A 56,613-nucleotide genomic window follows, 5' to 3' on the forward strand; every position below is an offset into this window, starting at 1 on the left:
GGTGCGGTGCGGTCGCGGCAGCCCATGTCGAGTACTTCGCCGTCTGACCCGAGCATGGTGGGGATGCTGTGTTGGTAGATACCAATCCGGCCTGCGGTAAGCCGGGTGTCGCCGGTCGGATGGGTCGTGTTCTTTGAGTCGTGGCGTGGCCGATGCCTTCGCGCAGGCTCTGTTCGGGCATGGTGACCATGATGGTGAACGGTTCGCCGCCGTTCTCGGGGAGGTTTTCGGGGTTCGCGGCGAGTTGGACGATCTCGGCGAACGCGTCGGCGTCGCGTTCTACTGGGGTACGCGCATCGGGTGTGCCGAGTGCGTCGAGAACGCTGCGCAGTTTCAACCCGGTTTCGTAGCCCAGGTGTCCCCGGATTTCCCAGTCATTGGCGTGTTGCCGGAGCCAGATTTCCCGATCCGGACGGGCGAGTTCATGGTCGGTGGGTTCGGGCCCGTCCGGGTCGAGGCGCGCCCGCAGTTCCCGGATCGGCCGGACGAGCCCACGCGGACCCACCTCACCAGCGATCTCGGCAAGGGCCGTTTCTGCGATCGGCCACGCGTCCCCGAGCAGTACCTCCGCTGGAAGCTCGGCGGCAAATGTACGGATCCGATCCACATGCTCGATACCGACCTCACCACGCGAATACGCTTCGGCGGTGTTCGGCAGATCCGGGCACAGTGGTTCCCCACTGATCCCGAGCGCACCGAACAGGACCCGTGCTCGCTCGGCCATCCGACGGGCCTCGGCACGACTGATCCGCAACACATCCTGGGCAAAAGCCGCCGCCGAACCACAGTATCCGAACTCGACCGGCACACCCTCCTTGTCCAACTCCGCAAGCTGATGCAACAACTCCGCCTCAGCACGGCGCACCGCTGCGGCCTGCTCAACAAACCGGTCAAGCCACTCCCGGCTCGACAGTATCGTTCCGAATTCCCCAGTGCTCATAATATCTATACTACCAGTGAAGAGGCCCCGTTCGGGCGGTTCAGGCAGAATCGCCCGAACGGGGTTCGCCGACCTCAGATCCGTTCGATGATGGTGACGTTGGCTTGCCCGCCGCCTTCACACATCACCTGCAACCCGTACCGTCCCTGCACCCGTTCGAGTTCGTGCAGCATGGTGGCGAGCAGTTTGGTGCCGCTGGCGCCGATGGGGTGGCCGAGCGCGATCGCTCCGCCGTTGCGGTTGACCCGTGCGGGATCGGCGCCGGTTTCGGTGAGCCAGGCGAGCACGACGCTGGCGAAGGCTTCGTTCACCTCGAACACGTCGATGTCGGCGACGGAAAGGCCGGTGCGTTCGAGTGCGTGTTTGGTGGCCGGGATCGGGCCGGTGAGCATGTAGACGGGGTCGGCGCCGCGCGCGGAGACGTGGTGCACCCGTGCCCTGGGGCGGAGTTCGTGCTGTTCGACGTAGCGCGGGGAGCACACGAGCGCGGCGCTCGCCCCGTCGGAGATCTGGCTGGCCAGCGCGGCGGTCATCCGCCCGCCTTCGCGCAGGGGTTTGAGCCCGGACATCTTCTCCAGGCTGGTGTCGGCGCGCGGGCCTTCGTCGGCGCGCAGTTCGCCGTAGGGCGCGAGTTCGGCATCGAAGCGCCCGGCGCGCATGGCGTCCAGGGCCTTGGTGTGACTGTCCAAAGCGAACAGTTCCATGGATTCGCGGGAGATCTCCCAGTATTCGGCGATCAGTTCGGCCGCGTTGAACTGGGAGACCTCGACGTCGCCGTAGCGTTTCTCCCAGCCGATGGAGCCTTCGAACGGGGTCGGGAAACCGAACTGTTCGCCGACGGTCATGGCCGAGGCGATGGGGATCGCGCTCATGTTCTGCACTCCGCCCGCGATCACCGCGTCGGCGGTTCCGGAGAGCACGGCCTGCGTGGCGAACTGCACCGCCTGCTGCGAGGATCCGCACTGCCGGTCCACGGTGACTCCGGGCACGTATTCGGGGAATCCCGCGGCGAGCCACGCGGTCCGCGCGATGTTGCCGGCCTGCGGACCGAGGGTGTCCACGCAGCCGAAGATCACGTCGTCGACGGTCGCCGGGTCGACATCGGTGCGCGCCAGCAGCGCGGCGAGCACGTGTGCCCCGAGGTCGGCGGAGTGCACTCCGGAGAGCGCACCGCCCTTGCGCCCGACCGGGGTGCGGACCGCGTCGATGATGTAAGCCTCGGTCATTACGCCTCCTTCAACTTTTTCCGGTCCCCGACCCCGATCCCGTCGATCAGGATGGCCAGGTATTCCTTGGCGATCGCGCCCGCGGTCAGCGCCCCGTCCGGGCGGTACCAGCGCACCGCGAGCCACACCGTGTCCCTGATGAACCGGTAGGTGAGCTCGATGTCCAGGTCATCGCGGAAGACTCCGTCCGCGGCCCCCTTGTTGAGCATATCGGTCCAGTACCCGCGGAATTCGGCATTGCGTTTCGCGAGATAGGAGAACCGTTCGAACTGGGCGAGGTGCGCGGATTCGTTCTGGTAGATCGCCACATCCGATGGCCGCCGCTCGATCGCCTCGAAGGAGACGAGCACGAAGGCCTCGAGCGCCTCGCGCGGATCGGTCTGGGTGCGCATGATTTCGGCGTAACTACCGAAAAGCTCGTCCAGGAAATCGGTGAGTATCTCGTCCACCATCGATTCCTTGGAGTCGAAATGGTGATAGAGGCTGCCCGAGAGAATACCCGCCTCGTCCGCGATATCGCGCACCGTCGTCGACCGGAAACCGCGTTCGGCGAACAGTTTCGCGGCGAGGCCGAGCAATTGCGCCCTGCGCACCGAGGAGCCCGAATCCTTACGCTGTTTGCCCTTATTCATGTGCCGCCGCCTCGCTCATCGTTTCTCCCCTGCTCGTTCACGGATGCTGGCTGCTCGCCGAAATGACCTCGCCGGTCAGATAGGAAGCATATTCGCTCGCCAGGAACACCATCACGTTCGCCACCTCCTCGGGACGGGCCGAACGCCCGAACGCCTCCTTCGCGGTCAGCTCCTCGAGCAGCTCGCCGGTGGTCACCTTCTCCAGGAAGGGATGCATGACCAGACTCGGCGCGACCGCGTTCACCCGGATTCCGTGCTCGGCAACGTCCATGGCCGCACACCGGGTCAGCGCCATCACTCCGGCTTTGGCCGCCGCGTAATGCGCCTGCCCGGGCTGCGCGCGCCAGCCGATCACCGAGGCGTTGTTCACCACCGCCCCGCTACCCTGCTCGACCATTCTGCGCAGCGCGGCGCGGGTCGCGCGGAAGGTGCCGTTCAGCGTCACATCCAGCACCTTGGCCCAGGACTCGTCGGTCATCTCGAGCACCGAGCAGGTGTCCCCGAGCCCGGCGTTGTTGATCAGCACGTCGATGCGCCCCCACTGCCCGGCGGCGAAGGACATCAGCTCCTCCACCGATTCGGTCGAGGACACATCGCACGGGGTGGCGAGCACCGAACCGGGATAGTCGGCGGCGAGCTCATCGCGGGTCTCGCCGAGCCGGCGCTCGTGCCGGTCGCTGAGCACCACGCGCGCACCCTCCTCGAGGCAGCGCCGAGCGGCCGCCGAGCCGATCCCGGTTCCCGCGGCCGCGGTGATCACGACCACTTTTCCGGTGAGCATGTCCGTCATCGCGCCTCTTTCGGTAGGCCGAGCACCCGCTCGGCGATGATGTTGCGCTGTATCTCGTTGGAGCCGCCGTAGATGGTGTCCGCCCTGCTGAACAGGTACAGCCGCTGCCACTGGTCCAGGCCGTCCTCGGCGGTCAGTCCCGCGGCGCCCTCCGCGCGCACGGCGAGTTCACCGAGGCGGCGATGCCAGTTGGCCCACAACAGTTTCGCTACCGAGGCCTGCCCCGCTCCCCCGTCCTTCTCGGACATTCCGAGGGTGCGCAGCGCGTGTTCGCGCATCACCTCCAGCTCGAGCCGGGAGCGGCTAAGTTCCTCGGCGAACCCGGGATCCGCCAGCATCCCGCTCGCCGCCGCCCGCGCGCGCACCCCTTCCCATTCCCTGCGGAACCGCACCTGCTGGCCGAGGGTGGAAACGCCGCGTTCGAAGGTGAGCGTGCCCATCGCGACCCGCCAGCCCTGGCCCGGTTCGCCGACGACGAGATCCGCGGATGTGCGCGCGCCGTCGAAATACACCTCGTTGAACTCGCTGGTCCCGGTGAGCTGTTCGATCGGGCGGACGGTCACGCCCTCCTGGTTCATCGGCACGAGCAGATAGCTCAGTCCGGCGTGCCGTTTCGAACCCGGTTCGGTACGGGCGAGCACGAAACACCAGTCGGCCAGGTGCGCCAGCGAGGTCCAGATCTTCTGCCCGTCGATCACCCACTCGCCGTCCTCGAGGCGCGCGGTGGTGCGCACCGAGGCGAGATCCGATCCCGCGCCCGGTTCCGAATATCCCTGGCACCACAGCTCCTCGATCGCCCGGATCTCGGGCAGGAACCGCCGTTGCTGTTCGGGGGTGCCATAGGCGATCAGCGTCGGGCCGAGCAGCTGCTCCCCGAAATGGTTCACCCCTGCGGGGGCATTCGCGGCGGCGTACTCCTCGTGGAAGACCACCTGCTCGGCAAGGCTCGCCCCGCGCCCACCGTGTTCGGCGGGCCAGCCGAGACAGGTCCAGCCCGCCGCGGCGAGATGGCGTTCCCACTCCAGGCGGGCTTCGAACGCCTCGTGTTCGCTTCCCGGCCCACCGAGGCCGCGCAGCTCGGCGAACCGGCCGCGCAGGTTCTCCTCGAGCCAGGCACGGACCTGCTGCCGGAACCCGGCGAGATCGGGGTCTGCGGTCACCGGAACCTCCATCGCGGCGGACATCTGGCCAACGGACGAAAGCTAGCGTAGCCTACCAAGCACTTGCTAGGTAAGGAGTAGAACGTGCCGATCCAGACGACACCGCAAGCGGTCGCCTCGGCTGCCGAGCGGTTCGGCGCGGGTGAGGCGATCGTCGACGGGGAAACCCGGCTGTCGTTCACCGAACTGCACGAGCAGGTGCGCATGCTCGCCGGATTCTTCGCCGAGCAGGGTATCCGGGCAGGTGACCGGATCGCGCTGTGCGCGCCGAACACCTGGCACTGGGTGGTCGCCGCGCTCGGCGCGCAGTACGCGGGCGGAGTGCTCGTCCCGGTCAACACCCGGTTCACCGGCCCGGAGATGCTCGATGTGGTGCGCCGCAGCCAGGCACGGGCGCTGGTGATCGCGGGCACGTTCCTGGACACCGACCGGCTGGCCGCATTGCGCTCCAGCGCGGCCGAGGAAGGTGTCCGGCTGCCCGGGACGGTGCTGCGTATCCCGGTGGAAACCGAGGAGCCCGCGGAACCGGGGGTGCACGAATGGCGTGACCTGCCCGCACGGCCGGTGGACATCCCCGTCACGGGCGATGATCTTTCCGACATCCTGTTCACTTCCGGGACTTCCGGGCGCAGCAAGGGGGCGATGAGCGCGCACCGGCAGGCGATCGGGGTCGCGCAGGCCTGGGGTGCGCGCACCGGACTGCGCGAGGGCGATCGCTACCTGGCGATCAACCCGTTCTTCCACAGTTTCGGCTACAAGGCGGGCATCCTCGCCTGCCTGCTGTACGGCGTCTGCCTTGTGCCACAGGCGGTTTTCGAACCGGGCCGCACACTGGACCTGGTGGAGTCCGAGGGAATCACCGTGCTGCCCGGCGCGCCGACGGTGTACCAGTCGCTGCTGGACCGGCCGCGCCGCCCGAGCGGGGGCACCCTGCGGCTGGCGGTGACCGGGGCCGCGACCGTGCCGGTGCCGCTGATCGAGCGGATGCGCACCGAACTCGGATTCCGCGATGTGCTCACCGGATACGGGCTCACCGAGGCGGTGGTGGCGACCCTGTGCTCCCCCGAGGACGACATCGAGACCGTGGCGCACAGCGCGGGCCGGGTCACCGCGGACTTCGAGCTGCGCATCGCCGCGAACGGGGAGATCTGCCTGCGCGGCCCCAATGTGATGCTCGGCTACCTGGACGATCCGATCGCCACCGCGAACGCGATCGACGCGGACGGCTGGCTGCACACCGGGGATGTCGGGGTGCTCGACGAGAACGGGAACGTGCGGATCACCGACCGGCTCAAGGACATGTACATCAGCGGCGGATTCAACGTCTACCCGGCCGAGATCGAGCACGAGCTACACGGCCTCTCCGGGGTGCGCGATGTGGCGGTGATCGGGATGCCCGACGAACGGCTCGGCCAGGTCGGCAAGGCCTATCTGGTGACCGAGGAGGGCAGCGGGCTCACCGAACCGGACGTGATCGAGTTCTGCCGCACCCGGCTGGCGAACTACAAGGTCCCCCGCGCGGTCGAGTTCACCGCGACGCTGCCGCGCAACGCCGCGGGCAAGGTACTCAAACGGGTTCTGCGAGAGGAGGCGTAATGACCGATCCTGATCGTTTCCCGCGGTCATGGAGCCGACCGGGTGCGGGTGGCCCGCAAAACACAGAGGAGAAGGAACAGCATGGCTGAAGAGGTGGTCAGCTACGAGCGGCGCGGGCGCATCGCGGTGGTGACGATGAACCGTCCCGAATACCGCAATGCCCAGAACTCCGCGATGACCTACGCGCTCGACGACGCGTTCACCCGCGCGGTGAACGACGACGAGGTCGGGGTGATCGTGCTCGCCGGTTCCGGCAAGCATTTCTCGGCGGGCCACGATATCGGCACTCCCGGCCGGGATGTGGACCAGAGCTTCGAGCGGCGCGCGGTGCAGTGGTGGGACCATGTCGGCGCCAGCGGCGGGGACAATCGCTTCGCCAGGGAGATGGAGGTCTACCTCGGCATGTGCCGCCGGTGGCGGGAGCTGCCGAAGCCGACCATCGCGATGGTGCAGGGCGCCTGCATCGCGGGCGGGCTGATGCTGGCCTGGGTGTGCGATCTGATCATCGCGAGCGAGGACGCGTTCTTCGCCGATCCGGTGCTGCGCATGGGAATTCCCGGGGTCGAGTACTTCGCCCACCCCTGGGTGCTCGGGCCGAGGGGCGCGAAGGAGGCACTGTTCACCGGGCAGCGTTTCGACGCGAAGCGGGCCTATGAGCTCGGCATGCTGTCCAAGGTGGTACCGCGCGCCGAACTCGAGGAGCGGGTGTTCGAGACCGCCGAGCAGATCGCCACGATGCCCCGCTTCGGTCTTGCGCTGGCCAAGAAAGCGGTCAACCAGGCCGAGGATCTGATGGGCATGCGGTCCGGGATGGACGCGGCCTTCGGGCTGCACCACCTCGCGCACGCGCACAACGCGGAGACATCCACGGATTCGCTCGGCGGCCAGGATGCCCGCTCCATGCGGGAAAGCGGGGCCTAGCGTGGACCTGGAATTCGACGAGGAAGCCCGCGCGTTCCGCACCGAGGTCGCCGACTGGTTGCGGGACAACGCACCCGCACTGTCCTCGATGGACACCGCGGAGGGTTTCGAGCAGCACCGGGCCTGGGAACACCAGCTCGCCGAGCAACGGCTCTCGGTGGTTTCCTGGCCGCGTGAGTACGGTGGCCGGGACGCGGGGCTGCTGCACTGGCTGATCTTCGAGGAGGAGTACTACGCGGCGGGCGCTCCGGGCAGGGTGAGCCAGAACGGGATCTTCCTGCTCGCCCCGACCCTGTTCACGCACGGCACCGAGGAACAGTGCGCGCGCATCCTGCCCAGCATGGCGAACGGCGACCAGATCTGGGCACAGGCCTGGTCCGAACCGGAGGCGGGCAGCGATCTGGCCGCACTGCGCGCCAGTGCCGAACGGACCGAGGGCGGCTGGCTGCTCTCCGGGCAGAAGACCTGGAGTTCCCGGGCCGCGTTCGCCGACCGGGGTTTCGGCCTGTTCCGCACCGATCCGGACGCGGTGCGCCATCGCGGCCTCACCTATTTCCTCTTCGATCTGCGCGCCGAGGGGGTCACCGTGCGCCCGATCCCCCAGCTGGACGGGGAACCGGGCTTCGCGGAGATCTTCTTCGACCGGGTGTTCGTGCCCGACGCGGATGTGCTCGGCGAACCGGGCGGGGGCTGGCGGGTCGCGATGAGCACCGCGAGCAACGAGCGCGGGCTCTCCCTGCGCAGCCCCGGCCGTTACCTGGCGACCGCGCGGCGGCTGCGCGAATTCTGGGGCGAGGGCGGTGAACCGGCGGATGCCGCGGACGCGGTGGCCGATGCGGTGATCGGGGCCCGCGCCTATCAGCTCTCCACCTTCGAGACCGCGAGCAGGCTCGCCGACGGTGGCTCGCTCGGCGCGGAATCCAGCGTGAACAAGGTGTTCTGGTCCGAACTGGACATCGCGATGCACGAGACGGCACTGGAGCTGCGCGGCCCGTTCGCCGAGTGCCGCGATCCCTGGCTGGACGGGTACCTGTTCTCCCTCGCGGGGCCGATCTACGCGGGCACCAACGAAATCCAGCGGGATCTGATCGCCGAACGCATTCTCGGCCTGCCACGGGGTGACCGATGAAACTGACACTGGAAACCGAACGCGAACAGTTCGCCGAGAGCATCACCGCCCTGCTCGACGCGGCCCGCGTCCCGGAAGCGGCGCGCGCCTGGGCGGCGGGGGACCACGCTCCGGGGCGCACGATCCTGTCCGGGCTGGCCGAGCTCGGGGTCACCGGGCTCGCCGTCCCCGAGGAGCACGGTGGCCTCGGTGCGGAGGGACCGGATCTGGTCACCGCGTTCCGGGTGCTCGGGGAACACGCGGTGCCCGGCCCGCTCGTGGAGAGCATCGCCTTCGTTCCCGCGCTGTTCGCCGAACTCTCCGAGGTGGACGACTGCGCGAAATGGCTGCCGGAACTGGCTTCCGGGTCCGCGCTGGCCAGTGTGCGGTCCCTGCCGCTGACCCCGTACGCCCTGGACGCCGACCTCGCCTCGGTGCTCGCGGTGCTCGAGGGCGAGCGGTTGTGCTTCGGCACTCCCGCCGCGACCCTCGGCTCGGTGGATCCGACCCGGCGGCTGTTCGAGGTGGATCCCGAGGCGGGCGTCCGCGCGGAGGGGCCAGCGGTGCGCGCGGCCGGGGCGCGCGCCTTCGAACTCGGCGCGCTCGCCTGCGCCGCCCAGTTACTCGGCCTCGGCACGGGCGCGCTGCGCATGGCGGTCGAGTACGCCAAGGCGCGCACCCAGTTCGGCCGCCCGATCGGCAGCTTCCAGGCGGTGAAACACCAGCTCGCCGAGGCGCACATCGGGCTGGAGCTGGCCCGTCCACTGGTACACGGCGCCGCGATCACCCTTTCGTCCTGGGATGTATCCGCCGCGAAACGCGCCTGCGCGCGGGCGGCGGACCGGGCCGGGCGGGCGGCACTGCAGGTGCACGGCGCGATCGGCTACACCAGCGAGCACGAGCTTTCCCTGTGGCTGACCAAGATCCGCGCGGCGTGCGCGGCCTGGGGCGGGAACGCCTTCCACCGGGACCGGGTGCTGCACGGAACACGGGAGGAGCCGTGATCTCGACGAGCAACGCGGGGTTCCCGACCAGCGAGCAGCGCGCCCTCGCCGAGAGCGTGCGCGCCCTGCTCGCGGCGGGGAACCCGGATCCGTGGCCACGGCTGTGCGCGGAGATCGGGGTCGCCGCGCTGGAGATCCCCGAGGAATACGGCGGTTTCGGCGCGGGCGTCGCCGAAACCCAGGTGGTGCTCGAGGAACTGGGCAGGGTGCTCGCACCCGGCCCGATGCTCGGTTCGGTGGTGCTCGCCGGGCAGGCATTGCTCGCCAGCCGGGACGAGGCGGCCTGCGCCCGCCTGCTGCCGGACATCGCCTCCGGGGAGAGCACGGCCGCGCTCGCGTGGACCGGAGTCGAGGGCGACTGGGCGGCACCGGCACTGCGCGCCGAGGACGGCTACCTTTCCGGGACCGCGCACTACGTGCTGGACGGCGCGGCGGCGGACATCCTGTTGGCGTTCGCCGAAACCGGGGACGGGATCGGGCTGTTCGAGCTCGGTGAGGGCGCGGATGTGCGCGCGGTGGCCACCCTCGATCCCGGGCGGCCGCTGGCGCGGGTGACGGCGGACCGGGTCCCTGCCACGCGGATCGGCGGCGAACTGGGCGATGCGCTCGGCCCACTGCGGGACCGCGCCTGCCTCGCGCTGGGCGCCGAATCGCTCGGGGCCGCGGCACACTGTCTCGAACAGACCATCGCCTACTGCGGACAGCGGGTGCAGTTCGGCCGCCCGATCGGGAGTTTTCAGGCGATCAAGCACCGGCTCGCGGACGCGCACGTGCAACTCGAAGCGGCCCGCTCGGCCTGCTGCGCCGCCGCGGCCGAACCCGGCCCGGAGCGGTCGGCGATCGCCCGGATCCAGAGCAGCGAGGCCTTCTCCGCGATCGCCGCGGAGATGATCCAGCTGCACGGCGGGATCGCGATCACCGCGGAGCACGAGGCGCACCACTATTTCAAGCGGGCGCACGGATCCGCGGTGCTGTTCGGGTCGCCGCGGGCACAGCTGGCCAGGCTCGGCGCGAACTGGCTCAGCGAACCAGTGCCGACCTGAGCTGGTCCAGCTGTTCCTCGCGGACACCGAGACCGGTGAGGAATCCGGTCACCGAACCGTGCAGTTCGGTGATACCGCGCAGGAACACGAGCATGGTCTCGTGTTTCGCGTGCAGCATGGCGGGCGGCAGCGTGGCGAACGCGGGCGGGGTGTCGTCCTCGTTCCCCGCGGCGAGCGAGGCCACCCAGCGCGCGGTGGCCTGCTCGCTGAGCGCGTAGTCCGCCGCGATCACCTCTTCGGAGACGCCGAGAACGGCGAGCAGCAGCGCGGCCAGCACCCCGGTCCGGTCCTTGCCCGCCGCGCAGTGGAACACCGCGGGCAGCCGCTCCGGTGCGGTGAGTTCGGTGAACGCCGCGCCCAGCGCGGTCGCCCCGGTGCGCGTGGTGTCCAGGTAGTGCTCGGCGGCGAAGGCCGGATCGGCGCGCTCGAGCTCGGTCGCGGACCACACCGGCGGTTCCGGGCGCAGCGGCAGCACCCGGCGGCGCCCGCGCCAGTTCTCCGGCGGAGTCCACGGCCTGCGCAGCGTCTCCTCCTCGGCGCGCAGATCGAGCACCGTCCGGATGCCGAGCGCGGCGAACCCGTCCCGCCCGCGCGCGGTGAGCCGGTGCAGGCCATCGGAGCGGTAGAGCAGTCCGGTGGCGAGGGTGCCGCCACCGGATGTGCGATAGCCGCCGAGATCACGGAAATTGAAGCAGCCCTCCAGTTCGAGAAACCTGGTCACGTCAGCTCTCCGATCCGGGCCAGCCCGTCCCACAGTTCGGCGAATCCGGTGGAAAGCGGCGCGGGGCCGAGCCGGATTCCGTCCGGATGCCGGAAATCCACGATCACCCCGTGCTCGATGAACCGTTGCGCGAGCTCGGCCCCGCGCTCGTGTTCCAGGGTCACGTGCCCGCCGCGCAGCGCGTCCTTCTCCGGGCTGGCGAGCCGAAAACCCAAGGGCCGCAACCATTCCCGCTGGGCTTCCAGGATCATCCCGGTCAGTGCCAGCGATTTCGCCCTGATCGCCGCGATGCCCGCCTCCGCGGTGAGCCCGGCACCGGCGGCGACCCCGGCGAGCGCGAGCACCGAAGGGGTACCGGACAGCGCTCGGCGGATCCCGGGCGCCGGGCGGTAATCCCGCTCCATCGCGAACACATCCGCGGCGCCGATCCATCCGGTGATCGGCTGGGTGAACTCCTCGAGCAGCCCGGCGCGGGCGTAGAGGAAAGCGGGCGCGCCCGGTCCGGCGTTGAGGAACTTGTAGGTGCATCCGACGGCGAAATCGGTGCCGCTGTCCTCGAGCCGGACCGGGATCGCGCCGGCACTGTGGCACAGGTCCCACACGGTGAGCGCACCCGCCGCGTGCGCGAGCTCGTTGATCGCGGCCATGTCCGCGATGAAGGCGGAGCGGTAGGCGATGTGCGAGAGAGTGACCAGCGCGGTCCGCTCGCTCACCACCTCGCGCAGCAGTTCGACGGTAACCCCGCCGTCCCGCTCGGGTTCGACGCAGCGCACGGTCAGGCCGAGTTCGGCGGCGACCGCGTCCACCAGATAGCGGTCGGTCGGGAAGTTGTCGGCATCGGTGACGATCTCGGTGCGCCCGGGCCGCAGCGCGAGCGCCCCGCGCAGCACCTTGTACAGGCACACGCTCGTGGAGTCGGCGAGGATCGTCTGCCCGTTCCCGGCGCCGAGGCAGGATTGCGCGATCAGGTCACCGAGGACCTGCGGCAGTTCCAGCCAGCCCTCGCTCCAGGAGCGGATCATCCGGGTGCCCCACTGGGCGAACACGAGCTCCCGCAGCCGTTCCCATACCTCGCGCGGTGGCCTGCCGAGCGAGTTCCCGTCCAGATAGGCGATCACCTGCTCGTCCTCGACCGGAAGGAAACGGTCCCGGAACCGGCCCAGTTCGTCCGCGCGGTCGGCCGCGACGGCCTGTTCCCTGGTGATCACGAGTGCGCCAGTTCCGTTCGCACGGCGAGGATTTCCGGGAAGAACCGGGAATCGAGCGCGGCACGCAGGAATTCCACCCCGGAGGAGCCGCCGGTGCCCCGGTTGCTCCCGATGATCCGTTCCACCGCCTTCATGTGCCGGAACCGCCACAGCTGGAAGGATTCCTCCAGATCCACCAGCTCCTCGCAGGTCTCCCACAGCTGCCAGTGCTCGTGCGGGCCGCGGTAGATCCCGGCGAACAGCGCGGTGATCCCGGCGTGCTCGGTGTGCGGGGCGCGCACATCCCGGTCCAGCACCTCGGCGGGAACCGGATGACCGGCCCGGGCCAGGTAGCGCAGGAACTCGTCGTAGAGGCTCGGCTCCTCCAGCGCGGTGCGCAGCAGCGCTTGCCCTTCCGGGTCCTCGTCGAACACGGGAAGCAGTTCGGCGTTCTTGTTGCCCAGCATGAACTCCACCACCCGGTACTGGGCCGACTGGAAGCCCGAGGACTGCTTGAGCACGTGGCGGAACGCGATGAATTCGTCCGGGGTCAGGGTTTCCAGCACGGCCCACTGCTCGAACAGCTGGTGCTGCACGTGTTTGACCCGCGCGATCGCCTTGAGCGCGGCACGCAGATCATCGCCGCGCAGCCGCGCGCATGCCCAGCGCAGCTCGTGGATGATCAGCTTGAACCACAGCTCGGATGTGTGGTGCTGCACGATGAACAGCAGCTCATCGTGCAGCTCCGGATCGGTGCGCGGGCGCTGCGCGGACAGCAGCAGGTCCAGGCGCAGATACTGGGCGTAGGTCAGTTCCTCGTTCTCGGTTCGCACGAGCACTCCTCCTGGACTATCCGTGGGTGTACGGCCGCTCCAGCGCGCATTCCGGGTTCAGCTCTACTCCGAATCCGGGGGTCTCGTCCAGGGAAAGGGTTCCGTTCTCCGGCACCGGTTCGCCGAGCAGCAGCGGATGGAACATCGGCACCACCTCGCTCGCCCGCGGGTGCATCATCAGGAACTCGGAGAACGGGCTGTGCTGCCTGGTGATCGCGAAATGGTACGAGTACACGCTCGAACCGTGCGGTACCACGAGCACTCCCGCGCTCTCCGCGAGCACGGAGATCCGCAGCAGTTCGGTGAGCCCGCCGCACCAGCCGACATCCGGCTGGATGATGTCGCAGCAGCGCATCTCCAGCAGCATCCGGAAACCCCAGCGGGTGGCCTCGTGTTCCCCGGTGGTCAGCAGCATTCCCTTGGGCATCCGGGTGCGCAGCTCGGCATAGCCCCAGTAGTCGTCGGGGATCAGCGGTTCCTCCAGCCAGCGCAGCCCCACCTCGTGCAGCGCGCCCGCGAGCCGGGTCGCGTAGTCCACGTCGAGTGCCATCCAGCAGTCGGCCATCAGCCAGAAATCCGCGTCCACCACATCGCGCATGGCGCGGAACTGTTCCACGGTCTCGGCGAGCCCGGCCGCCCCGTCGGCGGGCGCGTTGTGCACCGGCATCTTCCCGCCGAGAAACCCCATGCCCTCCGCGAGATCCGGGCGCGCCCCGGTCGCGTAGAAGGGCTGGCGATCCCGCACGGCCCCGCCGAGCATCGCGTACACCGGCTCCCCGCGCAGCTTGCCGAGCAGGTCCCAGAGCGCGAGGTCTATCGCGCTGATCGCGTTGAGGACAAGGCCTTTGCGACCGTAGAACAGGCTCGCCGAGTACATCTGGTCCCAGATGCGTTCCAGTTCGTGCGCGGGCGCGCCCTCCAGGAAGCGGGCGAGATGGCGCTCCACGATGAACGCGCCCGGTTCCCCCGCGGTGGTCACGCCGAACCCGATCGTCCCGTCGTCCGCCTCGACCTCGACGACCAGGGTGCCGAGCACATTGAGCCCGAAGGACCGGCGGCTCTCCCGGTAGGCCGGGTACTTCGACATCGGCGTGGCGATCCGGTCGTCGATCCAGTGCCCGCCCTGCTGGTCGTGGTAGTCCGCGCCGCCGCCGCGGACCGTGTACGCCCGCACCTCGCGAACCGTCCGTGCCATCACCGGTGACCTCCTCGTCATCAGCGTGCCTGTGACATCCCTGTCCCCGGGCATCCTATCCAGCTATCCCTGCCCGGCGTGGAGATCGAACCGGCCGCGGTGTGCGCCCGGTTCCGCGCCGGGCTGCGCCGTCCGAGCGCCGGACTCGCACCCGGATACACGCAGGCGAACCTGGTCGTGGCGCCCGCCGTTCGCGATCACCCACGCCCCGGGGCACATGTTCGTCACCGATGTCCCCGAACATCACTACGCCGACCGAGCGGGTGCGATCCTGGTCCGGTGCACGAGGAACTGGATCCGGTCAGGGCGGCGCGCGATCTGGCGCGCCACCGCTTCGGCGCGGCGCAGCTGGTGATCGTGGGCGGCAGCGTCCTCACCCCACGCAGGACGGCGACCTCCGATCTGGACATGCTGGTGGTCACCGCGCCCCGCGAGCGGGCGACCCACCACGCGCTGCACTGGCAGGGCTGGCCGGTGGAAGTGCTCGAACACGACGAGCGAACCCTGTCCGCCGCCTGCGCGGACCAGCTCGCCCGCCGCTGGCCCGGGGTTCCCCGGTTGATCGCCGAGGGAGTGATCCTCGCCGACCGCCGGGATCTAGGTTCGCGCCTGCAGGAGGAGATGCGCGGCAGGCTCGCCGCAGGTCCCGCCGCGGCGACCGGGGCCGAACTCGCGGCGCACCGCTTCGAACTGACCGATCTGCTCGACGATCTCACCGGCAGTGCCGACCCGGCCGAGACCGCGTTCATCTCGGCCCGGCTGCTCACCAAGACCGCGCAACTCGCCCTGCTCGAGGGGCGGCACTGGCAGGGAACCGGGAAATGGCTGCTGCGTGAGCTGCGCGAGCACGATCCCCGCCTCGCCGAGGAGCTCAGCGCCGCACTCGCCGATCCGGTGGCACTGCGCGCGCTCGCGAACCAGGTGCTCGACCGGGCAGGCGGGCCGCTACGGGAGGGCTACCAGACGGCGCTGTAGCCCGCTCACATCCGCGCGGCGCGCAGGGCGGCGCGGCGTACCTTTCCGGTGTCGTCCCGCAGTGGCTCGGTGACCAGTTCGAAGGTCCGCGGCCGTTTGTGCGCGGAGAGCCGTGGTTCCAGGTGCGCGGCGAGTTCGGACTCGGTCACCCCGGCCGCTTCGACGATGGCGTGCACCCGGCTGCCGAGGTCACCGTCCGGCAGTCCGATCACCGCGCAGGACAGGGCACCGGGATGCTCGAGGATGGCGTTCTCCACCTCGGCCGGATAGACGTTCACCCCGCCGACCAGGATCATGTCGGTGAGCCGGTCGTGCAGATAGAGGTACCCGTCCTCGTCGAATTCGCCGACGTCCCCGAGTGAGGCCCAGCCCTGTAGTTCCTTGGCCTCGGCGCCGATGTAGCGGTAGGAGGCGGGCTCGCCAGGGGTGACCCTGGTGTACACCTCCCCCGGGGTGCGCGGCGTCGTCACCCGCGCGCCCTCCTCGTCGAACAGGGCCAGCTCACCCCAGGTCTGGGCACCGACCGAACCGGGATGCTCGAGCCACTCGGTGCCCGAGATCGTGCAGCCCGCTTGCGCCTCGGTGCCCGCGTAGAGCTCCCAGATCCGCTCCGGGCCGAGCCAGTCGATCCAGGCCCGTTTGGTGGCCGGTGGGCACGGCGCGGCGACATGCCACACCATGCGCAGCGAGGACAGGTCGTAGCCGGTGCGCACGGACCGGGAAAGCGCCTCGATCCTGCGCATCATGGTCGGCACCAGGTACAGCCAGCTGATCGCGTTCGGGGCGACCGCGGCGAGGGTGGCCTCCGGATCGAACCGTTCGAGCATGGTCACCGTGCCGCCGCCGAACAGGGCATAGCTGGCCACGCACAGCGGCGCGTTGTGGTGCAGCGGGGCGGGCAGCAGCAACCGCTCCCCCGGCTCGATGCCCCACACCAGGGCGTCGAGTCCGCGGTAGACCGCCTCGCGACCGGCGAGGATGATCTTCGGCCGTCCGGTGGACCCGCCGGAGGTCGGCGCCTTCCAGGACGGGGCGATCACCTCGGGCAGATCCGCATCGGAATACCCGGAGAGCTCGTCGACCGCGGCGGTTCCCTCGAGGACCGCGCCCGGATCGGCGAGCTCCAGGATCTCCCGGCGCTCCTGCTCGGCCAGCCGTGCCGAGAGCGGTTGCGGGATGGCGCCGGCCTTGTAGCAGGCGAACAGTGCCACGATCGCCGCGCAGGAGTTCGGCAGCAGCAGCGACACGATCCACCCCGGTGCCACCCCGCGCTCACGCAGTCCGTGCGCCACCCGGTTGCTCGCCAGATGCAACTGCGACCAGGTCAGTTCCTCGTTCCCACAGCGCACGGCCACCTGATCCGGGCGATCGGTGGCGTAGGCCTTCGGGATCGAGCACAGCGGGAATCCGTCCTCGGGCAGGAAAGTCATGCCTTCTCCTCAACCAAACCGCTTCGGGTCCACAAAGGACAGATCGGTGAACGAGGGCTCTCCGGTCACCGTGTCCGCGAGCGCCTCGCCGAGCGCGGTGGCGTGTTTGAAGGCGTGCCCGCTGCCCCCGCCGCCGAGCACCACACGATCCCCGATGCGCCCGAGCACGAACTGCTCGTCCGGGGTCTTGGTGTACATGCAGATGGTCACCCTGCTCGGTTCCGGATCCAGGCCCTCGATCCCGCGCCGCACCAGCGAACCGATCAGTTCCCGGTCCTCCGGCCGCACCCGCCGGTCCAGCGCGTCCGGATCGGCGGGCGGATACGCCGGGTTGTCCGCGGGCCCGCATTTCGGGTCACCGCCGTCCATCCCGCCGTGCCCCCACATCCGCGGCCCGTCGTCGAACTGGCGGATGAAGGTGGGGAACCGGTCCACCGCGAAGGCTTCGGGATCCGCGCGCGGGGTGAACCAGGTCTGCGGGGTGCGGAACGGTTCGAGCGGGATTCCGGGCGCGAAGGCGCGCAACCAGGCCCCCGTGGTCAGCACCACCTGTTCCACCCGGTAATCCCGGTCCGTCGTGCGCACCAGCACCCCGTCCTCGTCCGGGGTCACCTCGCGCACCCGGCTGCCGAACACGGTCTGCGCCCCGGCCCGTTCCGCCGCCTGGCAGGCCGCGGTCACCCCGCGCTCCGGACGCACCACACCGGCATTCTCGTCGCGCAGTGCGATGTGCCCCGGTGCGATCGGCCGGTGCTGCGGGAACTCGGTGGCCAGGTCGACCTCGGCCAGCCGTTCCCCGTTCACCTCCGCCGCCTGCCTGGTCGCGGTCACCAGCGGCGAGTCCGGCGCCCCGATGGTCAGTCCCCCGGTGAGCTCGAGCAGGTGGGTCCCGGTGCGTTCCTCGAGTTCGCGCCACAGTTCCGCGGCCCGCCGCGCGAGTGGGACCAGGCCCGGATGTTCCAGGCACACCGTGCGGAACAGCCGCGTGTCCCCGTGCGAGGAACCCCGGTCGTGCCCGGCGGCGAACTGTTCGATCCCGATCGCCTCCACACCCCGTTCGGCGAGCCGCCACAAGGCGTTCGAGCCCATCGCCCCGAGCCCGATCACCGCGACCCGCGCGTCCGTGCCACCCATGCGTTCTCCTTTCGCCAGCGCCGCGTATGAGTCTGCCACGGTTGAGAGCACATCTGAGAGCTCCATGTCCTGCTGCGCGGGGGCCATATCGGCGCCTCGCGGCGTTGTCGCCTTGCCGATCCCGGGGCGGGTGCCCAGCAGGACACCGGCGATCTGGCTCCCGCTCGCGAGGGACGAGAGCTCCCGAGACGCACTCTGAGACACAAATTACTTAGCCACACTAATAAAAAATGTTAGACTGGCTAAGTGAATGATCCGATCACCGATCTCGCGGCAGCGCTGCGGCCGCTGGTGTTCCGGCTGTACTACGTCGCCCGGCGCCAGACCCCGCAGCATCAGCTGACCCTGACCCAGGGTTCGATCGTGCGCGCCCTCGTGGAGGGCGGACCGGCGCGGATGAGCGCGCTCGCCGAGGCCGAGGGGGTTCAGCTGCCCTCGATGACGAACGTGATCGGCCGCCTGGAACGGATGGGAATCGTGCGCCGGGTCCCGGATCCCGCGGACCGCAGGGCGACCAGGGTCGAGCTCACCGAGACCGGGCGGCGGTTCTACGACGAGGTCGTGGCGGCCAGGGAGGAGTTCATCCGCGACCGGCTCACCGGGCTCAGCACGGCGGACCGGACGGCGATCGCGGCCGCGATCCCCGCATTCGAGCGCTTGCTCGACCAGGAAGCACCTGCCGATTCAGGAAGGAACGACTGATAGCCGATGAGCACCGAAGCGCATCCGCGCCTGCTCGACGCGTTGAAAGGACAACCGAAACAAGTCTGGATCACCGCATTCGCCGCGGTGATCGCATTCATGGGGATCGGCCTCGTCGACCCGATCCTGCTCTCCATCGCCAAGGGGCTGAACGCGAGCCCCTCCCAGGTCACCCTGCTGTTCGCCTCGTATCTGGGGGTTCAGGTGGTCGCGATGCTGGTGACCGGGGCGTGCAGTGCCCGGTTCGGCGCCAAGCGCACCGTGGTCACCGGGCTGGCGCTGATCGTGATCGCCACGGCGGTGTGCGCGCTGGCCGGCGATATCGGCCAGCTGATCGCGCTGCGCGGATTGTGGGGTCTGGGCAACGCCTTCTTCATCGCCACTGCGCTCTCGGTGATCGTCGGCGCGGCCACCGGCGGGCAGAAGGGCGCGATCCTGCTCTACGAGGCCGCGCTCGGGGTCGGGCTCGCGATCGGGCCACTGCTCGGCGCGCTGCTCGGTTCGATCTCCTGGCGCGGGCCGTTCCTGGGCACCGCGGTGCTGATGGCGGTCGGTCTCGTGCTGTGCGTGGTGTTCCTGGCCAAGGACAACCACCTGCAACGGGAACGCATCCGCATCTCCGATCCGCTGCGCGCGCTGCGCCACGGCGGCCTGCTGCGCACCTCGATCGGTTCGGCGCTGTACACCTTCGCGTTCTTCACGGTGCTCGCCTGGACTCCGTTCGTGCTCGGGTTCTCCGCCATCGAGGTGGGGCTGGTGTTCTTCGGCTGGGGCCTCGCGGTCGCGGTGGCCGGGGTGTTCCTGGCGCCGAAGCTCGCGGGCAAGCTCGGGGAACGGCACGCCACCGCGCTCTCCGTGCTCGCCTACGCCGTGCTGATGGCCGTGCTGATCGTGCCGAGCAAACCGCTGGTCGTGGTGCTGGTGATCGTCTCCGGTCTGGTCTCGGGCCTGCTGAACACCCTGTTCACCGGGACCGCGATGAGCGTGAGCCCGGCCCCGCGCCCGGTCGCGAGCGGTGGCTACAACTTCTGCCGCTGGCTCGGTGGCGCCGCGGCCGCGATCCTGGTCAGCCACATCGCGGAGTGGACCGGTTTCCCGCACGCGCCGTTCCTGGTCGCCGCGGTCTGCTGTGTGATCGCCGGGCTGTTGCTGCTGGGCAGGGGCAAGGATCAGCGCACGGTGCCCGAGGAGGCCGCGCTGGTCGGCGCCGAGGAACTGTGAGGATCCGGCCGCTCGGTCTGCAGCCTGCGCCAGCTGGCCAGGAAGACCAGGGCGGCCAGGATCGAACCCGCCGCGGCCAGCGAACCCGCACCCAGGTACACCGTCCAGGTGTTGGTGCGCACGGTCTCGGCGAATCCTTCCGTCCCGATCGGCACCAGCCACAGGACCAGGCCCAGCGCCAGCGAGGCCGCGGCGACCCCGCCGAAGAAGACCGCGATCAGCACTCGCGGGATCTTCCGCGGACCTTCGTAGGCGCTGACCAGGCCACGTCGGGCCAGCCACACCGAGGCGAAGCAGGCGATGGCCAGCGAGACCGCGTCGGCGGCGAGGGTGTCGGAGAGCCGGTGCCATTTCGCGGTGATCGTGTAGGCCCCGATCCAGACCGCCCAGCTCAGTACGAAGAACATGGCCACCCCGCGCCAGCGGTGCGGCAGCACGATCAGCACGGCGAACAGCACGGTCATCGCGATGGTGGTGTGCCCGCTCGGCAGGCTGTTGCCCTGGTAGGCATCGGAGACCGGGACCAGCTCCGGGCGCGGCAGCACGAACCGTTTGAGCGCCTGGGTCACCACCTGGCCAAGCCCGATCACCCCGACGGCGGCGATGGTCAGGTCGAGCCGCCTGCGCAGCAGCCCGACGGCGGCGACCACGACTACGGCCGCGGCCAGCGAGTACACGGTGATCCGGCCCAGCGCGGTGTCCGCCTGCCCGCTCTCGGCCGCGGCGGCCTGGTCCGCACCGCGCAGTGCGGCGTTCTCCAGGGCCTGCCCCACGGGGGTGAGCACGGCGAGCACGTAGACCGCGACGGCGACCGCGATGCTCGCCCAGGCGATGATCAACCAGCGGTGTTTGACTTCTCCCGGTACTGCTCCGGACATTTCTCCCGACACGGCACGGGATTACATCACAACGCTGTGTTCACGGATGGGCGAGCCGGGCGCCGAGCTCGGTGAGCGCGGTGCCGAGCGGGCGCTGCACGCGCAGCACGGCGTGTTCGTCGCCGCGGGTCACACCGTTGTTCACGATCAGCACGGGCTTGCCGGATTTGGCGGCGTGCCGCACGAACCGCAGCCCGGACATGACCGCGAGCGAGGAGCCGAGCACCAGCACCGCGCTGGCCCGGTCCACGAGCCCGAAACAATGCGCCACCCGCGGGCGCGGCACGCTCTCCCCGAAGAACACGACATCCGGTTTGAGCACCCCGCCACAGGATTCGCAGTCCACGACGGTGAACTCGCGGACGATTTCCTCGGCCAGCTCCACATCCCCGTCCGGGTTCACCTCGCTCGCGGTCGCGGTGAAGTCCGGGTTCGCCGCGCGCAGCCGCCGGTCCAGGGCTTCCCGTTCGCTGTACCGGGAGCAGCCCAGGCAGATCACCCGATCGAGATTTCCGTGCAGTTCCACCACATCCGGGGTGCCCGCGCTGGTGTGCAGCCCGTCCACGTTCTGGGTGATGACCCCGCCGATCCGGCCCGCGGCGCGCAGTCCGGCGACCGCGTGATGTCCCGCGTTCGGCCGGGCGCGGGCGATCGTGCGCCAGCCGAGGTGACTGCGCGCCCAGTAGCGGCGCCGCCCGGACACGCTGTGCAGGAACTCCTCGTAGGTCATCGGGGTGTGTCTGCGCAGGCTGCCGGTCTCGCCGCGATAGTCCGGAATCCCCGATTCGGTGGAGATCCCCGCCCCGCTCAGCGCCAGTACCCCGCCGGTGCGCAGTGCCTCCTCGATCGCGTCGAGGTCCCCGGTGACCGGGCAGCCTCCGGTCTCACCGGTCCAGCTCAGCGTCGGTCGGGTGCGCACGCTGTTCAGTCTAGGGTGTGCGCGGTGTAGAAACCGGCGACAGGCACCTCGGCGAGGGCGATCCAGCCGTGGTTCTCCTGGTCCGGTGCCACCCCGCGCACGGTGAGGGCGAGCCGGGGTTCCTCGTCGATTCGCCTGGTCAGCGCGTACAGCGTGGCGAGCAGGTGCACGCAACGGGGTTTGCGGCTGGCGCAGCCGCAGTGCTGTTCGCCCAGCTCGGCGAGCCCGATCCCCTGTTCGGTGAGGCGCTCGTGCAGCTCGTCCGCGAGTTCCCCCGGTGCACCGGCGGGATACTCGGCCCGCAGGCGGACGACGGTTTCGCGGTCCTCGAACGGCGGGACCTCGATCCGGACCGGGTGGCCGCGTACCTCCGCCTCGACCAGCCCCGGAGTGACCCGCGGCCCCGGCACCTCCGCGTTGCGCGCCATGTTCCGCGCCCTGGGCAGCGCGGGCTCCGGTGCGGTCAGCCGGGCCGATTCCACGGTGCGCAGCCAGGCTCGTCCCCATGGGGTGACACCGAATTCGCCCGCCATCACCGCACCCCCGCCGGGTCGAGGCGGAGCACCTCGTGCAGTTCCTCGTCACCGAGTTCGGCGAGCGCGGACACCTCGGACTCCCCGGAGACCACTCCGGCCAGCGCCCGTTTGCTCTCGTGCATGCGCGCGATGTAGTCCTCGATGGTGCCCGCCGTGACCAGGGTGTGCACGGTGAGCGTGCGCCGCTGGCCGATGCGGTGCGCGCGATCGCTTGCCTGTTCCTCCACGGCGGGATTCCACCAGCGGTCGTAGTGCAGCACGTGGTTGGCGCGGCTGAGGTTGAGCCCGAAACCGGCCGCGCGCAGGGAAAGCAGCAGCACGGGTGCGGCATCCGGATCGTGCTGGAACCGTTCGACCATGCGGTCCCGCTGCGCCACCGGCAGTCCGCCGTGCAGGAACGGCACCGTGTCCAGGCCGAGCTGCCCGGCGAGATGGCGCGCCAGCAGCTCGCCCATTTCCCGGTACTGGGTGAACACCAGGGCATGCTCCCCGTCGTCGGCGATCTCGGCGAGCATTTCCGTGGCCCGGTCCAGTTTCCCGGAGCGCCCGGTCAGTTCTCCGTCCTCGGCACCGGCCTGCACGGGATGGTTGCAGATCTGTTTGAGCGTGGTGAGCAGGGCCAGCACCCGGCCGCGGCGTTCGATACCGGAACCGAAGCCGTCGCCGAAGGCGCGGTCCACCGCCCTGGTGTAGGCGCGAGCCTGTTCCCCGGTCAGGGTGCAGGCGACCGTGGCATACAGCTTCTCCGGCAGATCGGTGGCCACCTCGGATTTGGTGCGGCGCAACAGATGCGGCCCCAGCAGCCCGCGCAGCCGGTTCGTCGCGCTCGCCGAGCCACGCTGCCGGATCGGGTTCGCGAACCGTTCCCGGAAGCGGGCGCGGCTGCCGAGCAGTCCGGGATTGGTGACCGTCACGATGGACCACAGCTCCTCGAGGTGGTTCTCCACCGGGGTCCCGGTCAGCGCGATCCGGGTCCGCGCGGTGATCCGGGCGGCGGCACGGGTGGCCTGCGCGGTGGGATTCTTGATCTGCTGCGCCTCGTCGAGCACGAGCACACCCCAGCCGATCCCGGTGAGCGCGGCCGTATCGGTACGCAGCACCGGATAACCGGTCACCACCACGGTGGACGGTTCGAGTTCACCGGAGAGTTCACGCCCCGGGCCGTGGTGTACCACGACCGGGGTGCGCGGGCTGAACTTCTCCAGCTCGCGCCGCCAGTTACCGAGCAGCGAGGTCGGGCACACCACCAGATGCGGCCCGTCCTCGCGAGTCGCGAGCAGGCAGATCGCCTGCAGCGTCTTGCCGAGCCCCATCTCGTCGGCGAGCACACCGCCTCCGGCGAGACCGGTGAGCCAGGCGAGCCCGGAGCGCTGATAGGGCCGCAACTCCGCGTGGATCCCGGCCCGGTCCAGTGCCCGCCCGAGTCCCGCGCTGGAGCGGAGCAGCCCGAGCAGCGCATCCGGGGCACGGATCGCGTCCTGTTCGGCGTCCAGCACCGCGTGCGCCGCGGCGGGCATCGCGGCCGCGAGATCGGCGAATTCCGGGTCCCCCGCATCGTCGTCCAGTAATCGCGCGGCCCGCCGCCAGGCCCGCAGCGAATCGGCGAGGCGCGCGTCCTCCGGCAGCGCCCGCAGCGCGGGGAGGGCCGCGTCCAGTTCCACCACCCGGCTCGGCACCCGGGCCGGGCCCACCCGGTCCCCGTCCGGCACGGCCAGCGCACACTCCGCCGCGCGCCCCTCGGGCAGCCCGAGCGCGCGCACCGCCTCGACCGGCTCGGCCAAGCCCCAGAACGCGAACCCGCCCTCGTCCGGCACGAAGGTGGCCTGCAGCTCACCAGGAAATTCCATGCTCACCCCGTTCCCGATTGCCCGAAGAAGGATATTCACGAACCGGACCGGTGGCAAATTTGACAAATCCGCGATCGACGTGTCCATGGGCGGAAAAACCGAACTGTCAAACCAGGAAAAACCGAGCGGATTCGACAATTCCAGGACTGGATGATCATTTTTTTCAGGAAAGAAAACGGGGCTGGAAATCGCCCCGAAACGCACCCTGTGATCTACGTTTCCCGCGCGGCCTGGTTGACGAAGGTGATCATCCGCTCGGGTTCGATCCGCGCCCACGGCAACACGCTCATCCAGGTGTCCCAGGCCTCGCGGCCGTACACACCGATAAGGAACGCGGCCAGTTCCGGATCCGCCGCCGGGGAGACCTCCCGGGCGTTGCCGTGCACGGTGATCTGCAGCCGCTCCCCCTCGATGACCGAAGCGGAGACGGCGGGACGGGCACGGATGTGCCGGAACCGCACGGAGTCCGCGCCCGATCCGAAGTGGAACCGGCCCCGGTAGAACAACCCGTCGACCGGGCCCACCCGGGGCTCGCCCCGGGCCGTGATGGTGGCCAGCGCCAGCACCCGCATGGTCCCCAGCTCGGCGACCACACCCGCGGCATCGAGCCGGCGTTCCGGGCCGATGATCGACCGCAGGTGCGGGCCCGCCGCGGCGTACGAGTCGTCCAGCAAGCGCTGCAACCGGTCCAGGTCTTCGGAAGTCTCCTGCATACCGTCAGCCTGCCGTACCGTAGCGCAGGCCGTCGAAGAGCAGGGCGGTGATCTGCCTGGCCTCGTCCTGCCAGCCTTCGGTGGCGCGCATTCCGCAGATACCGCCCAGGGCGCGCAACAGCGTAGGACCGGTGACGCCGTCCCGGACGACACCGGCCGTCACACCGGCATCGAGCAGTTGCGTCAGGGCGTCGGCCATCTGCGTGCGCGCGGCCTCGAAGACCGGAGAGGCCGTGGCCATGATGCTCTCCAGCGCGACCGACATTCCCTTGCCGACGGCGGCGTGTTCCACGAGCAGCAGCAGGAAGCGCCGCAGGGCCTCCTCCGGGGAATACCGCTCCAGGAGTGCGGCGGGCGCGGCGCACAGTTCGTCGACTTCCTGGCGATACACCTCTTCGATGAGGGCTTCGCGGGTCTCGAAGTGCCGGTAGAGCGTTCCCACGGCCACCCCGGCGCTGCGGGCGATCTCCTCCACGTGCGAGTCGGTGTCACCGCTGAGGAACGCTTCCCGCGCCGCCGCCAGCAGTGCCTCGCGGTTCCGGCGTGCGTCGGCGCGCAGCGGACGTGCTGAGGACAACGAAACCTCCATAAGGTGAGTCCGACTCAGGTTGTGTATCGTATCCGGAGTCGGGTTCATCTTAGGCGAGGAGATCTCATGACGATCACGGAGGAAGGGCTGGAGGGACTGCGTGTACTGGTCACGGGCGCCAGCCGGGGACTGGGCGCCGCGACCGCCCGCCGGTTCGCCGCCGCGGGCGCGACCGTGCTGACCGCGTCCCGCAGCAGGCCGGAGGCGGATATCGGCGCCCAGTTCATCCCGGCGGACCTCGCCACCAAGGAGGGCGTGGCGGAACTCGGCCGATCGGTCCTCGATCGCGCAGGTGGCGTGGATGTCCTGGTGAACAACGCGGGAGCGGCGAGCGCGCCGGCACCGACCCTGGACCGTTCGGAGGAGTCCTGGCAGGCGGACCTGGAGATGAACCTGCTCAGCGCCGTACGCCTGGACCGGGCCCTGGTGCCGGGGATGGTCGAACGGGGCCGTGGTGTCGTCGTGCACGTCTCCTCGATCGCCAGCAGGCTCCCGCAGCGCACGGAGGCTTCGTACGCCGCGGCCAAGGCGGCGCTGAACACCTACAGCCGTGAACTGGCCACCGAGGTGGGCGCGCACGGGGTGCGCGTGGTGTGTGTCCTCCCCGGGTTCGTCGTCACCGAAGGCGCCGCCGACCACCTCCGGCAGCTGGCCGGGCAACAGGGCGTGCACGCCGATGCGATGACCCAGCAGATCGTGGACGAGCTGAAGGTTCCGCTTGCCCGGCCGGGAGATCCCGAGGACGTCGCCGAACTGATCGCCTTCCTCGCTTCCGGGCGCGCGAAGTGGCTCACCGGAGCACAGTTCCGCGTCGACGGCGGCATCATCCCGGCCGTATGACCGGCATCCGACCCGAGAACAGGAGAATCCCGTGACCATCACCCTGAGTTCGGTGATCATCGAAGCCGCCGAACCGGAGCCCGAGAGCGCCTTCTGGCATCGCCTGCTCGGCGGCTCGGTCACCCGCACACCGAGCCATCACTTCGTTCAGGCACCCGGCTTCCCGGTGGTCGTGATCCAGACGGCTCCGGGACACACCGCCCCGGAGTGGCCGGACGGCCTCTCCCAGCAGCTGCACCTCGACTTCACCGTCGACGACCTCGCGAGCGCCGACCGTACGGCGATCGCGGCCGGTGCCACCCGGCTGCGCCCCACCGGTGAGATCGGTCCGGCCACCCGCGTCGGCAGCCGCGTCTACGCCAGCCCGGCCGGACATCCGTTCTGCCTGCGCGCGGCCTGAGGACGGGTCCGCGCTCAGGAATACTGCCGTGCCGCCGGTTCCGCGGACGGTGCCCGGTTGCGCCTGGCGATGGCGTACCCGCCGAGCGCGAGCAGGGCGATGACCGCGAGCGTGCCGAAGGTGAACAGTTCGAATTCGGCCCGGGAAATGCCCCAGGTGCCCCGGAAGTCGTACGGCACCCCGAAGGCGCTCTCCAGCACGCCCGGTGCGACGGTCTGCCACACCCCGAGCAGCACCCACAGGTAGCTGATCCCGAAGCACACGCCGAGACCGAGGCGCCCGAACGGGACCTTGAACGGCCGCTCGGCCCCGGAAGCCTTGCGGCGCAACACGAGCACGGTCGGGAAGATGACCAGATAGGACATCAGCAGGGTACTCACCGCCACGTTGAGCACCACGCCGAACACAGCCGATCCGGAACCGCTCTGCAGCTGGGTGGCCACGAGCATGAACGCGGTGGCGACCACGCCGGAGAGCAGGTTGACCCGCAGCGGTGTGTTGAGCTTCGGGTGGAAGGCGCCGAACCAGCGCGGGAAGGCACCGTCCATCCCGGCGACCGCCTGCACCCGGTCCGAGGCCATCATCCAGGAAACGCCCTGGTTGAGCAGGACGAGCACGAACACCGCGGCGGCGATCGCGGTCAGCGCGGGCGCGGCGGAGCCGTAGACGGAGAAGACCTCGCCGATCGCGCCCATGAACCCGTCGAGCCCGTTGATCTTGTCCGAGGGCAGCACGGCGACGATCCCGAAGATCGGCACCAGATAGCACAGTGCCGAGGTGATCCCGGAGACGGCGACCATCCGCGGCACATCGCGGCGCGGATTGTGCATCTCCTCGGCCGCCCCGTTCGGGGCTTCGAACCCGACGAGAGCGAACATCAGCACCGGGGCCACGCCGAGGAAACCCGAGGCGGTCGGGGCGAAGGCGCCCGCGGCGTAGCCGTGCACCCCGTTACGCGCGGCGTAGATGAGCACGGTCACCGCGAACACGGCGACCAGGCCCACCTTGCAGATGGCGCCGAAGGTGACGAACCATTTGCCGTACCGCAGGCTCACCACCGCGCCGAGGATGGCGATCCAGATGAACACGATCTTGAACAGGTAGTCGCCGACTCCACCGGCCTTGCCGGGCACCAGGAAACTTTCCCAGGTGGCCGCGGCGAGGAAGGTGATGGAACCGCCGAGCCACACCGGATTGGTGATCCAGTAGAACATCGTGCCGACACCGGCGGTGAGTTTCCCGAATGCCTTGCGCAGCCAGACATACGGCCCGCCCTCGTGCGGGAACGCGCTGCCGAGTTCGGCCATGATCAGCCCGTAGGGGAACAGCAGCGTCACGACGAGCACGGCGGTCCAGGTGAACGCCTCCGCGCCGGATGTGGCGATCTGGCCGATGGTGTCGATCGAGATGATCGCGGCGATCGCGAAACAGATCGTGTCGAACCGGCGCAGGTTGCGCCGGATGTTCTGCGACTCGGTGTTGACGAACTCGCCGGTGGTCGAGGGCGGGCCGGACATCAGCGGGCCCCGCTGGAATCGGTGCCGCGCGGGCGCACGGTGCCGTCGGCCTCGGTGCGCGCGAGCACCTCACCGATCGCCCGTGCCACGGCGCTCGCCTCCTCCTCGGACAGGGTCAGCGCCGGGGAGAGCACGAGCGCGGTCGCCGCGTCCCGCACGATCACCCCGTTGTCCGCGCGGATGGTGTCGGCGATCTGCTGGATCCCGGGCAGCGGCTGCCTGCTCTCCCGGTCGGTGACCAGTTCCACGGCCAGCATCATGCCCTGGTTGCGCACCTCGCCGACCCGGGCGAGTTCGCCGAGTTCCCCGCGCAGTTCGGCGGCGAGGAAGTCACCGATCTTGGTGGCCCGCTCCAGCAATCCCTCGCGCTCGATGATGTTCAGATTGGCCAGGGCGACCGCGCAGGCGGTGGGATGCCCGTTGTAGGTGTAGCCGACCGGGAAGCCGTGCTCGCGGCCGAGTACCTCGCCGACCTCCCCGCTGGTGAGCACCGCGCCGAGGGGGAGGTAGCCGCTGGTGATGCCCTTCGCGGTGACCACGATGTCCGGGCGCACCCCGAAGTGTTCGGCGGCGAACCAGCTGCCGAGCCTGCCGTAGGCGGTGACCACCTCGTCGAAGATCAGCAGGATCCCGTTGCGGTGTAAGACTTCCGCGATCCTCGGCCAGTAGTCGGCCGGTGGCACGATCATCCCGCCGACCCCCATGATCGGCTCGGCGAGCATCGCGGCGATGTTCTCCGCGCCCAGTTCGGCGATGGTGCGTTCCAGTTCGGCGACACAGAAATCGGTGCAGTCCTGCCCGTCGAACAGTTCGGTGCGGTACGGCCACGGCGGGGTCAGGTGCAACACATCCGGCATCATCGGCCCGAAACCCTCGTGGTACAGCGAGAATCCGTTCACCGAGCTGCCACCGATACCGCCGCCGTGGTACCCGCGGTCCCTGCCGAGGATCCAGGTCCGGTTCGTGTCCCCGCGCCGGTGGTGGTAGTAGCGGGCCATCTTGATCGCGGCCTCGTTGCCTTCCGAACCACCGGAGGTGAAGTACACCCGCTCCAGGTGCGCCGGGCTGATCGAGACGAGGCGTTCGGCGAGCTCGATCGCGGGTTCGTTGGAGAACTCCCAGAAACTGGTGAAGTACTCGAGCTTGGCCATCTGCGCGCGGGCGGCGTCGGCGAGTTCGGCACGGCCGTGCCCGATCTGGGCGAGCCAGAGCCCACCGGTCGCGTCGATGTACTCGCGGCCCTCGGTGTCCCACAACCGGGAACCGCGGCCCTCGGTCATCACGACCCGCTCGGTGCTGCTCGCGGGAAGATACGGATGGATGATGTTCGCGCGGTCCCGCGCGGCGAGATCGGTCGTCATGGTGTGTGTCCCTTCTGCGGTGTTCTTCAGTAACTGATCCAGGTCGTGCGTTGCCCGGTGAATTTCTCGAGCGCGTGCAGCGAGAGGTCCCTGCCGAATCCGGACTCGCCGAAGCCGCCGAACGGGGTCTGCACGGTGAGCACATCCACGGTGTTGACCGAGACGGTGCCCACCCGCAGCGCGTCCGCCACCCGGTGCGCGCGGGCGAGGTCGGTGGTCCACACCGAGGCGGCGAGCGCGTAGCGGCTGTCCGCGGCGATGGCGAGTGCTTCCTCCTCGGTGTCGAACGGGATCACGGTGAGTACCGGGCCGAAGATCTCCTCGCGGGCGATCCGCATGTCGTTGCGGGCCCCGGCGAACACGGTCGGCGCCACGAAGTTGTCCTGCGTTTCACCACCGGCGACCAGCCGCGCCTCCCGCTTGCCGAGTTCGATGTAGCCGCGCACCCGTTCGGCGTGTTCGGCCGAGACCAGCGCGCCGATCCCGCAGTCCGGGTCGAGCGGATCACCGGGGCGGTACTCGTCCAGGTGCGCGCCGATGCGGTCGAGCAGTTCCTCCTGCGCCGAGCGCTGCACGAGCAGCCGGGTGTTCGCCGAGCACACCTGGCCCGCGTTGTAGAAGGCGCCGAAACAGGCCTTGGCCGCGGCCGCCTCCAGGTCCGCGTCGGCGAACACCAGGTTCGGGCTCTTCCCGCCCATCTCCAGCCACACCTGCTTGGCGTTGGATTCCGCGGCATAGCCCAGGAAGAGTTTGCCGACCTCGGTGGAACCGGTGAAGGTCACGCAGTCCACGCCCGGATGCTGGCCGAGCGCCCTTCCCGCCTGCTCCCCAAGACCGGGCAACACGTTCAGCACCCCGTCCGGCAGTCCGGCCTCCACGGCGAGTTCGGCGAGGCGCAGCGCGGAGAACGGGGACTGCTCCGCGGGTTTGAGCACCACGGTGTTGCCCGCGGCGAGCGCCGGGCCGAGTTTCCAGATCGCCATCTCCAGCGGGTAGTTCCACGGCACCACGGCCGCGACCACCCCGAGCGGCAGCGCGTCGACCCAGGCGTGGTTGCCCGGTTCGGTCGGCACCGCCTGCCCGTAGCACTTGTCGATGGCCTCGGCGTACCAGCGCAGGATCGCCGCCGATCCGGGGATGTCCACCGCGGCCGCCTCGCGCACCGGTTTGCCCATGTCCAGCGAGTCGAGCAGGGCCAGTTCTTCCGCGTCCCGTTCGATGAGCCCGGCCAGCCGCAGCAGGGCCTGTTTGCGCTCGCCGGGGCGCTTCGACCAGCGGCCGTCGGTGAACGCCGCGCGCGCCGCCGCGACCGCGCGGTCCGCCTCTGCGGTCCCGCAGGCGCTGACCTCGGCGAGCACCTTCCCGGTCGCCGGGTTCACCGAGGCGAAGGTCTCCGGTGCGCTGACCGGTTCCCCGCCGATGAACGCGGCCTTCCGAAACCGGATCCGGGCGGCGAGCTCGGTCCAGTGTTGCAGGGTCTGTCCGGTCACGGGCACTCCTTGTTCTTTGCGTTCTCGTTCAAAGTATTCAGCCGCGCTCGTACACGAGCCGGCCATCGGCGAAGGTCATCCCGACCCCGATCGCGCCGATGTCCCCTGGCGCCACGCCCACCGGGTCGGCGTCCAGCACCACGAGGTCGGCGGCGAACCCGGGGGCGAGCCATCCGGCCCGGTCGTCGAGCCGGTTCGCCCGCGCGGATCCGGCCGTATAGGCGTGCACGGCCCGTTCCGCGGTGATCGCCTCCCCGGCCAGCAGCGGATCGGTGCGCGAGCGCGGATCGGCGGCGTGCGGGTCACCGGGTGGTGCCGTCCGGTTGACCGCGACGTGAATTCCCCACAGCGGGGCGGGATCCGAGACCGGCCAGTCGCTGCCCATCGCCAGCCCGACCCCGGCCCGGTCCAGCGCGCCGAACGCGAAATGCCGGGCGCGCTGGCTTTCGGTGAGATAGGGCAGCTTGGTCTGCACCAGCACCGGATCCTGGCGCGCCCACAGCGGCTGCAGGTTCGCGAGCACCCCGAGCTCGCGCATCCGGGTCACCTCACGCTCGGCGATCAGGTCGATGTGCGCGATCTGGTGCCGGAAATCCCCGTCCCGCCCGGTTTTCTCCACCGCGTCCAGGCATTCCCGCACAGCCCGGTCGCCGACGGCGTGGAAATGCAGGTCGAAGCCGACCCCGGTGAGCGCGTCCACCAGCGCGGCGAGCCGCTGCGGATCCAGGAAGCTCATCCCCCGCTCCCCGGGGGCACCGTGGTAGTCCTCGAGCACCGCGGCGGTCAGGTTCTCGCACACCCCGTCCTGCATGATCTTGACCGCGCTCGGGGTGAACCCGGGCCCGGCCAGCCGCCTGCGCCGTTCCACGAGTTCGGGAACCTGCTCGAGCCCGCGTTCCCGGTCCCACCACAGCGCCCCGGTCACCTTCGCGGTCAGTTCCCCGTTCGCGGCGAGCGCGGCATAGGCGGGCCCGATGTCCGGCAGCCCGAGCGCGCTGCCCACCGCCGCGTCCTGCCATGCGGTGATCCCGAGCCCGTGCAGGTATCGCTGCGCGTTCCGGATCGCCTTGCGCAGGGTCCGCTCCCCTGGCTCCGGCAGCAGCCGGGTGACCAGTTCGGCCGCCGACTCCACGAGCATCCCGGTCGGTTCGCCCGCGGCATCGCGCAGGATCCGCCCGCCATCGGGATCCGGGCTCGCCGCGGTGATGCCGGCCCGGTCCAGGGCGGCCGAATTCGCCCAGACCCCGTGCGCGTCGTGGCTGCGCAGCACCGCGGGCCGGGAGCCGACCACCCGGTCGAGCGTTTCCCGGTCCGGGAAACCGCCCTCGAACACATCGCCGTACCAGCCGCTCCCGGTGATCCACTCCAGTTCCGGATGGCTGGCCGCGTAGGCGTGGATCTCGCGCAGATAGTCCCGCAGGGAGTGCCAGGCGCTCAGGTCGCACTCCATCCGGTGCAGCCCGCCGAGCACCGGATGCGCGTGCGCGTCCTGGAACCCGGGAAGCAGCGCACCACCGTCCAGGTCCACGACCTCGGTACGCGGCCCGAGCAGCGGGCGCACATCCGCATCACCGAGCGCCAGGATGCGACCGCCGCCGACCGCGAGCGCATCGGAGGGCGCACCGTCCCCGGTGCGCACCGTGCCGTTGCGGAAGATCAGCTCCGCCTCGTTCATCGCCTGGCACTTCCCTTCGAGCGGAACACCGCTGTCCTCGCGAGGGCTTATTCTTTGCACTACAATTCAAAGTATCGAGCGGTACCGTGTCAATGGATGTCGGGAGATACGGCTATCGCCGTTCCCGAAGCCGTGCATCGATTTGAAGAATGAAGCCATGCCACGACCCAAACGCCAGGGCGAGCGACGCTCGCTGATCATCGAGGCCGCCGGGCGCGCGGTCCGCGAACGGGGACTCGCCGAGGTGCGGGTACGCGACATCGCCGAACACGCCGGACTGTCCCCCGGCTCGGTGCTGTACTACTACCCGGAGATCGCCGAGCTGATGCTCGAGGTGCACAACGGCGCGGTCTCGGACTTCTACCGGGCCAGGGTCGAGCGGATCGGCGCGGAACGGGAACCGGGGGCCAAACTGCGCGCCGCGGTGCACTCCGGGCTGCCCGCCGACGCCGAGGACGCGGTCGCGCGGCTGCTCTACGAGATGCACTCGCTCGCCGACCGCAGCGCGGGCCATGCCGCGCTGATGTCCAGCCTGTTCGACCGGGAGGTGGCCCTCTACCGCTCGGTGCTCGAACTCGGCTCCGGGCTCGGCGAGTTCACCCTGGCCCGCCCGCTCGAGGAGATCGCCCGCAACACGGTCGCCCTCGAGGACGGCTACGGCCTGCACCTGATCAGCGGGAACCGCTCACTGAACGCGGCCGAGGCGCGTGCCGCCCTGCTGGGCTACCTCGCCGTGATGACCGCGCGGACGGATCTGCTCGACCAGCGATGAGTTCGCCGCCCCTGGCCGGTCCCTCCGTACGACATCCGCGAACGGAAGGACGAGGAGCATGGCGATCACCCGGATACTGGCGAACCTGACCGTGACCGAGCTGGACTGCGCGCAGCGGTGGTACACGACCCTGTTCGGGCGCGGCCCGGACGCCCGCCCGATGGACGGGCTACTGGAATGGCACCTCGGCGAGAGTTTCGGCGTGCAGGTGTGGACCGAACCCGAGCGGGCGGGCCGCTGCACGGTGGTGCTCGACGAATCGGATCTGGACGCGCGCGCCACCCAGCTCGACCGGGACGGGATCGAGCACGAGGGTCCGCTCGATGCGACGACCGTGCGGATCATGCCGTTGACCGATCCGGACGGCAATCGCATCGTGTTCACCGGGCCGCTGCGGGGATGAACCCGGCACCGAGCGTGCACACCGGGATTCGGGTTCACCCGGTTGCATGCTCGTGCCGCTATGCAAATCTCGCTATCCTGGGCGCGCGAAAGTTCCGGGAAACGCCGCAGAACGGATTCGTGAACCGCCGATTCAGTGAATCCTCGGAGTGAATTCGAATGGAATGTTCCGCGCCACGGAACGCGAAAACCATTGAAACTATTGTTCTACTTCTGCGCTGTTGACATAGCCCGAAGCACCGTGGATATGCTTGATCGGCTCTACGAGGAGCCCGTCGAAGGGGACGGGAATAAATCCTTCCGCACATCCCAAACGCGCCTCAGTAGCGCTAATTCTCCCGGACGGTGCCGACATGGTGAAATCATGCCCGTAATCACCGATCCTCCGCCACGAAACGCGATAGCACGCACGATCGGTCTGCTCGAGCTGCTCGATGCCTCGCACCGGGCGCTCACTCTCACGGAAATCGCACAATCCACCGGGCTCGCGAAGAGTACGGCACATCGGTTACTCGGCGAACTCATCGCCTGCGCGACAGTCAAGCGGATGGGCGATTACTACACCATCGACTGGTCGCGACTCACGGAGAATCATTCGAATGAATTACTGTTGAGACGCTTGATAAAACCGGTTTTGCTCGAACTCTATACGGCGACCCGGGAATTGGTGAGCCTCGGTGTCGCGCATGGTTTGCTGGTGCACTACCTCGACACATTCTTCGATCAGCACCAGCTCGCGGTCGTCGCCCAGACCGAGGAACGGGCGTTCATGCACTGCACGGCCGCGGGAAAGGCATTGCTCGCGCACGATCCGCTGCTCGCGAAACGGTTCATCCGGCACGCGCCCATGATCGCCTGCACCCCGCAGACGATCACCTCACCGGTCACCCTGGAGGCCGAGCTCGCCGTCGTGCGCAGGCGCGGGCTCGCCAAGTGCCGGAACGAGTACGTGCCGGACACGATCGCCCTCGCGGTCCCGTTGTTCGCCAGGGACGGTCACGTCATCGCCGCGCTCGGGCTCGGCGGGGACACCCAGCGGTTCAACGAGAAGGCGATGGCCGCGAAACTGCTCCGGGCCGCGGCCACCGCCCAACGGCTCGTCCGGAAATCACTGATCGGCCCGCCGGTCGAATCGCTGGTGCCGCGGCCACGCGCGGGATCCTGAACGCGTCCCGCATGGCGGGCGGCTTAAGCTCGATCGCGATGAGGGCGAAACGCAGGGCTCCGGCCCCGGTTCCCGCGCAGGCGCGGGAACACCGGGTGCCGATGAGCGACGGGGTACGACTGGCCACCGATGTGTATCTGCCTGCGCGGGGATCGCGCTGGCCGGTGCTGCTGACCAGGATCCCCTACGACAAGGCGGCGCCGGAGTGCCGCATCCCGGATCTCGCCCGGTGGTTCACCGAACACGGGTACGCCGTGGTCGCCCAGGATGTGCGCGGCAAGGTCCGGTCCGAGGGTGAACTCCCGCCGTTTCGCGCCGAGGCCGCCGACGGGTACGCCACGATCGACTGGATCACCGGGCAGAGCTGGTGCGATGGCACGGTCGGCATGTTCGGCAACTCCTATTACGGGTTCACCCAGTGGGCGGCCGCTTCGAGCGGTCATCCGGCCCTGCGGGCGATCGCCCCGCGGGTGTCCAGCGCGGATCTCGACGCGGTGCTCGATCGGCAGGGGGTGTTCCCGCTGGAGCTCGCCGCGGTGTGGGCGCTGGAGACCTGGAGTGACCGCGAGCTCTACGAGTACGCCGATGCGCTGGACTGGTCGGTGCGCCCGCTGGCCAAGCTGCTGCCCGAGGCACTGGGTTTCGGCAATCCGCTGCTCGAGGAATGGGCGCACGGCGGCCGCACCGGGGCCGCGTACCCGGTGCGCGGGGACATCCCGGCGCTGCATCTGGGCGGGCATTTCGACTTCCTGCAGCGCGGGCACCTGGCCACCTGGCGGGCGGCCCGCTCGGCCGGCCGTGCCCCGCAATACCTGCTGCTCGATGCGGTGGACCACGGGTGGACGGCACTGCGGGAACCGGACGAGCCGTGGTCGGATCCCGGGATCGAGAACTATCTCGCCCCGCTGCTCGAGTTCTTCGACCACCATCTGCGTGGCCTCGGCGAGTACCCGCATCCTCCGGTGCGCTGGCGGCTGGCCCGGTCCGGGGAGGGCCTGCGCGCCGCCGAGACCTGGCCGCCGCCGGAGAGCGCGCCCCGCTCCTGGTTGCTCGACGGATCCGGTGCCCTGGGCGAGCGGCAGGCAACCGCGCTGGAGTGGGTGCACGATCCGGCCGATCCGGTGCCCAGCCTCGTGGATCCCTATGTCCCGCTCGTGGAGCCGCCCGAGGAGAGCGTGGTGCACGAGCGCGCGGATGTGCGCGCCTGCACCACCGAGCCCTTCGCGGCGCCGCTGGACCTGGCCGGCCCGGTGGAACTGCGGGGCGAGGTCTCCGCGCACGCCCCGAGCGCCGATCTGATGGTCACGCTCGCCGACGTGTACCCGGACGGGCGCGCCTTCCGGATCCTGGACGGGGCGGCGCGGGTCACCGGGCCGTGGCCGTCGCCGGTGCGGGTGGACCTCGGCGAGACCGGGTACCGGATGCGCCCCGGGCACCGCCTGCGGGTCACCCTGGCCGGTTCCGCGTTCCCCCGCTACGCCCCGCATCCCGGCAACGAACAGCATTTCTGGACCGCGACCGAGACCAGCACGAGCACCATCCGGGTCACCGGGGCGGAACTGCGCTGCCAGGTGCTCTGAGCGCGGGTTATTCCCCGCGCCAGACCGGCTCGCGCTTCTCGGCGAACGCCGTGGCCCCTTCCATGGCGTCCGCCGAGGCGAGCACCGGGCCGATGATCTCGCCCTGGGCGGCGAACGCCTCCTCGTCGGTCCACCGGATGGTGCCGGAGACCAGCCGTTTGGTCGCGCGCACCGCGAGCGGCCCGTTGCGCGCGATCCGCCCGGCCAGCTCGCGGGCCCCGTCCAGCGCGTCGCCCGGATCGGTGAGCCGGTTCACGATCCCGTGCGCGTGCGCGGCCTCCGCGGTGATCGGATCCCCGGTCAGCGCCACCTCCATGGCGAGCTGATAGGGCAGCGCCTTGGGCAGCCGCAGCAGCCCGCCTGCCGCCGCGATCAGTCCGCGCTTGACCTCGGGAAGGCCGAACTTGGCGTCCCGCGCGGCAACCACGAGATCGGCGGCGAGGGCCAGCTCGCAACCGCCCGCGAGCGCCCAGCCCTCCACCGCGGCGATCAACGGCTTCTCCGGCGGCTTCGAGGTCAGTCCGCCGAACCCGCGGCTCTCCACCGCGGGGGACTCGCCCCTGGTGAACGCCTTGAGGTCCATTCCGGCACAGAAGGTCCCGCCCGCGCCGGTCAGGATCGCGATCACCAGGTCGGTGCGCGACTCGAACTCGTCGATCGCCGCGGCGACCCCCTCGGCGACCTCGGCGTTCACCGCGTTCTTCGCCTCCGGACGGTCGATCGTGATCAGGGCTACGCCCTCACCGAATTCGGTCCGCACACTGTCTGCCACGTCTACTCCTCACACGCTGTCGTCCGGCTCATTCTTCGCAGCGGACCGGGAGCCGGTCAAGATCGGCTCACCCGGCGCCTGACCAGCCAGACCGCGATCCCGCCGAGGAGCAGCCCGCCGACGCCGGTGAGCGCGTAGGGCCACCAGTTCCCCTCGGAGCCCCGGTAGTCCGGGACATCCGCGGGATCACCGTAGTGCCCCTTGCGGGCCAGGGTTCCGCCGTCCGCCCAGCCGCCGCCGAGGTCGCAGTTCATCCGGTCACGCGCGGTCTCCTCGCTGCGCAGGGACATATCGCTGCTCTCCGGGTTCATCGTCTCCCCTTCGGGAACGGTGACCTTCGGCTTGTGGATCCCGCCCTCGGCCTTGTCCTCGGCCAGCTCCTTGTCCAGCAGGTAGTCCCCGAGTTTCAGGCCATCGGTGGCCCAGCCGGTGCTGGCCTCGGTGAGCGTTGCCCGGGCACCCGCGGCGTCCCCGGAGGAGAACTGCTCGCGTGCCTTCTGCTCGACATCGCCCTGATCGCGCAGGATCTGCGCCTCGTAGCCTTCGAGGGCCTTGGTGACCTCGCCCAGGTATTTCTGCGGCCGCGCGCAGGTCGCGTACATCAGCCGCTTGTAGGTCTGGGTCGCCGATTCGGTGGCCTCCTGCTCGGCGAACTGCGGGTCCAGGTACTCCTCCGAGGCGCCGTGGGTCAGGTACCGGTGCTGGCGATACTCCGGCGGAACCGACTGGGTGCCGATGTAGATCGGGATGTAGGGAGCGGTGACCGCGGCGGTCGTGGCCAGCCACAGTTTCGAGAGATCCTTGTCGGGCACCGAATCGTCGAGTTCGGCGACCTGACCGTATCCGGAGCGGTCGTCCGACCAGCGCGGGTCACGCACGATCCGCATGACGTCCTGCAGGCGCACCGGTTTGAGCTTGCGGAACTCGGCCTCCAGGGACGGCGGGTTCCGGTACGGCGAGGGATCCTGGGGATCGGCCGGTTTGCCGACCGCGACGGGCTTTCCGGGGAACGGCGTGCCGTACACCTGCTGCGGGTCGAACGGGGTTCCCGGCTGCCACCAGCCGCGCTCCTGCGCATACGAGAAGAAGTTCGGCGAGGCCATGAAGTTCGGGTTGTGCTGCCAGTCCGGGGGAAACTCGCCGAGGTAGCCGGGATAGGAGACGTGTACGTCGTCGGGCCCGAGGCGCTGCGCCGCCCAGAGCCCCTTGCCTCCGGAGTACTCGATGAGCACCCAGCCCTCGTTGGCATCGGCGAACAGATGCGAATTCCCGCCGTAGGTGGTGTAGCCGTACTTGTCGATCTGCGAGCCGACGATCTGCGCCGCCTCGCGGGCACTGTGCGCGCGTTCCATCGCGATCCGGGACAGATCGCTGTAGTTCGGCCCGGTCTGGTCCTTCGGGGTCTGGTCGACGAGTTCACTGCGCGAATCGGACCATACATCCCGCGCGGCGACCCCGTATTCGTTGAGTCCGCCGTTGGTGAGCGGGGCCGGGAATCCGACGAATTCGGAGTAGTCGGAGCTGATGTAGCGCGCCGTTTCCGGGGCCTGCGGGATGCGGGTGAGCTTGCCCGGCATGTCCGCCTTGTCGGTGGCGCCGACCTGGATCGTGGATCCCGCGGGGTGTTTGCGGTGCGCAACGATGTCCACCCAGTGGCTCGACGGTTCGTGCCCGAAACCACCGAGGAAGGTGTGCTTGTTCTCGGTCAGGTTCTTGCCGACGTAGACCGCGAAACTCTTGTCCGAGCCGGGCGAGCGCTGCTTGTTCGCAGCGGCCGGTTTCGCCTGCCGCGGCGCCTCGTGTACCGCGGCCGTTGCCAGCGGTGCCGATCCGAGTACGCACACCGCGACTGCCGCTATCGCCACCAAACGCGGCATACCCACGTTTTCCTCCTCGTTTTCCGCCTGATTTCCGAAATGGGATGCTAGCGGCGAACAAACGGAAACCAAACACACCACCGGCCGGGCACCGGACCGGGACGGCTAGAATCACCACCCGCGCGCGGGCCGGAACGGTGCGCCGAGCCACCGGGATTGCGCTGTTCAGCGCGGATTCCCGGCCGTGGTTCGGTACTCGAGGTCCACTGTGGACACCGCGGCAGTACCCGGACGCGCGGTGATCGCCCGGACACGCCCGGTCGTGTTTCCCACTATGTGATGGTCGTATTCTTTCTCACGCCGCTCAGTACACCTCCGGACGGGCGGCGTCCTCCGGATCGGCCCAGCGGTCGTTGGGCAGCAAGGGATACCAGCCGGGCCGCCCCGGATCCCGGTCGTACGGGTAGTTTCCGGTGCGCTCGTAGAATTCGGCGTATTCGGCGAGCTTGTCCCGATCCAGGCGCACCCCGAGTCCGGGTGCGTCCGGTACGGCGATCTTCCCGTTCCGGTAACGGAATTTCCCGCCTTCGATGATGTCCTCGCGCAGGTGGTGGTAGTGCGCGTCGGCGGCGAAGGCGAGGTTGGGCACCACCGCGCCGAGGTGCAGCATGGTGGCCAACTGGATACCGAGCTCACCCGAGGAGTGCACGGCCACGCCGAGCTGGAAGGTCTCGCACACCCCGGCCGCCTTGACGCATGGCCGGATCCCGCCCCAGAAGGTGGTGTCCAGCAACACCACGTCCACAGCCGGATCGCGCACGTTCGCGGCGAGTTGTTCGAAGTTCACCACGACGGTGTTCGTGGCCAGCGGCACGGTCAGTTTCTCCCGGACCTGGCGCATCCCGTGCAGGCCCCAGCTCGGGTCCTCGAGGTATTCGTTGTTCAGGTCCGCGGTCGCCGTGCCGAACCGCACCGCCTCGGCGACCGAGAGCGCGCCGTTCGGGTCGTAGCGCAGCAGATCACCGGGGAATTCCTCGCCGAGCGCCCGGTAGCAGTCGAGTTCGTAGCCCGGCGGGAACACCCCGCCCTTGAGTTTGTGCGTGCCGAAGCCGTGTTCGGCTTTGAGCGCCCGCGCGTGTTCCACGAGCTGTTCCGGAGTGCGCACCTCCCCCTCCCCGGTGCGCGAATCGGCGTAGCGGAAGAACAGGTAGCTCGCGAACTCGACCTCCGCGCGCAGCGCCCCGCCGAGCAGGGTGTGCACCGGGACACCGAGATGCTGGCCGAGCAGATCGAGGCAGGCGAACTCGACCGCGGCCAGCAGCTGGGTGCGGTTGTTGTACAGGCTCGCGGTCGGGTTCGCGAGCATGAACCGCAGCGCTTCGAGCTGGGCCGGATCATGGCCGAGCAGATAGGGTTTGAGCCCGGCGAAGGCCAGTTGCGCGCTCTCCCCTCCCCCGCCCATCTCACCGAGACCGATGAGTCCGTTGTCGGCCTCGATCTCCACGATGGTGCGGATGAACCGGCCCCAGTGCGCGCCGTTGCTGTGCCGCAGCGGTGCCTCGAGCGGAACGGCGACGGTGGTCGCGCGGACATCGACGATCTTCATGGTCTCCCTCGTTGTTGAGTCCGAAAGCTAGATCTGGGACAGGGTCAGTCCCCTGGTGAAGAATCGCTGGGTGAGCAGGAAGACCAGCACGGTCGGCAGCGAGACGATCAGCGCCCCGGCGAGCACCACGGGCACGGTCGCACCGGCGTAGGCGCTCTGCAGCGAGGAGAGCGAGGTCATCACCGGGCGCACGTTGTCGCTGCGGGACAGTGAAAGCCCGAGCAGCAGGTCGTTCCAGGTGAAGGTGAACTGCAGGATGAACACCGCGATCAGCGCGGGCCGCGCCATGGGCAGATAGATCTGACCGAACACCCGCGGAATCGAGGCACCGTCCATGATGGCCGCCTCGAACAGCGAATAGGAGATGCCGGAGAAGAAGTTCCGCATCATCAGCGCGGCAAGCGGGACGCTGATCGTGGTGTAGATCAGCACCAGCCCGAGCTGGCTGTCGTAGATGCCGCCGCCCGCGTAACCGAGGAACAGCGGAACGAGCAGCATCTGCATCGGCAGCACGGTCCCGCCGAACACCACGATGAACCAGGCGAATCCGTGCCGCAGCCGCAGTACCGTGATGGCGAACCCGGCCATCGCGCCGAGCACGACCGCGATCAGCGGGCCGAGCACGCTGTAGAGCACGGTGCTGCCGATACTCGGCCCGAGATCGGCGCGCTCCCAGGCCTGCGCGATGTTGGCGAACAGGCCGAAACCGTGCGGCGGGGTCCAGTTCTCGGTTCCGTCGTATTCCTCGACCGGCCGGATGGCGTTCACGATGAGCAGGTACACCGGGGCGAGCCAGATCGCGGAGAGCACCGCGAGCACGACATAACGCAGCGATTTCACGGCCTTCATTTGCCGCCTCCGTCCACATCGAACCCGCGCTTGGGGCTCAGCTGCTGGCGCAGATACAGCACCGAGGCGATCCCGGTGACCAGGGTGAGCAGGACCGCGACCGCGGATCCGTAGCCGTAGTCCCCGGCCACGAAGGAATCCCGGTACATCGTCACCGCAAGCGTTTCCGAGGTGCGCCCCGGACCGCCCTGGGTCACGATCCACACGATGTCGAAGGTCTTGAGCCCGGCCACGAGCGCGAGCCCGACCGCGACGGCGGTCAGCGGGCGCAGCAGCGGCCAGATCACCAGCCGGAACCGCTGCCAGGCGTTCGCACCGTCCAGGGTGGCCGCTTCGAGCGGTTCGGTGGGGATCGCCTGCAGGCCGACCACGAAGATCAGCACGTTCACCCCGATCATCTGCCAGGTGCTGGCCAGGATGAGCACGATCGTGTTCAGCGGACTGGACTGCAGCCACAGCGAATCGGCGCCGGGAGCGTGCAGCGCCTCGAGGAAGCTGCTCGCCGCGCCCCCGTTCATCAGCACGAATCCCCACACCACGGCCGTTCCGGTGCCGGAGAGCGCGTAGGGAAGCAGGAACGGGAGGCGGAAGTACTGGCCGCCCTTGATGTTGTAGGTCAGCATCGCGATCAACAGGCCGAGCCCGACCGGGAGTACCACGGTGCCGATCACCCAGAACAGCGTGTTGCGGATCGCGGTCAGCAGCGCGGGATCGCTGAACAGCCGTCCGTAGTTGGCGAGCCCGACCCAGTCGGACTGCGAACCGTCGCTGTCGGTGAAGCTGGTGATCAGCGACCACAGGAACGGCAGGTACAACAGCACCGCGACCAGGAGCACCGAGGGCGCCACGAAACCCGGTGCCCACCAACGGGTCGAGCGCTGCACGGCGGAGCCACGGCGGGCCCCGCGCGGGCGTGCGCGGGCATAGTCAAGTTGCATCATTGCCACTCTCTCGCGACTGTGCTCAGTCGGTTTCGTGTTTCTCCGCCTCGGTTTTCCAGTAGTCGTCCGCGGCCTGTTGCACGATGTCCAGCTGCGCGCGGTACTGGTCGGGGTGCACCATGACCGCCCCGAACGCGTCGACCGCCGGAGTGAGGATCGGTTCGGGTGTGATGTCGTAGTACCGGTTGAGCAGCCGGTACGCGCCGTTGTTGGCGGCGTTCGCGACGGCGTTGAGGCTCGGCGCCTTCGTGGTCACCTTGGGATTGGTGGAGACCTCGTCCCGGATGGTCGACCACGGCCGCTGCGCGGTCTCGCCGAGCCACCAGGACATGAACTTCTCGGCTTCGGCGAGCCGGTCCGATCCCGACGGCGCGCACAGTGCTCCGGTTTCGTAGAGCACCGAGGTCTTGGGCAGCTTCGGGTTGACGTTCGGGATCGGGAAGAAGTCGTAGTCCACCCCGATCCGCTGACCGGAGAGCAGGAACTTCGAGTTCAGGTAGGTGCCTGCCGGGGCCATGGCGGTCTTCCCGGATTTCAGCTGCGCCTCGGGTTCGATCTTGCTTCCCGAATCGGAGAACAGGCCCTGCTCGGCCAGCTCCCGGAAGCGCTGCATGACCGCGACCACACCGGGATCGGTGTATTTCGCCTTGCCCTCGGCCAGCCGCTGATAGAGGTCCGGATCGGAACCGGCGAGCAGCTGCTGGAACCAGGCGAAGCTGAACAGTTTCGTCGTCTCGTAGAACGGCGCGATTCCGTGCGATTTCAGGGTTTTCGCGATCCCGATGAGCTCGTCCCAGGTCTTCGGCGGGTGCAGCCCGTACCGGTCGAACAGGTGCTTGTTGTAGAACATGCCCCAGTAGGAGTTGGCGAGCGGAATGCAGTACTGCCGCCCGCCGACCGTGTAGTACTGGCGGACCTGCGGGCTGATGTCCCCGTTCGCGACGGCCTTGTCCCAGATCTCGGTGGTGTCCGCGACCTGGTGGCGTTCGACGAGCTTGCGCAGCTCCGGTCCGGTGGTCCAGGTGAACAGGTCCGGCTTCACCTGGGTCTGGAAGGAGGAGCGGATCGTGGCCTGATAGGTCGGCTCATCGGTGTACCCCGAGGGTTCGAGGTCGAGCCCGATCTTTTTCTTGGCAAGGGATCCGAGCTGCTGGAAATAGGGTTTCCAGGCATCCTTGTCGTTGAACAGGGTGAGTGTGCCGGGTTTCTGGGTCCCGCCCGCGCAGCCGCCGAGCGCGAGGATCACGACGGCGAACACCGCAAGTACCCGCGGGCGGTTCACGATTCCTCGCTCAGGTTGGCCGCCACGATCTCCCGCACCACCTCGAGGTGCTTGGTGATCAGCCGCCGGGCCACCACGGGTTTTCCCGCCTCGATGGCGGCGAGGATGTCCAGGTGCTCGGCGTGGTCGCGCTCCCGGTCGTTGTAGATGCGCAGGATCTGGCGCTGCTCCGGGCCGTGCACCGACAGCAGCGAGTCCACGACCTCGGCGAGCACGGAATTGCCCGCGGTCTCGGCGATCAGCCGGTGGAAGTCCATGTTCTCGGTATGCAGGGCGGCGTCGTCACCGAGCTGCCCGGCCGCCCGCTCCAGGCACTCCCGCAACCGGTCCACCTGCTCCCGGGTGCGGTTGCCCGCGGCGAGTTCGGCCAGCCGGGGTTCCACCAGCAGCCGCGCCTCGAGCAGTTCGTCGAACCGTTCCGGGGACAGCACCCCGGCGTTGCGGTTCGGCAGCACGGTGCGCCCGATATTGGGCCCGACATAGATTCCCGAGCCGTGCTTGATCTCCACGATCTCGGTGGCCTGCAGGCTGCGCAGTGCCTCCCGCATGGTCGGGGTGGACACACCGAAGCGCTGGGCGAGATCCCGCGCGGTCGGCAGGGCGTCCCCGCGACCGAGCCCTTCGGCCCTGATCAGCTGGATGGTCCAGTCGGCGAGGTTGGCCGACAGCGTGTTGTGCGTCATCGCCTGCTCGGTCATCGCCACTCCCTAGTGTTTCCGTCCTTCGGTGACCGGCACATCCACGAACCGGGGCCGGTAGATCGAGGTGTCGGCGTAATTGTCGTTCGCCTGCGCGGGTTTCGTGGTGTCCAGGGTGTTCACGTTGTACGAGAGGGTGAGTCTTCCGCTGCCGCTCAGCTCCGGATGCACGTGCGCGTTGTAGCTGTACACCTTGTCGCTGGTGTGCCCGTTCGGTCCGGTGTAGACACTGCCGGGCGCGCCTTCCGGGGTCCGGTACAGCACGGTCTTCCCGGTGAACGGACCGTCCGGGGCGCAGCTGGTATAGGCCACGATCTCGTTGTTCCACTGCTTCGTGGTGTCCTGGGTGACGAGTACATAGGCGTCGCCGAGTTTGCTGACGCTGTACTCGTTGGCCACCCCGCCCAGCAACGGCGCGGAATCGGCCTCCTTGTCCGACCAGCCGTCCGCGGTGCGGAACTCCCATTTCCCGCTCAGGTCGGTCCCGCGCACCCTGGCCAGTTCCATGTTCTTCTCCGCGCCGTGATCACGCACCCCGTACAGGTAGGTGTAACCGCCCTCGGTGAGCAGCCAGGAACCCCGCTCCACCAGGGGCAGCGCGGACGGCAGCGGATGGGTGTCGATCAGGTGCAGGTCGCCGAGCGAGTACCTGGCATAGAGGTTGCCGCGGAATTCCAGGTCTCCCAAGGGATCCTGGCTCCCCTTCGGCAGGTGCCACTGCAGGTACAGCACGGTGAGGGTATCGCCGGTGACCGACGCGGCCCCGACCCAGTACCAGTCGGTTTCCGGATCCGCGTCCGGCGGATGCAGCACCGCGTCCGGCCCCTTGCCGTACACGGTGGACAGTTCGGTCCCGCGCTGGGTGACGAAGGAATTGTGGATGAACGGGGAATCCGGGGCCCGGGTGCCGTCCCCGCGCACCGGACCGAGGAAGGTGTCGGAGAACAGCCAGACGATCCGGCCATCGGGCAGCCGCACCGAATAGGTGCTGTCCCCGCCGGACCAGTTCCGGCCCGAGGCCTGTTCGCCGTACCGGGAGAACTGCCCGGTCAGCTCGGTGTTCGCGGTACCCGTGCCGAAGCTCGGGCGCGTACAGTCGCCCGTTCCCGCTGCCTGCGCGGGAACGGCGGCGCACAGCGTCGCGATCAGGCCCGCGGCGGCGAACACGGCCAGGCCGCGCGCGGTCATCGCTGTTCCCGGATGCCGTCGCGGTCCACCTCGTAGACCCGGCCCTGGATGCGCAGCCCACGCAGCCGCGCGTGCTCATCGAAGCGCTCCAGCCGTGGATTCGCGCTGACCTCGCCGTCCAGTCCCACGTCCACGCCGAACACCGACTGGATCACCATGCCCGCGAAGCTGCCGCCCGAGGAGCACGCCCAGTCCATCAGGTACGGGTACTGCGGAAGTCCTTTCACCGCATGGTCTCCCTCGGCGAGGTGCCCCTGGGCCAGTGGTCCCCAGCGGCAGGCCTCCGCGAGCCCGGGCAGCCACTCCATCGCGGTTTCCGCGCCACCGAGCGCGCACAGTGCCGCGACCGCTTCGGCGGGCCAGGCCGTGTACGCGCCGTTGTACTGGTGATCGGGTCGGATGCTGTAGGCCGCGTCCTCGTCGCAGGCCGAGAGCGCGCGCATCCATTCCGGGGTACGCAGTTCCCGTTCGAAGAAAGCGATCATCTCCGCGCGCCGCCGCTGCGGGAGGTCACCGCCGATCGCCTGGCCCGCGGTGTTGAAGTCGTAGCAGTGCCGCACCGGGAGCAGGCTGCCGTCCGGCTGGCGCGCGTTCCAGTAGCCGCCGCCGTCCACGTAGAGCTCGCTCACCGCGCCGACCAGCTCCGCCGCGGCGGCACGCAGCCGCTCGGCCTCCTCCTGTTCGCCGAGCAGCCCGCGCGCCTCGGCGGCCGCGCGCATCGCCCACACGTTCGCCGCGTTCAGCCCGGCGACCTCGTGCACATAACTGGAAACGCATTCGAGCAGGTTGTCGGTTCCGCCGTAGTCGGCGAGCTCGCCGCTTCCGCGCAGGCCTTCCCAGGCGCGCGCCCATTCGGTCATGTGGTCGGCCACCCGCCGCGCACCACCCTGTTCGGTGGCGATCGTGCTGGACAACCAGTCGGTGTCCCCGCTCCAGCGCACGTAGTCGCGGGTCAGCCGGGTCATCGCGTAGTCGTTGACCGAATACCAGCAGCCGAACGGTTTCCCGGTGAGCCATTCGGTGCCGTAGTGGGTGTGAATGTCGGTGGTGATCCAGTGCTCGAGGTGGCGGCGCATGACGTTCGGTTCGAGCAGCGCGTGCACGGTCGAGCTGAGGCTGTAGTCCCAGATGAACGTCGCGGACTGCCAGTACCGCGGCATCAGGGTGTCGAAGGTACGCCCGAGCACGCTGTGCGGATTGTCCCTGCGGAAGTAGAGCACGCCGAGGATTCCGGTCCAGTACAGCCTGCGCAGCACCGGGGAATCGGTCTCCAGCACCGGAAGATGCCCGTCGAACAGGTCGTTGCCCGGTTCGAAGACCGCGGCAAGCGCGTGGTCCCACTGCTCGCGGGCCGCGTCGAGCAGCCCGGGAACATCCGCGATGAGCCGGTCGTACCCGGCGAGCGCATCCGTCTCGTTGTCCGCGAGCACGTGCAGATAACCGAACGCCTCGGACTGTCCCGGTTGGACGGTGAGCTCGACCTCGGTGATGCGCTCGTCGATCCGGCTCGGCTCGGTGTCCAGGCCCTGTACGGCGACCGCTGCCGCGCTGCTGCCGAGCACCGCGCGCCGTTCGCGGTCGACCGCGAGGGAATTCTCGGTGCCACCGGGGAACGTGGAGTGCACCCCGCCGCCGTTGCGCACCGCGGTGGAGAACACCCGCAGCCCGATCCTGGTCGTGCGCGCGGTGAGTCCCTGATTGGCCACCTCGATGTGCACGGCGACGGCGGTCGTGTCCGGGACGCACACCGTGGTGCTGGTGATCCGGAGGTCGCCGAAGACCGCGGTGCGCACCACCCGGTCCGGGCGCCAGCGCACCTCGACCGGGATCCCGAGCGAACGGAACAGCCGTCCGTCCACATAGCACAGTGCGGTGCTCGTCGGTCCGTGTCCGAGTGGCGGGAAGTTCACCCCGCGCAGCCCGGTGAGATCGTGCTCGGCCTGTACCGCACCGAGGAAGTTGGTCAGCCCCGGCGGGTTCACCATCTCGTCGAGCCGGTCGAGTACGGGATCCGCGGCGAGGTCTCCCACCGTTGGGATGTGCTGGTGCATAAATTCATCTAATCACTTTATGTCTGTCCGGCCAAGAGGGAGACATCAAGTGATTTAATGACTTCCATGTTGTTCGGCATCGACGAGGCTGAGCTGCGCGGATACCGTCCCGCACGCCAGGAACCAGCGGACTTCGACACGTTCTGGGATCACACGCTCACCGAAACGACGGCATTCGCACTCGGCCCCGAATGCGTTCCGGTGGCAAGCCCGCTACGCACCGTCCGGGTGTTCGATGTGACGTTTCACGGATTCGGCGGCCAGGAAATCCGTGCCTGGCTGCAGATCCCGGAAAACGTACCCGGTCCGATGCCGTGTGTGATCGAGTACATCGGCTACACCGGTGGCCGCGGACTGCCCATCGACCGCCTGCTGTGGAGTGCTGCCGGATACGCGCAACTGGTCGTGGACACCCGCGGCCAGGGCACCGACACCCCGGACCCGGTCGGCGATCACACGCCCCAGGTCTCCGGATTCCTCACCAGGGGCGTGCTGGATCCGCTGCACCACTACTACCGCAGGGTGTTCGCGGATGCGGTGCGCGCGGTCGAGTTCGCACACGGCCACCCGGACATCGACGCGGAACGGGTGCTGCTGCACGGCGGCAGCCAGGGCGCCGCGATCGCACTCGCCGCCTCGATTCTCGCGCCACGGCGGGGTTTCGGGGTCGCCGCGCTGCTCGCCGATGTCCCTTTCCTCAGCGACATCCGGCACGCGGTCGAGCTCACCGAGGCCGATCCCTACGTGGAGCTTGCCCGCTACTGCCGCACCCATCCCGAACACACCACCCGGGCCTTCGCCACCCTCGACTACTTCGACGGTCTGCAGTTCGCGGTGCGCGCCCGGATTCCCGCGCTGTTCTCCGTGGCACTGCGCGACGAGGTCTGCCCGCCGCACACCGGGTTCGCGGTGCACAATCACTACGCGGGCCCGAAGGATCTCGTCGTCTGGCCCTATTCCGGGCACGAGGGCGGCGGCACGTTCCAGAAACAGCTCCAGCTCGAGTTCGCCGAGAAGATCAAGGAGTCGTGATGACACAGGGAGAATTCGCCGGATCGGTGGCGCTGGTGACCGGCGGCTCCGCAGGGATCGGGGCGGCGGCGGTGCGGCGGCTGCTCGAGGGCGGCGCGCAGGTCGCCTACTGCGGGACCGAGACCGCCGAACTTCCCGGGGCGAGCGGAACCGTGCTCGACGTGGCCGAGCCCGCCGCGGTCGCCGACTGGGTCACCGCGTGCGCGGAACGGTTCGGCGGTATCGACATTCTGGTCAACTCCGCGGGAATCCAGCGCTATGGCACCGCGGAGCACACCTCGGACGAGCTCTGGGACGAAGTGTTCGGGGTGAACGTGAAGGGCATCTTCCACGCCTGCCGCGCCGTGCTTCCGCACCTGCGCGCCCGGGGCGGCGGGGCCATCGTGAACGTCTCCTCGGTGCAGGCCTTCGTGGCTCAGACGAACGCGGCCGCCTACTGCGCGAGCAAGGGCGCGATCAACGCGTTCACCAAGGCCATGGCCGTGGATCACGCGCACGAGGGGATCCGGGTGAACGTCGTCTGCCCCGGATCGGTGCACACCCCGATGCTGCGCTGGGCGGTCGGACTCACCGCGGACGGGCGGGACACCGGGGAACTGCTCGGCGAACTCGGCGCGGCGCATCCGCTCGGGCGGGTCGCCGAACCGGAGGAGGTCGCCGAGCTGATCGCCTTCCTCGCCGGACCGCGCGCCTCATTCATCACCGGTTCCGAACACCGGGTGGACGGCGGGCTGCTCGCGGTGAACGCGGCGGAGGGACCTTACCGGCCCTGAACCGGGGTCACCAGCGCTGCGCGAGGAACCGGGCCCCGTACTCGCACGCGGCCTTGGCCTCCGGAAGGGAGTCGGCGCCGAGCATCTGGAACCCGTGCACCTGCCCCGGCCAGATCTGCACCTCGCAGCGCCGCCCGCGCAGGGCTGCACCGAGCAGCTCCGCATCGGCGACCACGCACTCGGTGCCACCGGTCTGCACCAGCACGGGCGGCCAGCCGCCGGTATCCGTCTCCAGCGGGGACAGCCGCGGATCATCGGTACGCCCATCGGGCAGGTAGGCCTCGAGCAGCCAGTTGACGGTCTTCGCGGGCGGGTACACCGGATCGGGCTGTTCGGCATCGCGTGCGCACGCCGCCTTCCCGGTGATGTCCACGGTCGGCGAGAGCAGCAGCGCGGCGCCGGGCATCGGCAGCCCGTTGCGGGCGAGATCCCCGAGCAGGCCCACGAGCAGATACGCCCCCGAGGACCCGCCGCCGAGGCGAATGGACTCGGCGGGGAATCCCGCGTCCAGCAGTCCCCGATACGCGGCGAGCACATCGTCCTGCGCGGCCGGGAAGGGATGCTCCGGCGCCAGCCGGTAACTCGGCAGGAACGCGGGCAACCCCGAACGCTGCGCATAGCGGGCCGCGAAACCCTGTTCTCCAGCAGGGGAACCCGCGACCAGACCGCCGCCGTGCACCCACAGCAGCACACCGTTCGCGGCATCCGTCCCGGCATCGCCGACCAGCAACCCGGGTCTGCCGTAGGCGACCTCGCGCACCGTGCAGTCCTCCGGGGTCTTGACGCTCAACAGCTTCTCCCCCATCGCCCGCGCCAGCCGCAGCCGGATCCCCTTCGGCCGCATCAGCCCCGCCATCCGCCGGTTGTGCCGCAGCTTGGCCAGCGCCCGCACACTCTCCTCGCTCGGCCGCTCGGGAATCGGGTTCGCGAAAAATCCGGTAAACGTCTCCATTACACCCTCCTTTGCGTGTCAAAACCATTCTAACCGATCGGTCAGAATGGTGCACAGAGGTTTTACCGGCGAACCTCACCCGGGTGATAGTGTTCTTGACCGTGCGGTCAGCAGGGCGCGACGAGGAGCGCAGGGAATACCTCGTGCAGTGCGCGATCGAGGTGATCGCCGAGCTCGGGGTGAAGCGCGCCTCGCTGTCCGAGATCGCAAGCCGGGCGGCAATCACCAAGGGCGCGATCTTTTACCACTTCACCAACCGCAAGGAACTACTGGACGCGGTGTTCACCACCGTCGCCGGGCGCGGGGCCGGGTTCATCCAGGAACGCATGGCCGGCGCGTCCGGCCCGACCGCGCGGCTGCGCGCCTATCTCGAGGCGTTCCCCGCCGCGCTCCTGATCGCCCCGAACGACATCCATGCGATGATCGCCGTCGCCGCCGAACACGAGCTCGGCGGGGATCCCGCGCTCGAGGAAATGGCCCTCGCCCCGATCGAGGAGATTCTGCGCGAGGGGCAGCGGACCGGCGAATTCCTGGATTTCCCGATCCGCTCGATGGCCTTGGCGATCCGGGGCACGACGGAAACGCTTCCCGGCTACGCGGCCCGCCATCCGGACCTGGATCTGACCGCCCACGGCCGGGCCCTCGCCGATCTTTTCGAACGCGCGGTCACCGGGACCGTGGCGCACAACGGCTGAGCGCGCGCTCGAGCACATCCGCGGCGTGGTGTGCCTGCGCGAGACTCAGCACCAGCGGCGGCTTGATCTTGAGCACGTTGTCGTGCGGCCCGTCGGTGGACAGCAGCACGCCGTCGGCTTTCGCGGCTTCCACCACCCGGTTCGCGCGCTCCTTGTCGGGGCGTTTGCTCGCGGTGTCCTCGACCAGTTCCATCCCGAGGAACAGCCCGCGCCCGCGCACCTGCCCGATTCCGCCGTCGTGTTCGGCCAGTGCGGACAGCCGCTGCACCAGGTGGCCGCCGACCACCTGCGCGTTCGCCATCAGCCGTTCCTCGGCGAGCACTTCGAGAACCGCCTGCCCGGCCGCGCAGGAGACCGGGTTCCCGCCGTAGGTGTTGAAGTACTCCATCCCGGTCCGGAACCGGCGCGCCACCTCGGGCGTGGTGACCACCGCGCCGATCGGATGACCGTTCCCGATCGGTTTGCCGAGGGTGACGATGTCCGGAACCACACCGTGTCGTTCGAAGGCCCACATGTGCTCGCCGACCCTGCCGAATCCGCACTGCACCTCGTCGGCGATACACAGCGCGCCCGCCTCCCGCGCGTGTGCGTAAGCGGCGGCGAGATACCCCTCGGCGAGCTCGACCTGGCCCGCGCAGCCGGGAATCGACTCGTGCACGAAAGCCGCGGCCGGGGTGTGGCGTGCGGACAGTTCGGCACAGTGCCGGGCCACATCCGCGGCATAGCGCGGGCCGTCCGCACCGAACTCGCCACGGTAGGGATCCGGGATCGCGCAGACCCGGACGTGTTCACCGGGCCCCGTTCCCCCGGACCGGTTGAACTTGTACGGGCTGATCTCGATCAGTGAGCTCAGGTTGCCGTGATAGGCCCAGTCCAGCACCAGGGTGTGCCGCCGCCCGGTCGCGGTGCGGGCCAGCCGCAGCGCCAGGTCGTTGGCCTCGCTCCCGGAATTGGTCAGCAGCACCACGTTCAGCGGATCCGGGAAGGTCGCGGCCAGCGCGCGGGCGTACTCGGTGAGGTTCGCGTGCAGGTACCGGGTGTTCGTGTTCAGCCGCCCGGCCTGCGCGCTGAGTGCCTCGACCACCCGGGGATGACAGTGCCCGACGTGGCAGACGTTGTTCACCAGGTCCAGGTAGCGCCTGCCGTGCACATCGACCAGTTCCGCGCCCTCCCCCTCGACGATGTGCAGCGGCTCGGCATAGCTCAGTGACAGGGTGGGCGCGAGGTTCGCCGCCCGGCGCGCCGCGATCTGTTCCGCGTCCCGCGTGGCCGCCGCCTCGGTCACGGCCCGCGCGCGCAGCACGAGGTTCGGATCGGGGCAGATGCTCTCCCACACATCCACCTCGCTCGGCCGCACGGCGCCCGGCAGGTCGGTCGAGCGGCCGAGCAGCGTGGTGAACAGCTGCACGTGAATGTGCGGCGGCCAGCCACCGTTCTCCCCCGCCGCGCCGACCCGCCCGATCCGTTCCCCGCGGCCGATGCCCTGCCCGGCGCGGATTCCGGTGACGCTCTCCCGGTCGAGGTGCCCGACGAGCAGCCAGAACGGGGTGCCCGAACCGGTCCGGTACTCCAGCAGGAGCACCCCGCCGTAGTCGTAGTCCGCGCCCCGGAACTCGGCCGCGGCAACGGTTCCCGCGAAGGGACTGAACACCTCGGCGCCCGCGGCGGCGAACACGTCGATACCCATGTGCACGCTGCGCCGTTCCCCCTGCGCGCTCGCGAAGGCCGCCGAGCGGTACACCACCCGGTCCTCGCGGTAGCGGCCGATGCTCAGCGTGGCCGCGCCCGCCGCGCGCTGCCTGGCGATCGCGGTGTCCACGGCGGCGGCCCCGTTGCCGATGTGCAGCTCCGCGGGGCCCTCGGCGCTCCAGTCGATGGCGTGCACCCGCGCGCTCGCCGGATCGGTGCGCAGCATCGGGGCGGGAGCGCAGTCCGCCCCGCGCAGCCAGGTCACGATCTCCCTGCCCGCGGCGACCGGGCGGTATCCGCAGGCGTCCCGGAACCGCGCGGTCAGCAGCTCACGCGGTACCTCGGCGAGCCTGCCGAGCAGCTCCCGGATCGCGGGCTGGCTGGTCTCCAGGTATGCGTTGCCCGGATCGGCGGCGTGCTGGTCGGCGGCGTTGCACAGGCTCATCGCCAGTCGCAGATCCACCAGATCCGGCAGCAGGTCCAGTTCCGCCGCCGACAGCGGGGAATTCCCGTGGTACCCGGCGAGCACCGAACAGGCCGCCGCGACCGGGTCGGGCGCGCCGAGCTGGGCGTAGGCGAGCGCGACGGCCAGCCCGCACACCCGGGGCGCGCGCACCACATCGCCGAGGTCCACGATTCCCGCGATCTCCCCGTCCGCGCCGACCAGGATGTTGTGCTCATTGGCGTCGTTGTGGATCGCCTGTCCCGGCAGCGCGGCGAGCCGGGGCGCGAACTCCGGCAGCCGCGCGAACACCCCTGCGGCGAACTCCCGCTCCGGTCCGGCGAGCAGCACCACCGCGTGTTCGAGCGCCGCGGCGTGCAGCGGATTCCACCGGTAGTCCCGGTCCAGTTCCGGATGCTCGAATCCGGCCAGCCGTTCGTCCAGCGCGGCGACCGCGGCCCCGAGCGCGCGCAGCCGGGCCGGACCGGGGGCACCGGCGTGCGCCCACACCGTCCCGGGAACCCAGTGCAGCAGGTGCGCACGGCGCCGTTGCCCGTCCAGTTCGACGTCCGCGCTGGCCGCGAGCCGGGTGGTCGGTACCGCCGTGCTGTCCCCGAGGTGGGCAAGCAGCGCCTCCTGCATGACCAGTTCCGCGCTCGCCGTGCCGGCCGCGTACACCTTCAGCAGATAGCGCGGGCTCCCGGCCACGTCCAGTCGCAGGTTCGTATGCCGTTCCCCTTGCAGGGCAACGGCTTCGGCGTGCACATCGAAGGCATCGCTGGCGAGCTCGGCGAATTTGCGCATACTCCGGAAGCTAGGCCGCGGCCGTCCGGGCTGTCGAGAGAATCCGCACGGCGAGCGCGAATCTTGCAATAATCCGGCGCATGGACGAGATCGATCGCGGAATCTTGCATGAACTGCGCCGGGACGGCCGGAGTTCGCTCGAACGTCTTGCGCACGCCTGCGGCCTGGCCGCATCCTCGGTCAAGCGCCGGATCGCCCGGCTCGAGGAGTCCGGGGTGATCCGCGGCTACACGGTGCGGCTCGACCGATTCGCACTCGGCCGGGGAACCCAGGCGCTGATCGGGGTGTTCGCCGCTGCGGGCACCACGCGGGAGGCGCTCACCGCGGCGCTGACCGGACAGGAGGAGATCGTGCGGGCCTGGACGACGGCGGGGAACGCGGATGCCCTCGCCCTAGTGCAGGCAAGCGATATCGATCACCTCGAGGAGGTCATCCTGCGGCTGCAGCGCACCAAGTGCATCGCGCACACCCGCACCCAGGTCCTGCTGAGCGAACTGGTGGAACGGGACTGTTGAGCGGTTTCCGCTGACCTCGGCGCCGCTACCTCAACGAGGAGGACAAGGCCATGGCGACACCACTGCACGACGGTACCCGGCGCACCACGGTCCGGCTGGACACCGGACTGCGCCGGGACATCGGCCGCCGGAGCCTGCTGTTCACCGGAGTCGGCTCGATCATCGGCTCCGGATGGCTGTTCAGTTCCCTGGAAGCGGCGCGGATCGCCGGTCCCGGCGCGATCTTCTCCTGGCTGATCGGTGCGGTGATGGTCACCCTGATCGGGCTCACCTTCGCCGAACTCTCGGTCATGTTCCCGGTCGCGGGCGGGGTGATCCGCTTCGCCCAGTTCGGTTTCGGTTCGTTCGCCGGATTCTTCGCCGGATGGGTGCTCTGGGTGGCCTGCGCCGCCTCCGCGCCGAGTGAGGTGCTCGCCGTGCTGCAGTACGCCAAGCCGTATCTGCCCTGGCTGATGACCGAGAAGTCCGGGGTGCTCGTGGTCACCGGCGGCGGGCTGCTGGTCGCGATCGGGCTCATGGCGGTGTTCAGCGTGATCAACGTGTTCGGCGTGAAACTGTTCGTGCGCTTCAACGACGCGCTCGTCTGGTGGAAGCTGCTGATCATCGTGGTGACCATCGGCGGGCTGTTCGCGCTGTCCTTTCATCCGGGCAATCTCGTCGAGCACGGCGGGTTGTTCCCGGCCGGAGCCGGTTCGGTGTTCACCGCGCTGCCCGCGGCCGGGATCGTGTTCGCCTTCCTCGGGTTCCGCCAGGGCGTGGAGTTCGCCGGGGAATCCGCGGACCCGCAGCGCAATGTGCCGTTCGCGGTGATCGGCTCGATCGTGGTGACCGGGCTGCTCTACGTGCTGCTGCAGATCGCCTTTCTCACCGGGCTGCCGGAACACCTGCTCGGCGCGGGCTGGGCGCACGTCACGTTCACCGATGTCGCTGGCCCGCTCGCCGGGCTCGCCGGGATACTCGGTGCCACCTGGCTGGCCGTGCTGCTCTACGCCGATGCCATCGTCTCCCCCGGCGACACCGGACTGATCTACACCGCGGTCACCACCCGGATGGCCTTTGCCAACGCGCGCAACGGAAACGCCCCGCTCGCGCTCACCAGGCTGAACCGGCGCGGCATTCCGTGGATCGCGGTGCTGCTCACCTTCGTCTTCGGCTGCCTGTTCTTCCTGCCGTTCCCCGGCTGGCAGAAGATCATCGGGTTCATCACCTCGGCCACCGTGCTCACCTTCGCCTTCGGCCCGGTCGCGTTCGGGGCGCTGCGCCGCACTCTTCCGGATCAGCCGCGCCCGTTCCGGCTGCCCTGCGGTGACCTGCTGGCCTATCTGGCGTTCCTCTCCGCGAACCTGATCGTGTTCTGGACCGGCTGGGAGGTCAACGAGAAACTGTTCGCCGCGATCGCGCTCGGTTATGTTTTCCTCGCCTGCTACCGGAAATTCGCCCGCCGCACGCTGCCCGCCCTGGACTTCCGCGCCGGTTCCTGGTGCCTGATCTGGATCGCGGGGATGGCCGTGCTGAGCTACTTCGGCGAATTCGGCGCCGCGAAGGACACCGTGCTGCCCGGTGGCAGAGGCCCGCTCGGCATGATCGGCGGCACCCTGATCATCGCCGGATTCAGCGCGGCCGTCTACGCCTACGCGATGCTGCTGCGCCCCTCGTTCGCGAACACGATCGCGAATATCGGCGACCCGCGCGAACAGTGACACCGCACCGGGCATGATGGGCGCATGACCGGAAAGTCCCGAGGACGCCCGAGCACCGGGGTGCGCCAGGCGCTGCTCGCCGCCGCGGAGGCGGTGCTGTCCGAGACGGGTGTGGGGAAGCTGTCCACCCGCGAGGTGGCGCGCCGTGCCGGGGTCGCCGAGTCCAGCATCTTCTACCACTTCGGCGACCGGCTCGGGCTGCTCGGCGCGGTGGTGCGCGAACACCTGCCGCTGTACCAGTCCGTGGCCGCCGAGGTGCTGGAGAGCGCGGCGAGCCGGTCCGTGCGGGACAATCTGCTCGCCCT

Annotated in this window: 52 protein-coding genes (1 of these 52 only partly in view); 20 read left to right on the top strand and 32 right to left on the bottom strand. The window is 69.4% G+C overall.

The features are described 5' to 3' along the window. The 5 genes from AD72_RS00445 to AD72_RS00465 form a co-directional block, all read right to left on the bottom strand. The coding region (locus AD72_RS00445; RefSeq protein ID WP_231644694.1) for a DUF222 domain-containing protein at positions 1-940 on the bottom strand (940 nt) is incomplete at its 3' end. A gap of 74 nt (positions 941-1,014) precedes the next feature. Next, positions 1,015-2,166 carry an acetyl-CoA C-acetyltransferase gene (locus AD72_RS00450; RefSeq protein ID WP_031464307.1) on the bottom strand — a complete coding sequence of 384 codons (1,152 nt, stop codon included), beginning with the start codon at positions 2,164-2,166 and terminating at the stop codon, positions 1,015-1,017. Beyond that, positions 2,166-2,798, bottom strand: a complete 633-nt coding sequence (locus tag AD72_RS00455; protein ID WP_031464308.1) for a TetR/AcrR family transcriptional regulator — start codon at positions 2,796-2,798, stop codon at positions 2,166-2,168. Before AD72_RS00455 ends, AD72_RS00450 begins: the two co-directional genes overlap by 1 nt. A gap of 37 nt (positions 2,799-2,835) precedes the next feature. After that, the gene (locus AD72_RS00460; protein WP_031464309.1) at positions 2,836-3,588 is read right to left on the bottom strand and encodes an SDR family oxidoreductase; all 753 of its coding nucleotides are present in this window, start codon (positions 3,586-3,588) and stop codon (positions 2,836-2,838) included. Further along, positions 3,585-4,772 (bottom strand): acyl-CoA dehydrogenase family protein, encoded by a 1,188-nt coding sequence (locus tag AD72_RS00465; RefSeq protein ID WP_082468690.1) that lies wholly within the window; start codon positions 4,770-4,772, stop codon positions 3,585-3,587. The genes AD72_RS00460 and AD72_RS00465 overlap by 4 nt, the downstream gene beginning before the upstream one ends. Positions 4,773-4,832: 60 nt before the next feature. Here AD72_RS00465 and AD72_RS00470 point away from each other — a divergent pair, with 60 nt between their 5' ends. From AD72_RS00470 to AD72_RS00490, 5 genes are all read left to right on the top strand, one after another. Beyond that, complete coding sequence (locus AD72_RS00470; RefSeq protein WP_031464311.1) at positions 4,833-6,344, top strand: FadD3 family acyl-CoA ligase; 1,512 nt, start codon at positions 4,833-4,835, stop codon at positions 6,342-6,344. 81 nt (positions 6,345-6,425) lie between these two features. Further along, positions 6,426-7,265 carry an enoyl-CoA hydratase gene (locus AD72_RS00475; protein WP_031464312.1) on the top strand — a complete coding sequence of 280 codons (840 nt, stop codon included), beginning with the start codon at positions 6,426-6,428 and terminating at the stop codon, positions 7,263-7,265. Between the two features lies 1 nt (position 7,266). Continuing rightward, the gene (locus AD72_RS00480; RefSeq protein ID WP_031464313.1) at positions 7,267-8,394 is read left to right on the top strand and encodes an acyl-CoA dehydrogenase family protein; all 1,128 of its coding nucleotides are present in this window, start codon (positions 7,267-7,269) and stop codon (positions 8,392-8,394) included. Next, positions 8,391-9,377, top strand: a complete 987-nt coding sequence (locus tag AD72_RS00485) for an acyl-CoA dehydrogenase family protein (RefSeq protein WP_031464314.1) — start codon at positions 8,391-8,393, stop codon at positions 9,375-9,377. Before AD72_RS00480 ends, AD72_RS00485 begins: the two co-directional genes overlap by 4 nt. After that, positions 9,374-10,420: an acyl-CoA dehydrogenase family protein gene (locus AD72_RS00490; RefSeq protein ID WP_031464315.1), complete on the top strand. Its 1,047-nt coding sequence runs from the start codon at positions 9,374-9,376 to the stop codon at positions 10,418-10,420. The genes AD72_RS00485 and AD72_RS00490 overlap by 4 nt, the downstream gene beginning before the upstream one ends. Here the strand turns inward: AD72_RS00490 and AD72_RS00495 are convergent. From AD72_RS00495 to rhmD, 4 genes are read right to left on the bottom strand one after another with little or no spacing between them, the layout of a single operon-like run. Then, positions 10,398-11,141 carry a tyrosine-protein phosphatase gene (locus AD72_RS00495; RefSeq protein WP_031464316.1) on the bottom strand — a complete coding sequence of 248 codons (744 nt, stop codon included), beginning with the start codon at positions 11,139-11,141 and terminating at the stop codon, positions 10,398-10,400. The genes AD72_RS00490 and AD72_RS00495 overlap by 23 nt on opposite strands. Continuing rightward, the gene (locus AD72_RS00500) at positions 11,138-12,349 is read right to left on the bottom strand and encodes a kynureninase (protein WP_343123691.1); all 1,212 of its coding nucleotides are present in this window, start codon (positions 12,347-12,349) and stop codon (positions 11,138-11,140) included. The genes AD72_RS00495 and AD72_RS00500 overlap by 4 nt, the downstream gene beginning before the upstream one ends. Next, positions 12,346-13,161, bottom strand: a complete 816-nt coding sequence (locus AD72_RS00505; protein ID WP_051897692.1) for a tryptophan 2,3-dioxygenase — start codon at positions 13,159-13,161, stop codon at positions 12,346-12,348. The genes AD72_RS00500 and AD72_RS00505 overlap by 4 nt, the downstream gene beginning before the upstream one ends. Before the next feature lie 16 nt (positions 13,162-13,177). After that, positions 13,178-14,356 (bottom strand): L-rhamnonate dehydratase, encoded by a 1,179-nt coding sequence (gene rhmD, locus AD72_RS00510; protein WP_031464319.1) that lies wholly within the window; start codon positions 14,354-14,356, stop codon positions 13,178-13,180. Between the two features lie 279 nt (positions 14,357-14,635). On the opposite strand from rhmD, the gene AD72_RS00515 reads away from it, so the two are divergent. Beyond that, complete coding sequence (locus tag AD72_RS00515; protein ID WP_051897634.1) at positions 14,636-15,331, top strand: nucleotidyltransferase domain-containing protein; 696 nt, start codon at positions 14,636-14,638, stop codon at positions 15,329-15,331. Between the two features lie 5 nt (positions 15,332-15,336). On the opposite strand, the gene AD72_RS00520 is transcribed toward AD72_RS00515, so the two are convergent. Together AD72_RS00520 and solA are read right to left on the bottom strand one after the other, a co-directional pair. After that, complete coding sequence (locus AD72_RS00520; protein WP_031464321.1) at positions 15,337-16,761, bottom strand: AMP-binding protein; 1,425 nt, start codon at positions 16,759-16,761, stop codon at positions 15,337-15,339. Positions 16,762-16,770: 9 nt separating this feature from the next. Then, entirely contained in the window at positions 16,771-17,895 is a 1,125-nt protein-coding gene (gene solA / locus AD72_RS00525; RefSeq protein WP_031464322.1) for an N-methyl-L-tryptophan oxidase, read from the bottom strand. A gap of 246 nt (positions 17,896-18,141) precedes the next feature. Between solA and AD72_RS00530 the strand changes: the two genes are divergently transcribed. Both AD72_RS00530 and AD72_RS00535 read left to right on the top strand, forming a co-directional pair. Further along, positions 18,142-18,597, top strand: a complete 456-nt coding sequence (locus AD72_RS00530; RefSeq protein WP_031464323.1) for a MarR family winged helix-turn-helix transcriptional regulator — start codon at positions 18,142-18,144, stop codon at positions 18,595-18,597. A gap of 6 nt (positions 18,598-18,603) precedes the next feature. Further along, a complete protein-coding gene (locus tag AD72_RS00535; RefSeq protein ID WP_031464324.1) occupies positions 18,604-19,818 on the top strand; it encodes an MFS transporter in 1,215 nt (404 codons plus the stop codon). Here AD72_RS00535 and AD72_RS00540 read toward each other — a convergent pair. The 6 genes from AD72_RS00540 to AD72_RS00565 form a co-directional block, all read right to left on the bottom strand. Beyond that, on the bottom strand, positions 19,767-20,696 hold the full coding sequence (locus tag AD72_RS00540; protein ID WP_037344444.1) for a phosphatase PAP2 family protein: 930 nt from the start codon (positions 20,694-20,696) through the stop codon (positions 19,767-19,769). The genes AD72_RS00535 and AD72_RS00540 overlap by 52 nt on opposite strands. Positions 20,697-20,736: 40 nt before the next feature. Then, entirely contained in the window at positions 20,737-21,615 is an 879-nt protein-coding gene (locus AD72_RS00545) for an NAD-dependent protein deacetylase (RefSeq protein WP_031464326.1), read from the bottom strand. Between the two features lie 5 nt (positions 21,616-21,620). Further along, the gene (locus tag AD72_RS00550; protein WP_037344447.1) at positions 21,621-22,148 is read right to left on the bottom strand and encodes a hypothetical protein; all 528 of its coding nucleotides are present in this window, start codon (positions 22,146-22,148) and stop codon (positions 21,621-21,623) included. After that, positions 22,148-23,998, bottom strand: a complete 1,851-nt coding sequence (locus AD72_RS00555) for a DEAD/DEAH box helicase (RefSeq protein ID WP_031464328.1) — start codon at positions 23,996-23,998, stop codon at positions 22,148-22,150. The genes AD72_RS00550 and AD72_RS00555 overlap by 1 nt, the downstream gene beginning before the upstream one ends. Before the next feature lie 212 nt (positions 23,999-24,210). Continuing rightward, positions 24,211-24,711: a pyridoxamine 5'-phosphate oxidase family protein gene (locus AD72_RS00560; protein ID WP_031464329.1), complete on the bottom strand. Its 501-nt coding sequence runs from the start codon at positions 24,709-24,711 to the stop codon at positions 24,211-24,213. 4 nt (positions 24,712-24,715) lie between these two features. Beyond that, complete coding sequence (locus AD72_RS00565; protein ID WP_037344481.1) at positions 24,716-25,288, bottom strand: TetR/AcrR family transcriptional regulator; 573 nt, start codon at positions 25,286-25,288, stop codon at positions 24,716-24,718. Positions 25,289-25,366: 78 nt separating this feature from the next. Between AD72_RS00565 and AD72_RS00570 the strand changes: the two genes are divergently transcribed. Continuing rightward, the gene (locus AD72_RS00570; protein ID WP_031464331.1) at positions 25,367-26,140 is read left to right on the top strand and encodes an oxidoreductase; all 774 of its coding nucleotides are present in this window, start codon (positions 25,367-25,369) and stop codon (positions 26,138-26,140) included. Positions 26,141-26,171: 31 nt separating this feature from the next. Then, complete coding sequence (locus tag AD72_RS00575) at positions 26,172-26,540, top strand: VOC family protein (RefSeq protein WP_031464332.1); 369 nt, start codon at positions 26,172-26,174, stop codon at positions 26,538-26,540. A gap of 14 nt (positions 26,541-26,554) precedes the next feature. On the opposite strand, the gene AD72_RS00580 is transcribed toward AD72_RS00575, so the two are convergent. Genes AD72_RS00580 through AD72_RS00595 form a run of 4 tightly spaced genes read right to left on the bottom strand, consistent with a single transcriptional unit; the run spans position 26,555 to position 32,583 of the window. Then, a complete protein-coding gene (locus AD72_RS00580) occupies positions 26,555-28,057 on the bottom strand; it encodes an APC family permease (RefSeq protein WP_031464333.1) in 1,503 nt (500 codons plus the stop codon). Beyond that, positions 28,057-29,418 (bottom strand): aminotransferase family protein, encoded by a 1,362-nt coding sequence (locus tag AD72_RS00585; RefSeq protein ID WP_031464334.1) that lies wholly within the window; start codon positions 29,416-29,418, stop codon positions 28,057-28,059. The genes AD72_RS00580 and AD72_RS00585 overlap by 1 nt, the downstream gene beginning before the upstream one ends. 26 nt (positions 29,419-29,444) lie before the next feature. Continuing rightward, entirely contained in the window at positions 29,445-30,908 is a 1,464-nt protein-coding gene (locus AD72_RS00590) for an aldehyde dehydrogenase family protein (protein ID WP_031464335.1), read from the bottom strand. Between the two features lie 37 nt (positions 30,909-30,945). Further along, positions 30,946-32,583, bottom strand: a complete 1,638-nt coding sequence (locus AD72_RS00595) for an amidohydrolase (protein WP_031464336.1) — start codon at positions 32,581-32,583, stop codon at positions 30,946-30,948. Between the two features lie 157 nt (positions 32,584-32,740). Here AD72_RS00595 and AD72_RS00600 point away from each other — a divergent pair, with 157 nt between their 5' ends. From AD72_RS00600 to AD72_RS00615, 4 genes are all read left to right on the top strand, one after another. Beyond that, a complete protein-coding gene (locus tag AD72_RS00600) occupies positions 32,741-33,355 on the top strand; it encodes a TetR/AcrR family transcriptional regulator (RefSeq protein WP_031464337.1) in 615 nt (204 codons plus the stop codon). Positions 33,356-33,413: 58 nt separating this feature from the next. Further along, the gene (locus AD72_RS00605) at positions 33,414-33,758 is read left to right on the top strand and encodes a VOC family protein (RefSeq protein ID WP_031464338.1); all 345 of its coding nucleotides are present in this window, start codon (positions 33,414-33,416) and stop codon (positions 33,756-33,758) included. A 363-nt stretch (positions 33,759-34,121) separates the two neighbouring features. Then, positions 34,122-34,922 carry an IclR family transcriptional regulator gene (locus AD72_RS00610; RefSeq protein ID WP_031464339.1) on the top strand — a complete coding sequence of 267 codons (801 nt, stop codon included), beginning with the start codon at positions 34,122-34,124 and terminating at the stop codon, positions 34,920-34,922. A gap of 38 nt (positions 34,923-34,960) precedes the next feature. Then, positions 34,961-36,502, top strand: a complete 1,542-nt coding sequence (locus AD72_RS00615) for a CocE/NonD family hydrolase (protein WP_063890691.1) — start codon at positions 34,961-34,963, stop codon at positions 36,500-36,502. Positions 36,503-36,509: 7 nt separating this feature from the next. Here AD72_RS00615 and AD72_RS00620 read toward each other — a convergent pair whose 3' ends face one another. From AD72_RS00620 to AD72_RS00660, 9 genes are all read right to left on the bottom strand, one after another. Next, positions 36,510-37,274, bottom strand: coding sequence for a crotonase/enoyl-CoA hydratase family protein (locus AD72_RS00620; protein ID WP_031464341.1), 765 nt, complete (start codon positions 37,272-37,274; stop codon positions 36,510-36,512). A 56-nt stretch (positions 37,275-37,330) separates the two neighbouring features. After that, positions 37,331-39,139, bottom strand: coding sequence for a C69 family dipeptidase (locus tag AD72_RS00625; RefSeq protein WP_231644696.1), 1,809 nt, complete (start codon positions 39,137-39,139; stop codon positions 37,331-37,333). A gap of 316 nt (positions 39,140-39,455) precedes the next feature. Further along, positions 39,456-40,697, bottom strand: coding sequence for an enolase C-terminal domain-like protein (locus AD72_RS00630; RefSeq protein ID WP_031464343.1), 1,242 nt, complete (start codon positions 40,695-40,697; stop codon positions 39,456-39,458). A gap of 27 nt (positions 40,698-40,724) precedes the next feature. Further along, on the bottom strand, positions 40,725-41,546 hold the full coding sequence (locus AD72_RS00635) for a carbohydrate ABC transporter permease (protein ID WP_031464344.1): 822 nt from the start codon (positions 41,544-41,546) through the stop codon (positions 40,725-40,727). Further along, entirely contained in the window at positions 41,543-42,487 is a 945-nt protein-coding gene (locus tag AD72_RS00640) for a carbohydrate ABC transporter permease (protein ID WP_031464345.1), read from the bottom strand. Before AD72_RS00640 ends, AD72_RS00635 begins: the two co-directional genes overlap by 4 nt. A 22-nt stretch (positions 42,488-42,509) precedes the next feature. Then, entirely contained in the window at positions 42,510-43,769 is a 1,260-nt protein-coding gene (locus tag AD72_RS00645; RefSeq protein WP_031464346.1) for an ABC transporter substrate-binding protein, read from the bottom strand. Continuing rightward, positions 43,766-44,467: a FadR/GntR family transcriptional regulator gene (locus AD72_RS00650; protein ID WP_031464347.1), complete on the bottom strand. Its 702-nt coding sequence runs from the start codon at positions 44,465-44,467 to the stop codon at positions 43,766-43,768. Before AD72_RS00650 ends, AD72_RS00645 begins: the two co-directional genes overlap by 4 nt. A 9-nt stretch (positions 44,468-44,476) precedes the next feature. Continuing rightward, complete coding sequence (locus AD72_RS00655) at positions 44,477-45,655, bottom strand: glycoside hydrolase family 183 protein (RefSeq protein ID WP_037344450.1); 1,179 nt, start codon at positions 45,653-45,655, stop codon at positions 44,477-44,479. Further along, positions 45,652-47,706 carry a glucosidase family protein gene (locus AD72_RS00660; RefSeq protein WP_031464349.1) on the bottom strand — a complete coding sequence of 685 codons (2,055 nt, stop codon included), beginning with the start codon at positions 47,704-47,706 and terminating at the stop codon, positions 45,652-45,654. Before AD72_RS00660 ends, AD72_RS00655 begins: the two co-directional genes overlap by 4 nt. Positions 47,707-47,772: 66 nt before the next feature. On the opposite strand from AD72_RS00660, the gene AD72_RS00665 reads away from it, so the two are divergent. Both AD72_RS00665 and AD72_RS00670 read left to right on the top strand, forming a co-directional pair. After that, positions 47,773-48,738, top strand: a complete 966-nt coding sequence (locus AD72_RS00665) for an acetylxylan esterase (protein ID WP_031464350.1) — start codon at positions 47,773-47,775, stop codon at positions 48,736-48,738. Further along, positions 48,738-49,511 (top strand): SDR family NAD(P)-dependent oxidoreductase, encoded by a 774-nt coding sequence (locus tag AD72_RS00670; RefSeq protein ID WP_031464351.1) that lies wholly within the window; start codon positions 48,738-48,740, stop codon positions 49,509-49,511. Before AD72_RS00665 ends, AD72_RS00670 begins: the two co-directional genes overlap by 1 nt. A 7-nt stretch (positions 49,512-49,518) precedes the next feature. On the opposite strand, the gene AD72_RS00675 is transcribed toward AD72_RS00670, so the two are convergent. After that, complete coding sequence (locus AD72_RS00675) at positions 49,519-50,463, bottom strand: alpha/beta hydrolase (RefSeq protein ID WP_051897636.1); 945 nt, start codon at positions 50,461-50,463, stop codon at positions 49,519-49,521. 101 nt (positions 50,464-50,564) lie between these two features. Between AD72_RS00675 and AD72_RS00680 the strand changes: the two genes are divergently transcribed. Continuing rightward, a complete protein-coding gene (locus AD72_RS00680; protein ID WP_197284842.1) occupies positions 50,565-51,158 on the top strand; it encodes a TetR/AcrR family transcriptional regulator in 594 nt (197 codons plus the stop codon). Here AD72_RS00680 and AD72_RS00685 read toward each other — a convergent pair. Continuing rightward, positions 51,130-54,093, bottom strand: a complete 2,964-nt coding sequence (locus AD72_RS00685) for an aminotransferase class III-fold pyridoxal phosphate-dependent enzyme (RefSeq protein WP_051897641.1) — start codon at positions 54,091-54,093, stop codon at positions 51,130-51,132. The two genes, AD72_RS00680 and AD72_RS00685, sit on opposite strands and share 29 nt — an antisense overlap. A gap of 80 nt (positions 54,094-54,173) precedes the next feature. Here AD72_RS00685 and AD72_RS00690 point away from each other — a divergent pair, with 80 nt between their 5' ends. The 3 genes in view from AD72_RS00690 to AD72_RS00700 are tightly spaced (at most 50 nt apart) and all read left to right on the top strand, a layout consistent with a single transcriptional unit that may run on beyond the window. Further along, positions 54,174-54,608 (top strand): Lrp/AsnC family transcriptional regulator, encoded by a 435-nt coding sequence (locus tag AD72_RS00690; RefSeq protein WP_031464355.1) that lies wholly within the window; start codon positions 54,174-54,176, stop codon positions 54,606-54,608. 50 nt (positions 54,609-54,658) lie between these two features. Continuing rightward, on the top strand, positions 54,659-56,308 hold the full coding sequence (locus AD72_RS00695; RefSeq protein WP_051897643.1) for an APC family permease: 1,650 nt from the start codon (positions 54,659-54,661) through the stop codon (positions 56,306-56,308). Between the two features lie 24 nt (positions 56,309-56,332). Continuing rightward, positions 56,333-56,613, top strand: partial view of a TetR/AcrR family transcriptional regulator gene (locus AD72_RS00700; protein ID WP_231644697.1) — the 5' end (the start) only. The gene runs 319 nt beyond the window's last position; only the first 281 of its 600 coding nucleotides appear in the window; its start codon is at positions 56,333-56,335; the stop codon falls past the right edge of the window.

The organism is Sciscionella sediminilitoris (assembly GCF_000737195.2).
GTDB classification, from domain to species: Bacteria; Actinomycetota; Actinomycetes; order Mycobacteriales; family Pseudonocardiaceae; genus Sciscionella; species Sciscionella sediminilitoris.

What these genes read in the sequence shown, in the direction of transcription:
- AD72_RS00630 (WP_031464343.1), bottom strand. Translation starts at nt 40,697, where the DNA reads ATGAAGATCGTCGATGTCCGCGCGACCACCGTCGCCGTTCCGCTCGAG.
- AD72_RS00475 (WP_031464312.1), top strand. Translation starts at nt 6,426, where the DNA reads ATGGCTGAAGAGGTGGTCAGCTACGAGCGGCGCGGGCGCATCGCGGTG.
- AD72_RS00585 (WP_031464334.1), bottom strand. Translation starts at nt 29,418, where the DNA reads ATGACGACCGATCTCGCCGCGCGGGACCGCGCGAACATCATCCATCCG.
- AD72_RS00670 (WP_031464351.1), top strand. Translation starts at nt 48,738, where the DNA reads ATGACACAGGGAGAATTCGCCGGATCGGTGGCGCTGGTGACCGGCGGC.
- AD72_RS00635 (WP_031464344.1), bottom strand. Translation starts at nt 41,546, where the DNA reads ATGAAGGCCGTGAAATCGCTGCGTTATGTCGTGCTCGCGGTGCTCTCC.
- AD72_RS00560 (WP_031464329.1), bottom strand. Translation starts at nt 24,711, where the DNA reads ATGCAGGAGACTTCCGAAGACCTGGACCGGTTGCAGCGCTTGCTGGAC.
- AD72_RS00555 (WP_031464328.1), bottom strand. Translation starts at nt 23,998, where the DNA reads ATGGAATTTCCTGGTGAGCTGCAGGCCACCTTCGTGCCGGACGAGGGC.
- AD72_RS00685 (WP_051897641.1), bottom strand. Translation starts at nt 54,093, where the DNA reads ATGCGCAAATTCGCCGAGCTCGCCAGCGATGCCTTCGATGTGCACGCC.
- AD72_RS00460 (WP_031464309.1), bottom strand. Translation starts at nt 3,588, where the DNA reads ATGACGGACATGCTCACCGGAAAAGTGGTCGTGATCACCGCGGCCGCG.
- AD72_RS00615 (WP_063890691.1), top strand. Translation starts at nt 34,961, where the DNA reads ATGAGGGCGAAACGCAGGGCTCCGGCCCCGGTTCCCGCGCAGGCGCGG.
- rhmD (WP_031464319.1), bottom strand. Translation starts at nt 14,356, where the DNA reads ATGGCACGGACGGTTCGCGAGGTGCGGGCGTACACGGTCCGCGGCGGC.
- AD72_RS00650 (WP_031464347.1), bottom strand. Translation starts at nt 44,467, where the DNA reads ATGACCGAGCAGGCGATGACGCACAACACGCTGTCGGCCAACCTCGCC.
- AD72_RS00610 (WP_031464339.1), top strand. Translation starts at nt 34,122, where the DNA reads ATGCCCGTAATCACCGATCCTCCGCCACGAAACGCGATAGCACGCACG.
- AD72_RS00660 (WP_031464349.1), bottom strand. Translation starts at nt 47,706, where the DNA reads ATGCACCAGCACATCCCAACGGTGGGAGACCTCGCCGCGGATCCCGTA.
- AD72_RS00570 (WP_031464331.1), top strand. Translation starts at nt 25,367, where the DNA reads ATGACGATCACGGAGGAAGGGCTGGAGGGACTGCGTGTACTGGTCACG.
- AD72_RS00640 (WP_031464345.1), bottom strand. Translation starts at nt 42,487, where the DNA reads ATGATGCAACTTGACTATGCCCGCGCACGCCCGCGCGGGGCCCGCCGT.
- AD72_RS00690 (WP_031464355.1), top strand. Translation starts at nt 54,174, where the DNA reads ATGGACGAGATCGATCGCGGAATCTTGCATGAACTGCGCCGGGACGGC.
- AD72_RS00665 (WP_031464350.1), top strand. Translation starts at nt 47,773, where the DNA reads ATGTTGTTCGGCATCGACGAGGCTGAGCTGCGCGGATACCGTCCCGCA.
- AD72_RS00450 (WP_031464307.1), bottom strand. Translation starts at nt 2,166, where the DNA reads ATGACCGAGGCTTACATCATCGACGCGGTCCGCACCCCGGTCGGGCGC.
- AD72_RS00600 (WP_031464337.1), top strand. Translation starts at nt 32,741, where the DNA reads ATGCCACGACCCAAACGCCAGGGCGAGCGACGCTCGCTGATCATCGAG.
- AD72_RS00535 (WP_031464324.1), top strand. Translation starts at nt 18,604, where the DNA reads ATGAGCACCGAAGCGCATCCGCGCCTGCTCGACGCGTTGAAAGGACAA.
- AD72_RS00455 (WP_031464308.1), bottom strand. Translation starts at nt 2,798, where the DNA reads ATGAATAAGGGCAAACAGCGTAAGGATTCGGGCTCCTCGGTGCGCAGG.
- AD72_RS00550 (WP_037344447.1), bottom strand. Translation starts at nt 22,148, where the DNA reads ATGGCGGGCGAATTCGGTGTCACCCCATGGGGACGAGCCTGGCTGCGC.
- AD72_RS00465 (WP_082468690.1), bottom strand. Translation starts at nt 4,772, where the DNA reads ATGTCCGCCGCGATGGAGGTTCCGGTGACCGCAGACCCCGATCTCGCC.
- AD72_RS00485 (WP_031464314.1), top strand. Translation starts at nt 8,391, where the DNA reads ATGAAACTGACACTGGAAACCGAACGCGAACAGTTCGCCGAGAGCATC.
- AD72_RS00595 (WP_031464336.1), bottom strand. Translation starts at nt 32,583, where the DNA reads ATGAACGAGGCGGAGCTGATCTTCCGCAACGGCACGGTGCGCACCGGG.
- solA (WP_031464322.1), bottom strand. Translation starts at nt 17,895, where the DNA reads ATGGGTGGCACGGACGCGCGGGTCGCGGTGATCGGGCTCGGGGCGATG.
- AD72_RS00675 (WP_051897636.1), bottom strand. Translation starts at nt 50,463, where the DNA reads ATGGAGACGTTTACCGGATTTTTCGCGAACCCGATTCCCGAGCGGCCG.
- AD72_RS00655 (WP_037344450.1), bottom strand. Translation starts at nt 45,655, where the DNA reads ATGACCGCGCGCGGCCTGGCCGTGTTCGCCGCCGCGGGCCTGATCGCG.
- AD72_RS00580 (WP_031464333.1), bottom strand. Translation starts at nt 28,057, where the DNA reads ATGTCCGGCCCGCCCTCGACCACCGGCGAGTTCGTCAACACCGAGTCG.
- AD72_RS00520 (WP_031464321.1), bottom strand. Translation starts at nt 16,761, where the DNA reads ATGACTTTCCTGCCCGAGGACGGATTCCCGCTGTGCTCGATCCCGAAG.
- AD72_RS00695 (WP_051897643.1), top strand. Translation starts at nt 54,659, where the DNA reads ATGGCGACACCACTGCACGACGGTACCCGGCGCACCACGGTCCGGCTG.
- AD72_RS00605 (WP_031464338.1), top strand. Translation starts at nt 33,414, where the DNA reads ATGGCGATCACCCGGATACTGGCGAACCTGACCGTGACCGAGCTGGAC.
- AD72_RS00540 (WP_037344444.1), bottom strand. Translation starts at nt 20,696, where the DNA reads ATGTCCGGAGCAGTACCGGGAGAAGTCAAACACCGCTGGTTGATCATC.